Here is a 53,671-nt window from a genome sequence, read left to right as displayed (position 1 = left end):
CCATAAGAAGCAAAAAACACGCTCTCGTGGCGTGTTGGACGCCGTTGGTAATGCGGTTCAAGAGAGACGCCAATCCCAATACTTGAACAACACCACTATAGGCGATTGCTTCTTTTTTTGTCAATAATGAAGAAAGTTCTGGACTTGAATTGTTGTTGTCGTGATTATTTCTCGTAAAAGAGGAGTAATAAAAATGGCTGAATATGCTGAATACCATTCTAGAAAGAAGTCTTTGCCTGTCGCGTTGTTGCTCTGGCTTCTCTTCGGTGGAGTTGGCGCACACAGATTTTATCTTGAGGACGGTAAAGCAATTTTCTTCATGCTTGGTTTTGCAGCGGTTTTTATATCGGCCTTTGCTGCGCCACAAGCGACCCCAATTCTCGCAATAATCTATGCTGGTGCCATTTTTATTGACCTGTTTTGGGTGTTCTCTGGTGTAGAAAAATTCAACCAAACACTTGTGAATGGGATCTCTCAGGAACAAGCCCTCGCCGAAGCTAAAAACAACCCTGTTAAATCCTGCCCAGATTGCGCTGAGAAAGTTAAAGCCGCAGCAAAGAAGTGCCGCTTTTGTGGCTTCGAGTTTCCCGCTGAAGACATTAAATCTATCCCTAAAAAGCAAATTAAAATCCAAGACATAAATGAGTCGATTATGGACGGAAAAAAATTGGACAAAATTGAGCGGGAATTTAGCAACAGAAAATGGCCTGATTAATTGCCCCGCCTCGACACCAGCCATCTACGCCGCCCCCGCACATTCAGTCCAAGCCACAGAAGATTTACAGCCCTTGCAAATCCAGTTATTCTTATGCTCAATCCAGAACTTCTCGCGACACTTAAGGCAGTTGCGTTTTTTCTTGATCGGTGCGGCTTTTGGCTTTGAGTTATTGTGCGCCACAGACGGCCTTCTTGTTACAGGGCCAACCTGAACGTCTGTCATAAACAATACAGCGTGAATCGTTTGTTTTTGAAGTGGGCCTGACTTAGTAACCACGCCAGAAGTAACCAAATAGTGCAGATGGTTAGAGAAACTTTTCGGAGCATAACCACTTGCGCTTACGAGCGCTCTATAAGGCATTTTTCTTTCTGGATTTTTTGCGATAACCCGAAAGATATTATACTCAGCAGTTCTAAGGTTGATTTTATCCGTCATTCCGCCGCCCTCATTTCCGGGAGTTCACGCCCTACAAATCGGGTACTAAACTCTGTTCCATCAAGCCCGAAAAACAGATACCAGGCGCAGTTATCTTTCCCGGTCATCTTGCTGTCAGGTATCCATTTAACCCGGCCTACAGACACGACTTTCACGCAACGCTTCATAAGTTCCGCGCTTTGCTTTGTGTGCATCCAGTCCGCATCGAAAAGCAGCCATGTAGGCGCTATGTCTGATAGGTGAACGATTAACGGGTGTAGTATTTTTCGGTCCCAAGGCGGGTTTGTGATAAAAAAATCCGCATTTGTTTTATTAATGTGAAAAGCATCAAATTTAGCTATATCATTTCGTTGAGGCTCTATGTCGCAAGAGTATGTGCATAAGTGACCAGCTTGCTCTATAAAGTCTTGCAATTGACCATTACCAGCACATGGCTCTTCAAATGTTGAACCTTTATGAAGATGAGGAAGCAAAGGGATTACAGCCTCGTAAGGTGTCCAGTAACTATCCCTTGGCTTGCGTTCAAAATCAGATCTCTTACCCATCACCCGCCCCTCTTCTCTCTACCGAACAACTGCTGAAACTTGCTCATCCATCCCACTGACTTGATAAGATCCTGATCCTGTGAGCGGTTATGCTCTCTCAGCGCGTCGTGTGTGGCTTCTCGGAGTGGCGGGTATGTCTCGTGTTGCCGACGCTTATCTCCAACCTCTAAAGCTTTGCGGTGCCGTCTGTAGAACTCGTTCCAATTGTTGCGTTGTTTCATCTCAAACCTCTGTAATCTCATAGCCGTAGATCGCAGCAAAAAGCTTGTTCTTGATCCGGTACGTTGGGTTCTTTTTCGTGATGGCGCTCTTAACGTCCTCAACCACTTCGCCACCACCTTGCACGAGGTAATAAAAGTCAGCGACATACGTGCAGATACGCTTGTCTTCCACGACGAACGGGAAACGCTTTTGAAGCTCCAGTCCCTTGATTTCTCCGGCACGTTCGAGCAGCTTTAGTTCGTGATATCGCTTTAGCTCCTTCTTGCTGTCGAACTTGATGCCGTCGTACTCGACTTTGACGTTGCGGTATTTTGGACGTTTGGTTTTGAGCATTATTCCGCTGCCTCCGCATAACGAGAAGCTTTGTCCTCGAGGATCGCGTAACCAATTAGCTCAGGAATATTTGGAACTACGGCGTTTCCGCATCCTTCAAGTCTGTCCACCCAATAGGGAACCCCATCACGACTTCCGCAAAACAAGGGTTCAGGTATATCGGGTCTTCCTTGCAAGTCCTCAGCCCTTCGGACATCTTCGCACCACGAAAATGCGTTGACCCCCGATACCGATCGCGGCTTGCTCCCTTGAATTCGTTCTTTGATATCGTCGGCAAAAAAGTGCGTTTCACTGCTGCGGGAAATCCGTTTCTCATGTTTGAAATGTCGAAGTTCCCCCTTTTTTGTCCGTCGTTCGCTCGAGGGGTAGGAAATAATCCATACGCGATCCCTTCGGTGAGGGGCGCCAACGGCGCTAGCCGGTATGCAATGCCATTCTGCATTATACCCGATCGAGGCCAAGTCTCTGAGAATTCTGCCAAACCACCCGCCTCGTTGTTCGCTAGGGCCACTAAGCAAGTTTGCGACGTTCTCCACGATTGCGTGCTCAGGTCCAACTTCGTCAATAATTCTACAGAGTTCAGACCAGAGGCCAGAGCGCTCCGCTCCAATACCTTTTTGATTTCCAGCGATACTGAGGTCTTGGCAAGGAAAGCCGCCTGTGACGACATTTGGGGTAATTCCATCGGCAACAAGTTGCTTTGCTGTGACATTCCGAACGTCCTCATATATCGGCACACCAGGCCAATGTTTTGCTAATACTTTCCGTGGGAACGGCTCAATCTCGCAGAACGCGACGGTTTCAAAACCACCTGTGCGCTCAAGGCCGAGAGAGAAGCCGCCAATACCTGAGAAGAGATCGAGAACTTTCAGCATCAGATCATGCCGACAGCATGTTTATAGACATCAATTAGCTCTTCTTGCTCCAAGCGTTCCTGCTGCTCAATCTTCCGTAAGCTTACTATCTTCCGCATGATCTTGGTGTTGAAACCTAAAGACTTCGCTTCCGAATATATCTCTTTAATATCGTCCGCGATTGCCTTTTTCTCTCCTTCCAATCTTTCCACACGTCCTATAAATCCGCGAAGGCGATCAGCAGTAACACCGTTGATTTCGCCGCCATTGAGAGCCTTCAAACTTGTCTCAGGCCGTAACTCATCCGGTTGAAACGCCTCTTGTTGGCCTTCTAGGTGTTGGGTTGGGCTGTCGTGTTCTGTAAGCATTGTGGTTCCTAGAAAAAAGGCGGTGCGGACCAAACTCAACTCCCGCACCGAGTTGAACAGGGAGATTCCAGGCATATAGCGGTCACTGGCGCTTAGGGTTGTGAACTGCGTCACAGAAGAAGGCTGAAAAGGTCGATCCGTTTTAGTCAGGATCTGGTAGCCGTGGACTGCCGCGATTTCAGTGGGGGAACTAAAATCAAAATCGGTATTCACGCGCCGACACGCTCAATTCCACTAATGCAATTCCAACCCTCATCTCTGAGGCAGTGTTGCAGTTGTTTTTGGAGATAAGGCACAACTGCAAAAGCCTCGGGGGTGTTATTCGGCTGCGTTACTCACGCGCCTTTGTTGCCGGTACTTACTCAAACTGTCGTGGATTTTCTGGACGCTGAATAATATCGTTTCAGCCTTCTTAATCAGGTCATCCAGTTCTTGATTGGTTAAATGCCCGTCTTCCATAGCCTGAGTGGCGGCAACACAGAACGCGCCCAAATCCCCACCTAGAGCCGCAGCCATTAAAAGCGGATTAACTTCCCGTACTGGCGATGAAAGCTCATTCGTTAGATCAACCAGGTATTGGGAAATAATGCGTTGTCCGGTGTGGGCTTCTAAATCAGCAACAACATCGATCGGCATAAACTGAGGGCTGGTATTGCTCACATATCCAGAGATTGAAGATTCGCACGCTCTTGAAATTTCAGCCGCGTGTTTGCCGCCACCGCAAAGTCTGACAAGTTCACGAGCCAAGTTTTTGAGAGGCGCATAATCAGCCCTAGCAAGGTAACGCATTGAATTTCCCTCTACTTAATTCAAATGACTTTAGGTTCACTGTTGTGAAAGTTTGGAGGCAACGAACAACCACAGGACGACCACCATGAGAAACGACGCCAACTGCATCCGTAGACCGACCGAGATCATCAGCGCGGCCATGTTTGCGTTGCAGGATCTCGAAGCCAGCAGCAAAGACATTGCGGATCATGTGACGGCACATGCTGCACGGAATGCGATTAAGCAACTGAGCGAGACGGAGCATGGGTTGATGGCTCATGCTTCTACGCTTCCGGGGTTCTTTGGGGTGTCGTAGAAATCGTTAGGTTGGAATCTTTCTGGGTAAATCGAACATAGCCTCGCTATAGAGCGCACTGTTAAGGGGGAAATTTCTGATACAGATGACAACCCTGTAAGTCGCCGCAGTTCGGCAGTGCTTGTTTTTAATTTCTGAAGGGTAGCCTTAGTTAGCCATATGCGGCTTGTGCTTGTTGGCTCATCGGGGATAAGTCTATTTCTAACCTCGGCCCTTGCATCTTCAGCAATTTCAAGTAGTTGCTTACTTGGTTTAAACCACTCAGAATGAAGGCGATCTTTTGCAAAATATTCATGCAACCAGTACTCAACATAAGGCCCCCCAGAAACGACCCCTATCAACTCAAGTTCAACTGGGGACATGTTCATAAGGCCCTTGAGCCGATTATCCACTTTCGTTGTGCGCCCTATCCGAATAGGTCCGCCATTAACGGGGGCGATGAAGTATACAAAGCTCATTGAGTCGCTCCCCCGTAAAAGTCGTTTGGGCAGACCGCACCTTTAGTTTTTTTGGAGATTATTTTCATGACCTTTGACGAAGGAAAGCAATCGCCTTTAATCCAACGACCGACGGTCATGTGCTTGACGCCGACCAAATTCCCGAATTTCTCTAGGGTAAGGCCGTTCTCTTTTATGTATTGCTCTACTTTCATATGCACATTGTGCACTTTACGCACAATAATGCAAGAAAAAAATGTGCGTTTACCGCTCGTGACTTTCTGTGCATAAAGTGCACACTTACAAAATGAATATTAGAGAGATTAGAAAACAGTCAGGTCTTACCTTGGAAGAGGTGGCCGAAAGCCTTGATGTGGCTCATTCAACTGTACTTCGGTGGGAGAAGGCGGAAACCTCCCCTCCTATGAAAAAGCTTGAGGCGTTAGCGTCATTATTCAAGGTCACATTGGCTCAGTTAATTGACAGCCCGGGTTCATCAACCCCACCCCTCCCAAGCAACGTCGTCGCAATAGGCCGTCAACCTAATATGGACGCCGTAACGACAGTTCCGGAGATTGACGTTCGCGCAGGTATGGGCGGTGGTGGTGAGGCTAGTGTTGACTACTGGCATGATGAAAACGGTAACAGCTTCCCAAGAGACGCCGTGAAAGAGCAGTGGCAGTTTCCAACGGAACACATTCGGGTAAAGCTTAGTACGCCACCAGAGAAAGCCGTGATCATCGAGGTCGAAGGCGATTCAATGTCGCCTACACTTCACTCTGGCGATCATGTGATGATCAATACAGCGGATACACGCCCTTCTCCACCAGGTATCTTTGCGATCAACGATGGACTTGGACTGGTAGTCAAGCGTTTGGAGTTCATTCCTCACTCAGAGCCTATGACTTGTCGGGTGAGTTCGGACAATAAACACCATTCTGAGTACGAGCGAAGCGCTGAGGAATTGCAGGTTATAGGGCGGGTGGTTTGGTTTGGGAGGAAGGTTTGAGAGATTTTTGTTTTTTTATCTATAGAGCTAAAAATTATTTATGAAAAAAATTTTTATTGAGCAATCCCTTTTCCACTCCATCAGATCTACCAAAAGACATAAGAGACGAAAAAGAAAAAATGCTCCTGTTAAAAAATTAAGAAAAGATACTTTTTCTCAAGAAAAGGCTATTGCCTTACTTAAAGTACATGGTAAGCCTCTAAGAATGCCTGAGGTTTTTTGTCTAGATGAAAACTGCAAAGAAACTATGAGGTTTATACAAAATCAAAGAGATTTAATTTTTTCAGATATTAAACTACTGAAAAAGAAAGCCACCAAAAAACCACATCCATTAAAACAATCGTGGCATTATACTGATTTTACTACTGCAAAAAAGATTGGCACTTCAGCTGCCCTTGTATTAGCAGCTGATTATGATCGGTTCCAGATACTTACGAAGAAGAAGTTATATGCAATCGATTTTGATCAATGGGAAGATACCATTAAAAATACACTCGACGATCTAGGATTCTTAAAGATATTTAATATTAAGAATGACAACAAAATACCTATCACCAACAAAACTAAAACACTACAATTCATGTCAGCTAGAAACGCAGACGATACAGTCACTCCGGAACTTATAGAAGGGATAAAAGGGTTCGTTGACGGCTTAGAAGATGTTAGCCTATTACTCTTAGGCGACGCCATATCAGAAGCAATGACAAATGTAGGTCATCATGCTTATCCTGAAGATTACAAATACACTTTTCAACACATCAATAAATGGTGGACTACCGCATCATACAATCCTGAAGAAAAATTACTTTCGGTTGCTTTTTACGACCAAGGAGTTTCAATACCAATCTCTTTAAGAAATAACCATCTTTCTGATATTGCAAAAAGATTGTTACAACAGCTTAAAGGAATTGCAGGTTTTGATAATCAAAGTGATGCTGAGATGATTGATTTAGCAATACAAATTGGAAAGACAAGCACAAACCGTTCAGAAAGAGGTAAGGGTTTACATGATATATGCAGTACACTGGACCAATGTGCTGAAGGTTACATTCGCATCTTGAGTAGACATGGCGAGTACCTATATAAGAAGGAGCAAGAGAATTCTGAAGGATATGGCACTTTAATTTCTCACAGTAACTCAATTGGCGGAACACTTATTGAATGGGGCATGAAAGTATAATGAAAAATACCTCCAAGCTTTCAAACTCAATGCAAATAAAAATAGCGGAAGATTTTTCTAAAGCTCCTGCTGGGAGATACGAAAGCGATGGACCAGCAAACGGGACCACTTTCAGAAAAAAAATCTTAGAACCTAATTTGCGTAATAAAGACCTAACAGATCTCTATATAAATTTTGACGATACCTATTCTTATGGCTCGTCATTTTTAGAAGAAGCTTTTGGTGGATTAATCAGAGAATCAAAAATTCCCTTTAAAGATCTTGAAGCTAAACTTCACCTAGAAGCAGAGAAGCCAGCATACAAAAGGTACTGCGATCTTGCTTGGAGATACATTAACGCTGAAGAAGAAAAGCATTCTTCACAAGCGTTACATACTTAGTTCTGAGTTAGTCAATAATGTTAAATATTCTAATTGCCTTCTTCGAAAGCAATTTACTTCCTATAGTTACTTTTCTTGGTGGTTTTATCTTCTTTTTTGTAACTCAAAAAATTCAACTTCATTTCTCAATTACCAATAAACAAATAGAAAACACGATTAAACTTGTGGATCAACTCTCCCACCTTTCTATTTCATACTGGCATACAGATTATGATAAATTTTATGACGAAGATGATAAAGGTATAATTGAGACCAAAATTTTAGGTTTAATAACTAGAATCTCTAGAACTCTTCAAATGCATGCTGGTCACGGTATTTATAATTTAAATGAGGCAAACTCCTTATTTACAGAACTTGTTGATCAAGTCACTGGTGACACATTTGAAAGTACCCCAAAATCTAAAGATGCCCTTAGGGCCAAAGCAACGTCACATATATCTAGTAAAATTAATTATCAGTTAGAAAAATCTCTTTATGAAATAAATAATCCACTACTTTTTCTTGTTCGGAACGTAAAGAATTTATGCAAGAAGATTGATTTAACATTTCTTTTGACTGGCGTCTTAATAGTAATTTTTACTATATTTTTATATTCACTAATATTTTTAATATTAAAAGAATAAACCCTCAGCTTTTAAGCCGAGGGTCATCACAATCAAGAAAGCGTGTTCGGTTTTTCCGACGCGCTATTTTTTTATACTAAAATTCCATAATCTTTAAGAGAAAAATGCGTGAATAGTTTTTCGTCCCGACCATGATGATCCCTATAGAGTTCTATCTATAAACTAACTCCATAAAGTGTTTTTCCTTAATGGTGAGGGTCGGAGTTTTGGTCACAGTCCGCATATCCCCCGACCTCAGTTAAGAGAGCCAGAAGTATACGGACGAACCAAAAACGAATATTGCCTCTCCCTAACGGAGCCGGGCCTTTCGTCACGGTCAGACTGAGCTACCAACCTCAATCATCCTCACAACTGTAACAGGGGCTTTCACGTATAAAGCTGGTCCTGTCTCTGATCTTGCGGCAAGTGAGCCTCGTCCAACCGCTGTGCTTCGCCAGAATCCCGTTCGGTAACACATTCACCTCATACGCCGACGGTTAAATCCCAAACCATATGAGGCGATCAACGAATCGCTGATAAGGTCTTATACGTTCATAAAATGCACATTTCAATAACATTGTGCATAAAACGCACTTTTTATTGTTGACATTGTTGTGCGCTTAATGCACATTACCCTTACCGAACGAAGAACAACGATAGGGATTAGCGAGATGCTTTACGAAACAAACTACGACATTATGGCTGGCGGCTTCACTTCTGTTGATCTTGAAGTAGCTGTTCAGGTTAGCCTTGTAGATGATGCGTTGAACATTGGTGATGTGTCTCTCTTTGTTTCCGAGAAAAACGCTTACTTCCCTTGTGACGATGAAGTTTTAGCCCGTCGCATCCAAGACTTCATTCTTGACGATGAAGCTGAGTATTCCCAAGCCATAAAGAAAGCCGAAGAGGTTCAGACTTCGCCGTTTGATGTGTTCGCGGATGCTATTCGTGAGGCAGCGCAATGACCCGCTACCTCGAAGTACTGGCGAAGGCTGCGTTTGTCGCAGTCATCGGCTACCTCGCGGTGATGATCTTCTTTCTGGCTTATGCCGATAGCCCGATACCTCCCACCCAAAAGACAGAGTTACATGGAGAAGTCAGTTATGAGTGAAACAGAAGGTCCTTGGCATGTTGAGCACGCCCACCCTGATGAAAAGTCGGACATATTCATTTGTCATCAAGGGACTGTGTGCGATTCCACGGCTGTTGCTGTCGTCAATGACGTGCTTGCATCGTATGAAGTAAATTCACGTAGAGCGAGGATTTCTGCCGCCGCGCCTGACCTTCTTGAGGCTTGCCAAATGGCGCTAGAAGTATTTTCGGAAGTTGGGAGTTGCGAAGAACAAACAGCCTTTATTGCCAAAGCCATAGCCAAAGCAGAGGGCGCAGCCAATGCCTAGCGTGTCCAAGCAAGTCGCTCAACTCAACGAAGCCCTCAAAGCCTTAGATGCAAATCAAGGTTGGGGCCTCGGCATAGCTAAAGAACTCGCTCAAAAATCCACCAACGCGCACATCAAGAATTTAGCCAAAGACGGGCTAGAGGAACGCGGGATACGGGTATGAGTAACATCCCCCACTCAGAGCGCATTAAATACATAGGAGCCTCAGAGGTAGCCGCAGTCTTTAACCTGTCTCCATTCCTCACGAAGTTTGAGCTATGGCACAGGAAGGCCGGAAGCATCGAAGAGGGTTACCTAGAAGATAGCCGTATTCAGTGGGGAAACATTCTCGAACGACCTATCGCAACGGCAACCGCCGAAAAGACAGGCTGGACCATTCACAAGGTTCACAGATACCTCACGCACAAGACGGTTGAGGGCATGGGCGCAAGTCCTGACTTTGAGATTATCGGACACGAAAGAGGCCCCGGGGCTTTAGAAATTAAAACAGTCGATTGGATGGTTTTCAAAGATTGGCCTGACGCTAAACCGCCTATCTATTACCAGCTCCAGTTACAGCAACAGCTCTCAGTAATGGGGCGTTCATGGGGTGCAATCGCAGTTCTTATCGGTGGCAATCAATTAGAGGTATTCGAGTACAAGAGACACGCCGGAACCGTTAAGAAGATCGAACAAGGTATTACTGAATTCTGGCAATCGATCAGAGATAACAAAGAGCCTTTGCCAGACTTTAGATCTGACGCCGACACCATAGCTCTACTCTATGGCTCAGGACGTGGTGAGGCAGTGAATATGCGCGGAGACAACTACCTTACAGAGCTTTGCGCTCGTTACCATGAAGCCTCAAGCAGAGCCAAGGAATGGGACAAAGAACGCAAAGCCGCAAAGGCCGAGATCCTTACAAAAATAGGCGACGCCTCAATAGCGTTTGTCGATGAGTTCCGCTTGTTAGCTGGCGAAGTAAAAAGCGTTGAATTAGCAGCCCATACAAGACGCGGATTTAGAAATCTAAACGTAACACCTCTACAGAAGGAAGCAGCCGAATGAGTACAAGTTTAACAGTGGTGCAAGAGAAGACCAATCAAGTACGTGGTGCGTTAGAAAAAATGCGCCCTCAGTTTGAAATGGCCCTACCTAAACATGTAACCCCAGACCGCCTTTTGCGTGTCACCATGACCGCAATCCAGAACAACCCTAAGCTTTTGGAATGTGACAAGACGAGCCTCTATTCGGCTATTATGTCTTGTGCTCAATTGGGTTTAGTTCCAGACGGCATTTTAGGCCAAGCCTATATGATCCCCTTCAAGGTTCGCGGACAAATGAAGTGCCAGTTTATTCCCGGCTACAAGGGACTTCTTACCCTCGCCCGTAATTCCGGTGAAGTCCAAAGCATCCAGACACAAGCTGTCTATGAAAATGACCTTTTTGACTACAGATTTGGACTAAATGAAACCCTCGACCATATCCCCGCTGAAGGTGATAGAGGCGAGATAACCCACTTCTATGCAATTGCTAAATTCAATGACGGGGGCCACCATTGGGACGTAATGACCCGCGCCGAGATTGAGAGCATACGGGACGGCTCACAAGGTTATCAAGCTGCCGTTCGGTTTTCAAAAAATGGCGTTATCAATAGCCCATGGACTGATCACTTTTCCGAAATGGGCCGTAAAACAACAATACGCAGGATCGCTAAGTATTTACCTATGGACGTACAAAAGGCCGCACACGTGGCGCAAAGTTACGAAACAGGCGAACACAGCTACATAGATACCCATGGTGAGGTGGTCGTTGATGCGGCTATTGCACAAGAAGACCCCGCCGTTCAGGTCGAAGATAAAAGCGCCTTAGATACCTTTGCAGATAGTGAAGAAGAAACGGTCGAAAAGTTCGAGCCATTTGATACCGATGAGCCCAAGCTTAATGCCGCAAGAGCCGCTGCGGAGAAGGGTGAAAAATCTCTCAATGATTGGGTTGGAAAGAATAAAGAAAACCTACCCGAAGGTTGGCTAGAGAATTACGAGCCTGACCTTATGAAGTTAGCCAGTTAACAGAAATTAGACGCCGTAACCCTTCGCTGTCTTTGTCCAGGGGAGCGGCCCTACTAATCCTCTCTACGTTTGGATTAGTAAAAAGGGCTTAAAGGAATCCAGCCGAGCCTGAAAAAAACGAATAACGCGGGAATTGAAACCAAGGATCACAGCAGAAGGCGATATTCCCGCCACCTTCGAAGGAACAACAAATGTTTAAGCAAATCATCGCAGAGGCAAGGCAAGAGATTAAGGGGGATTTTGCCCCTAAGCCGTACAGGAAGAAGCGTAAACCACGTTGCCCTCATTGCACCGCATACATGCAGAGAAGCCGGGTTGAAGGTAAGCGCTCTTGGAACTGCCAAAGACACGGATTTGTACGTTTTATTAAAGCACAGACAGAGGCGATAGCGTGATGAGTGAGATCAGAACTCACGTAACTCAATTTCACAGCAATGATGAATTCGAAATCAAAGTGGCTAACAGCGAAGAGTTCACAATCCTTCACCGTGCTAGTGAGAATACGATTCTTTGCCCTGAGAGAGCAGATGCGGACAGTCTCCTGGAGTTACTTCATTACGCGCTGTTACCGGAAAACAGGCTATGACCCCGCTACAAACCGCCCTCTCCGCCGTCAGCCGCAAGCCTGCCCTGACGCCGCAACAGATCACCGAGATTTTAAGGAGCTTTGGGGATGAGTGAAGAAAAAACACATTACACAGAATGGCAAAGTCGCGTTATTCACGAGCGTGATGAACTTCAAAGTAAGCTCCAAAAGCTAAAGGGCTTTATAGATAGCGGCGAGCCATTCGGGGCAATCGATAAAGGGCAACGTGACGCGCTGTTTGAGCAATGGTCACACATGACGAAATATCTTCGGGTTCTTAATTGGAGAATTGTTCGATTTAGTTCTGAGGAAGGATCAGGCCATGAGTGAGCTTAAGAGAACAAGGATCTCGGAAAATTGGGATCCAACAGACGCCAACATTGATTACGCTAAAGAACGAGGTTGGACTGAAAATAGTATCGCCAATCAAGCCCTTAAATTTCGAAACTACTGGGCAAGTAAAGCTGGCAAGAAAGCCCTGAATCTTGATTGGGATCTTGTGTGGAAATTGTGGGTTGAGGAAAGAGATGAACAGACCACCCGCGAACAGCCAGCCGGAGAAGGGGGCGTGGGGAAAATAGTCACCAGAGAACGTGAACCTATTTTCTTGTGTCAAGGCGAGTTCTGCGCAGGGGAAAGGGCGTGGCCTTCTGAGACATTGAGCGTTCTAAATGGCGATCTAGTTTGTGATGATTGCCTAAATAATCTAGACCACATGCCCCCACGGGCCGACCTACAGCCGTTTGTGCCTAAGTACATGGAAACCATCCAAAGCCAGCAGGAGGAAATCACCAAGCTAAAGCAACCCGAATACAAGGGTTGCGATTACGGCTCTCGTCGCAACAGCACTGGCCTAATCCAGGTTACAAGCGCTCCGTTGCCATTTGTTACGGGATGGCTCCCTGAAAAACACGCTGATGATGTTTTGAAGATCGTAAGCATATTGCAGAGCCAACAGGCGGAGATTGAAGCGTGTATTAAAGCTTACGAACGCTGCAGTTCAGAGCGTGACCAACTCCAATCCCGCAACAAAGAACTTGAAGGTGCTTTGGATGATGCGGTAAATGACCTATGCGCTACCCTTGAAGTAGATGAAATCAACAAAATTCGTCGTGACATGCGGAAAGCCCTCTCCAGCACAAAGGAACTCACCCCAAAAGCCAGTGAAGCCAACGAGGACAGTGGGGAAACAGGCGCAGAGGGACTCATCAAATATCTTGAGGATGAATGCCTTAATCTTGAGTGCGAGAATGAACCTACTGGCGGTGATGATTATGACGTTGCTTGGAAGGTTTATAGTCACCACCAAGGAGAGCCCTATAAGCGCCTTGAAGGTTTTGGGCGAACACCTATTGAAGCAATAAGAGACGCCCTACCACTAAAACCTGAGGGCGAGTGATGAAAATGGACACTATAGCACTTATAGCATCGCTATTGGCGGTAATCATCATTGTCACATCTAAGTTATCAGGATCAGATGATTTCTTTTTTAATGCCTTTACAGGCTGGGCCACCGTCTTTGTTTTGACTTCGATGCGTTGGATGCAAAATAGAACAAAGAAAGGGGGTAGTAATGACCTCTGATGATTTTTACAGAGTATGTGAAGCAGTCGAAGGCATTGCTAAAACGGAGGGTGAGTAGATGGTAGCTCCGTGCTTAACGGTCAGACAAGCCGCGCCTGAGTTGGGTGTTTCACAGCCTACCCTACGCAAATGGATTAGTTCAGGCAAGATAGGATTCTTGCGTCTTCCCGGTGGCGGGATTAGGGTACGCAGAGAAGACATAGAAGCTTTCAAGGAAGACAGATGGGTCGCCCCCGTAACTCAACTATCAATTATAAACTCAAGCGTAATCGTTCCGGCAATTACGAGGTCAAATGGACCGATGAAGGCAGAACGAGAACAGCTTCTTCCGGTACAAAAGATCGCGAAACAGCAGAACTATTTCTAGCTCAATTCGTTGAGCGCCAAAGAGTAACCCCGCCAGAGCAACCAATTGTTAGCCTTATTCTCAGCGGGTACTATGAAGAAAAGATGTTCGAAGGCCGTTCCAGCATTGACGACATAAAGCGTAATTGCACAAATATAAGCCGTCACATGGGGAAGATCCTGCCCCACCAAATTTCACAAAACACCATTAAAGAGTACGCAAAGAATAGAGGCGCTGAAGGTGTAGGAAACGCATCCATTCGGCAAGACCTCGCCACTTTTAGAGCCGCCCTTCATTGGGCAGAGCGCGAAAAGTGGATAATAGCCCCTAAATTCAAAATGCCCGTCGCCCCCCCTGAAGCTCGTCAAGAATGGGCTACCAGAAAAGAAGTAGATAAACTTCTCGATACAGCCGAACAAACCCCTCACCTATCTTTATTTATCACATTGGCAATTTCTGCAGGCCAGAGAAAAGGTGCAGTTTGCGACCTCACATGGGACAGAGTTGATTTTGAGAGAAACAGAATTGATTTTGGTAAGGATGTCGGCAATAAGAAGAAATCTTTTATCCCTATGAGCAAAGGCTTAAGAGAAACCCTTGAATATTACAAACGCCTCTCAACTACCACTCATGTAATCGAGTATCACGGCAAACCTGTGAAAGATGTTAAGAAGGCATTCAGGCGTTGCGCGGATAAAGCTGGCCTTCCCCATATCACTCCGCACGTTCTTCGACACTCTGCGGCAACATGGATTGTCATGGAAGGAATAGACAAGGCAAAAGGTGCTCGTTATCTCGGAATGTCGGAAGATGTTTTTGAGAATATCTATGGCAAACACGCGCCCGATTATTTAGATAGCGTTGCAGACGCTTTGGATGTCTCCAGAGTTAATCATGCATCGCATGAAAAACCCTACCTAAAACTATCAAGGAATCGGGAAACCCCTTGAAGTGCAATGCATATTTATCAAAGGTTTACCTACAAGACCCCGGATTTGTAATCAGGGGGTTCCGGGTTCAAGTCCTGGCGGAGGCACCATTTTTCTTCCAAAGAATACAATGACTTAATACTGATTGATAATATTGATAAAAGCAGAGTATTTGGTAATTCTTTCCAATAACTCCAAAATTCACTCCCAATTCGCCTCACACAGACCTCTCTCATTGATAATTCGTAATTTAGTAATTAATTCTTGAATGATTTTTTTATAGACTTTTAATCCAATTATAGACTAATATTCCATTTATGGAATATATTGAAAATTACAAACGCATGGCCGATGGCATTGCAGCATTGATGCATCCCCATGCTGAGGTGGTGGTGCATGATATCGCTGTCCAGAAAATCGCCTATCTTGCGAACAACTACTCCAACCGGGATGTCGGATCGCCCTCGTTGATGGATGAGATTGATTTTGCCGAAGGCGATACCTTGCTTGGCCCCTACCGCAAGGTGAACTGGGACGGCAAGGTTCTCAAATCGATCAGCATTGTGATGAAGGGTCCCGATGAAAAGCCCGAAGCCATGATTTGTATCAATCTGGACATGTCAGAAATGGACAAGATGCATCAGGTCCTAGGGCTAATGTTGGGAGCCCCCGAAGAAAATGCACAGATAGATGCCCTGTTTCAGGACGATTGGTATGACCGTATCAATCAGTCGATCCAGGAATGGCTACATGGTCAAAATCTGAGCCTGCAAAGCCTAAACCGCACAGAAAAAAAAGATCTCGTACTTGCCTTGGAAGACAAGGGGGCTTTCCACGGCCAAGGGTCCGCCAATTACGTGGCGCGCTGTCTGGGACTTGGACGGGCCACTGTTTATAAATACCTGAAAGAAGTGAGGCATTGAATATGGATAACGTGCGAAAAAATCTGGTTAAGGAAATCACCGCGGCTAATCGCCGGATAAAATCCGTAGGTGAAAATGGTAACGAGGGCGTTCGCGAAACACCCCTTGATGAAGCAAGCGCTTTTAGCGAGCGAACAGGCGCCACTTTTTTACTTAAAGGCGAGCATCTGCAGCGCACTGGTTCTTTTAAAATGCGCGGAGCCATGAACAAAGTTCTCACGCTCTCTGACAAAGATCGGGAAAAAGGCATCATTACCGCCTCTTCCGGTAACCACGGTATGGCGACTTCGCAGGCGGCACGGGTTGGCGGAGTTAACGCCACAATTTACCTGCCACAAAACGTCTCCCCCCTTAAACTCAAAAACATCGAACGACTTGGCGCAAAAACAGTCTTGGTCCCCGGCACCAGTGTCGATGGCGAAAATGCCGCCCGTAAAGCCGCAGAACAACAAGGCCTGAGCTATGTTTCTCCTTATGCCGATCTGGATGTTATTGCAGGACAGGGAACTATTGGTCTTGAGCTTTTAGCACAGTGTCCGGATTTGGCTGCCGTTTACATATGTGTTGGCGGCGGCGGCCTGATCTCCGGTGTTGGCAGTTACCTGAAAGCCCACCTTCCCGACATCGACATCATCGGTTGCTGGCCAGAAAATGCCGCAGCAATGCATCTGTGTTTGGAAAAAGGCGTAATTTATGACGCGCCCGAAACAGATACCTTATCAGATGGCTCTGCCGGAGGGGTAGAACAAGGCACTGTCACCTTCCCGCTTTGCCAGCAGGTAATTGACCGCCATGTCTTGGTAAGCGAAGCAGAAATTGCCCGTGCCATGCAGGAGATTGCCGCCCATGAACGCTTTATTATTGAGGGCGCCGCAGGTGTTGCCGTCGCAGCAGCTTTAAAAACCGCAAGTGATTACAAAGACCGCAAGATTGCGGTGGTCATATGTGGCCGCAACATTACTCTTGAGACTTTTATGTCGGTAATAAATCAACAGGCATCAGGAGGAACCAATGCGTGATTTTACTCTTGAGACTTTTTTCTCCAGATGGGAATTTGATGCCCGCTACCATATGACAGCATCCGATATCCAAAGTATGTCTGTCAGTGATCTTCTCGCGCTAGGCAGTGATGAAGATCGCAAGCATTTTCAAGATATGCACTTGAGTTATACAGAAACCTATGGCGCTCCAATCCTTCGACAAGAAATCTCTAAGACCTACGACACGGCCCAACCAGAAGACATCCTTTGCTTTGCCGGGGCAGAAGAAGGCGTTTATGTCGCCATGAGGGTTCTTTTGAATAAAGATGATCACGCTATTGTGGTCGTCCCAAATTATCAGGCGGCAGAAACTCTGCCCTTGGAAATTTGTGATGTCACTGGCGTCCCGTTGGACCCAGATAATAATTGGTCCCTCGATCTTGATCAGATCCGAACAGCCATTCGTCCCAATACCAAACTTATTTCCATCAACTTTCCAAACAACCCCACAGGGGCCATTTTAGAACGAAGTTGCTTTGACGCTTTGATCGACCTTTGTCGTGCTCATGACATTTATCTATTTAGCGATGAGGTTTATCGTTTAATAGAGCGTGACCCGATCCTGCGCTTGCCGCAAGCCGCCGATGTCTATGAAAAAGGGATCTCTCTCAACGTCATGTCGAAGGCTTATGGATTACCTGGCTTACGTATTGGATGGATCATGTGCCGGGACAGAGATCTACTGCAAAAGATGGAACGTTATAAACACTACCTGTCTATTTGCAATTCTGCTCCCAGCGAACGGTTAGCTGTCATAGCTCTCCGAGCCCGTGACACGATCCTGAAAAAGAACCGCACCCTTGTAAATGATAACGCAGCTAAGCTAACAGCTTTTTTTGCTGAATTTCCGGATCTGTTTGATTGGCAACAACCCGATGGCGGCTGTGTTGGCTTCCCCGCTTATATCGGTCCCGGAAGTACAGATGATTTCTGTGAAGACCTTATTTCCAAATCCGGTGTCCTACTTCTCCCCCCCAAAATTTATCAATCTGAACTTCTTCCAATTTCTTGGAACCGTTTTCGAATTGGCTTCGGACGACAAGATATCGAATCAGGGCTTTCTGCTTTTCGTAGCCATTTGAGAGCAAACCGATGACAACTATTCCGATAATTTCCCTCGACGCTATCCAAAATAGCATGACCAGGACAGATATCCTGCACGCCGTCAAAGGCGCCCTCATTGCACACTCAGATGGTAAAGTCATCTCTCCCCCTCCTGGGCAACTTCTTTTTGATAACCCAAAGGGTGATTGTCATATCAAGTACGGGTATCTACAGGGCGGAGATACCTATGTGGTCAAAGTTGCCAGTGGCTTTTATGACAACCCGAAACAAGGCTTACCAGTTAACAACGGTATCATGATGGTATTCAGCGCCCAAACGGGTGCGCCCGTTTGCATTTTGGATGATAGAGGCTGGTTGACGAATGTTCGCACTGCTGCAGCGGGTGCTCTTGCTGCACAGGCCGGTGCACCGGCACAAATTAGAAAGCTTGGAATTATTGGTGCAGGCGAACAGGCAGAACTTCAAGCACTATGGAGTTGTGAGTTACTGAATATTAATACAGTAGATGTTTTTGCCCGATCCCCTTCGCGCGTCAAAGCCTATGCAAAACGTATGAAAGAGCATGGTATTGATGTCACAATTTCACCCAACATTCCCACACTCTTACAAAAGTGTAATTTGGTAATTACAACCACGCCAGCAAACAGCGCGCTTATTCAAGCTAACGATGTTCAATCAGGCACGCATATTGTGGCTATAGGTGCCGACAGCCCCGGTAAGCAGGAACTTGACGCAGCCCTGTTCCAACGTGCAGCTGTGATTATGGTTGATGACCATGAACAGTGTGTACACCACGGGGATTATGGGTACGCAGTTCGAGCTGGGCTGGTGCCCGAAAATTCGGATACACCGCTAGGAGCCGTTCTTGCTGGCGCAAAGCCAGGACGTTTGTCAGATCAAGACATTACAATCACCGACTTAACCGGAATAGCTGCTGAAGATTTAGCCGTCGCAGGTCTGGCTTGGAATCGATGCACTTAAAACGAGAAAATCACACACTGAAGCTTCGAGAGATATGAAAATTCACGCTTTTTTCACTCTTAAGAAAAAGCAGAACTCCTTAAGCTGGTAAAAACAAGCTCATCCCAGCCGAGGAGAAATAACATGTCACAACCACTCAAACCCACCTATAGACATACCTATACTCTAGAGATGACGGTGACAGTAAACTCGAACAATGAACAAGCCATCGACGTAACAGCTGGGGATGTTTGGGCTGCCATACTGAAAAAAACAGACATGTCCGACGCGGATTTTTTACGAAGGGTCGGTTCACCAACCCACACAGAAAAAGGTGCTCTCAAAAAACCTCACCTCTACAGTGTAACGATGGCTTCTTAACAAGCTTTATAACCTAAACCTACAACCCCAATCGTTCGTTATGAGCGATTGGGGTTGTAGGTTACAGATGTATTTTATTGCAAAATAGGTCATGGTACACTTAGGTCAAAAGTATTTCGCACATCATTGAACACCATTGAAAAAGATTATCTTTTAAAAATCAATTAGATGCTTCTTGATCTGCCTCTTGATCATCTTTGATACCACGTTGAACTCTATTAACTTCGCTAGAGATTTCAAAGAGCAGTTGCACCATACGTTCATGCATGGATTGTAGTCGAACAATTTTGCTTTGTAGGTCAGCAGTTTCAAGCACATCGACATTTGGCGGCATGTTACTGCCATCGTCAGACCCTTCGAGTAACCAGATCATATTTACACCGAGCACCCCTGCTAAACCAACCAGCTTGTTAGCACGAGGTTCGGAACGATCAGATTCCCAATTGTTAAGTGTTGCTACTTTCACACTCACCCGACGTGCAAGTTGTGACGGAGTTAACCCTCTACTTTTACGGGCAGTCTGAATCCGCTCTCCCATTGTAACATATGTCATAATATACCTTTGATTGTTGTAAATTGAGGCTTACTTAAACTGGCAATTAATTTGCTTTATTTTCTAAGAATGAATTTTTCTATTAGATAAAAATCAGTTCAAAGTGTATCCCTTTGGCTAGTGCTAAAGGGATACACTTTGAATGTAGTAAAATCAAATTATATTTATAAAATACGTAAAAATATCTATTCTTAAGTAACTTTCGTATTTATAAAGCGCGTAATAAATCAAAATTATTTCACAGTACTTTTGATACCTGAGAGAACAAATCTTAAGACGACTATTCTTCTGGCTGTGCTCTAACTATCCCTTATATAATAGGGCTAGAGCACAGCTCTATCAATAAAGAGAAATCATCTAAGAAGCTATTAAGGACCCTGTAAATGGCTACTCAAAACATACCTTTTCAAACCATCGATTGGTCAGAGATTCCAAAAACAGAACATCCTGGCGATAGTGGTAAAGCCTATTGGCAAACAGTACAGTATAATGGCCTACGGGTTAGGATGATCGAATATTCAGTAGATTACATAGCAGACCATTGGTGTGAAAAAGGTCACATTGTTCAATGTCTTGAAGGCGAATTCACCAGTGAAATGAGTGATGGCACCACATTTACCTTGTCAAAAGGCATGACCTACGTTGTATCGGATGATTTAAGCTCTCACCGATCTGTGACTCAAAGCGGTGTAAAGTTACTCATCATCGACGGTGAGTTTCTCAAAGCCAATCAATAAGAAAATTGCAACAAGCATCTTAAATTCTTTTAAATACGTTTATGCGTCAGGCACCCGTCCTTAAAAGAATGACGAAGTGAATCAAGAAAACTAAACCGTAGAATAAGATTAATACCGTCGGAAATTATAAAGCACCTATAGAGATTACTTTAAGTTTTGAGGCAAATCGAGTGATCCCGCATCTCCACATTATGGAAGATGCCTCTGTTTTGCCGGATACCATCTTTATCGCCAAAACAATTGCTGGTTCAGTTTAAAAACATACCCTTACAGCTTTGCCTTTTAATTGGTACTCTTGCAGGCTAAAAGCGCTAAGATTTAACACCCATAAAAAACGAGAGGTTTCCTTTCGTTCAAAGGAAAAGAGCCATGGCAGCAAAGAAAAACCCGCTGAAATTAAATAAACTTCAACTACGTACTCTTGTTTTAGCGCAGGTCATCGCCCGCGACGAACGCCAAGCCGTGCACCATTCAAATGGTGATGTAACTCTATCTCAATTGCCACATGCACATGGCAATCATGTTCATGTTGGGGAATACGTTGTTTCAGCCAAGGAAACCAGTGGGTTCAGTAACGCTGCTGTTTGGGCGGCACTCGTGCGCAAGGGATTGGTCAAAGAAGTTGGCACACCAATCACGCTGACTGCTGAAGGGGTTGTTTACGACACAGGGCTAGGTGATAAATTTCTGAAAAAGTCAGATCACTAACTCATCTTTTGAAAACTATGCGCGAGATTAATTTCTCGCGTATTATTCTCGATTAGCTGCAGTTCCGCGCACATGACTGCACCCTAAACAAACGTGCAAAGTTAGGTCCACTGAGACCTGCCCATCTTCTACGTCCGACAGATCTTCGGGTACATATTTGGAAACATCGTTGTCCAAATGCCACGTTCCGCTATTCGCCAAATCATCCCGTGATAACTCGTAACGAACCACGCGTTCGGAAAAGCACTTATTACACTTTTTCATGACATCCCCTCTAATAGTTCAATAAAAACTATATGTTACCCTACTAACAAAGCATAGCGTAAAAAGTATGAACAGGGTCTTTATGAAAATGCAGAGAGATTAAGGTCAAGTACTTCCCCCATCCAAATTGCGTGGTCGGTATGATCTTTAAGATCATCACCGGTATTTGCATGAATAAAAAGAGTAAGTCCGTTCCGGTTTAAAGATAACCAACTCACAACCTCTCCAAATTTTTCCGGCGGAACAGAAAGCTGACAACTCCAACGTGGATGAGGTCCAACATTTTTTTCATGTACGCGCCCCATAGCGATACCAAAATGGTCTCTTGCTTCTTCGGACAAAACCCGCGCAAGGCTCACAGTCTTCTCATCAAAATAAACATGCGCATGAAAATCACCAAGAACTGTCACAACATTCCCCTAACCATAAATCAGTCATAAATTACGATACACAATAAATGCCAATGGGGAACATAACAAAAACAACATCAGCAATTCGACCAAATTAAACTTATTACTCAAAACACATTAAACATTACAAAGACATGTGCTCTCTTTTCTGTATTTTCATATTTTTTTCAGATATAGATGCCATAAGTAAAAGAAAACCTTAGCAACTGAGATATAAATAATGATCACCCCCGCAGTTTTAGACTTGGCCCTGACGGCTTTCGTTTCCCTCTTTGTGATCATTGATCCTCTAGGATTATTACCAATATTTATTGGCCTGACCCAAGGCACAGATGCTGCTCACAAACGAAAAATGGCCGTTAAAGGTGTTTTGATTGGCGGAACCATTCTTGTTTTCTTTGCCCTACTCGGAGATCGCTTCCTCGACTTATTAGGCGTTGGATTACCTGCCTTTAGAATCGCGGGTGGTGTAATGCTCTTTCTCATCGCCTTGGAAATGGTCTTTGATAAAAGATCAAAACGCCGAGAAAACAACGCGGAAGAACTCAAAGGATCTCAGTCCCATGAAGACGTTTCTGTTTTCCCTCTTGCGATCCCTTTGATTTCAGGCCCAGGCGCCATTGCGACCGTAATGTTGCTTATGAGTGCAAATAAAAATGATATTGTATCCCAAGCTGCTATCTTAAGTGTTCTGGCCGGTGTATTACTTTTATGCCTTATATTATTTTTTGCAGCCGATAAATTGGAGAAATTTATTGGGGACACCATAACTCATATCATTTCGCGGGTCCTCGGAATAGTCCTCGCGGCTCTCGCTATTCAATATATCCTTGATGGGATAAAAAGAGGTTTATTAAATTAGTCGTATAGATACACAGTATTTGTCCTATATTGCTTTCAGTTCTTTGTACTTTTGAAACTTTTTTCCCTTACAACAATAACCAATATATAGCGGTATCTCTCTTCACTGAGAGTTAACTTAACAACGAAACAACCGCTTCAATCAGGGTAAAGTTTTAACAATTAAGATCCCACAAAATTGAGTGCGGTAGGAGTTGGTGTTGAAAAAGTATAGTGATTTTGTTTTCGATAGACAGACTCTGCTCGATGCATTCCCGCTACCCGTTTTCATTTCAGATAACAAGCATCGCTTTATCGCCGGGAATAAAGAGTTTCACAACTTCATAGGTAAAAACACCCTTCGTGAAGGTTTCAAACTCTCGAAATTAACCAGCTCTTCGTTACCACAAGAAACCATCAAACAATTGGACGATGAGGTCCTATCCTGTGGAGAGCCAAAAACGATAGAATTGTCCCTCAAACGGGCTGATGGCGTTCAATGTCAGGTATTGTTACGTAAAACGCGTCTAATTGATCCCAACTGGGATGAACCACCAAGGGTACTAAATACCCTGCAAGACATTACCGAACAGCACCTAGCACAATATATCCTTCTCGACGCTATAGATGCCATTGCAGAAGCATTTGCCATGTACGACAACAATGGCAATCTGATAATCTGTAATCAAAACTTTCGAGACATGTATAACTACACCAAACAACAAGCGCGCCCAGGGGCTCACTTTCAGGAACTTGGTGAAATTGACATTAAAAATGGTAATGTTGCCATTGGCGATGAATCTGGTCAGGACTACTTAGAACGCAAAGCCGCGTATCGGCGAGAACTCAAAGGCTCATTCACAGTAAACCTAAAGGATGGACGCTGGATTAGAACCACAGACCGACGTGTTCCTAGTATTGGTTTTGTTTCCGTACAAACCGATATCACTTCCATAAAAAAATCCCAAGCCCTACTGCAAGGCGCAAAAGAAACAGCTGAACTAGCAAGCAGAGCTAAATCTGAATTTCTCGCTAATATGAGCCATGAGCTCAGAACACCTCTGAATTCAATTATCGGCTTCTCTCAAATTTTGATGGGAGAAATGTTCGGCAAGCACACAACAGAAAAGTACAAGGACTATTCAGAAGCAATCAATAGATCAAGCAACCACCTTTTAGAATTGATCTCTGAAATCCTGGACCAATCGAAAATTGAGCTTGGCACAGTGACCCTTGAGCCTGAGGAAGTTGATATTGAAGGGATGCTCTCTGAATGCGTAGCGCTATTAAAGGAGCGTAGCGAAAGAGCGCAGGTTGAGGTTACCCTTGAATGTGAGAGTACTCTTTCGCACTTTGAACTTGATCGATTAAAGGTGAAGCAAGCTGTTCTCAACCTCCTTACCAATGCTATCAAATTTACAGATGCCCATGGCATAGTTTCCATCAATGCCCATCAAACCCCAGATAAAGGTCTGATGATCAAAGTCAGTGATACTGGTATCGGGATTGCTACTGAAAATCTAGACCGTGTACTAGAACCCTTTGCTCAGGTTGCAGAGAGTAAAACTCGAAACCACGAGGGAACTGGTTTGGGGTTGTCGATTGCCAAATCCTTCGTAGAGCTCCATAACGGGCATCTTGATCTTGATAGTTCTCCTGGATACGGCACAACTGTCACACTAAATTTTCCACCCACATTTAGTCGCCAATATTAAATAGATTCCAGTAACTAATTAAGTCCCAAATAACCTTTTCCATCTCAACGTTTATCGACATAATAGTTTAATCATTGCCCCCGTTTATAGAGTCCAAGAATGCTGATAGCCCAAATTACTGATTTTCATATTGGTCGTACAATTGAAACCGATAATGGTGTTATTGATCTCTTTGAACGGCTTAAAGATACAATAAAGCACCTAAAAGAACTCGACCCTATTCCCGATGTTATTGTCGTCTCTGGCGACATATCGAATCACGGCAATCTTGAAGATTATCAACGCGCAAAAAAAATACTCGACTCATTACAAATTCCATACCTCGTTATGCCCGGTAACCACGACAGTAGAGAAAATCTTCGAAATCTTTTTGGTAATCATGGGTACCTGCCTGAGACAGGTGAATTCCTGCAATACACTTATGAGAAACTACCACTTCGACTTGTTATGCTCGACACACTAGAAAATGGACATCATCATGGTATGATGTGTGATAATCGATTGTTATGGTTGGAACAAAGTCTTAGTGAACAACCTGACCAGCCGACATTGATATTTATGCACCATCCCCCAACCAAATTAGGTCTTCCCTATCAAGACAGCATGAATTGTAAGAACGGAAAGAAACTAGCCGATCTAATAAAATCGCATCCGCAGGTTTTAGGAATTGCATGTGGACATACTCATAGAGACAGTGTGGCCAATTGGGCAAACACAGTTCTTTTTGTAACGGCCAGCGCAACATTTTCATACGCACTGCAAATGAAACCTGTCGATGATATCAATCCAAGATTTGAGCCCACATGTGCCCGTCTATTCTATTGGAGTGAAGAAACCGGACTGGTTTCGCATTTAAGCTTTATTGGTAAGTATCCAGATGGCTTAACTGAAGGCGTACCTCAGCCTGCCCTAAATTAACATTTTGAGAACAAGTTAACTTTTTTCAATTTTTCTCAAATCTTTAACCAACACCTGATCACCAAGTTGAAAAGAGTCCTTACTTGATTCAGTGGTGGCATGAGTCAATGTATTTTCCACTTTCTTTCCTGTCAGAAAATGAAACACTTTTCTTATTCCTCTCAGAATTTTCGGAATAATCCAAATTGCGATTATTAGAAAAATTGCAAGAAACACAGCAAAAGCAGTCGGGTTAAAGATCGCGATAAAAAGACCGCCTATAACAAAAATATCTTCAGTAATTGAAGCGATAATATTAGTAAAAGGTTCCGGTGAAGTATTGATCACCGCTCGGCTTCCAGCTTTTACAGTATGGCTTAATGCTGCCAACCCGCCTCCACCCATAAATGCCATCACCTGAGCTTCAATACTCACATCGCCCAACATTCCAGACGCAATCATCGCACCAGCAGGTATTCTTATGAATGTATGTACACCGTCCCATAAGGAATCAACCGCTGGGATTTTATCAGCGACAAATTCAATAACATACAGGACAACCGCGATAACGATAATACCCGGGTGCTGAATCATTTCGAGATCCGGAGGCAGGTCAAGCTGTCCGCCGATCCCCAAAATTCCAAGGAGACCAAGAGTTGCATACAGGTTTATACCGCTGGCCCACGCCAACCCCATTGCAAGTATTACCGTTTCAAAGAGCGTCATCTTATCCCCAAGCGCTAATCATGAACAAAAGATTAATGTACAATTCAACCGAAGTTAACGATCTGTATTTATATTGTGTTTTATCATAACCAAACAATCTTCGTAAATATACTGAACCAGCTTTACGGAACCAAGGTGCATTTACGAAGAAGATAGTCTCTTTTTTGAACGTAGATTCACCTCAATTCCGCCACAGTAACACTCTACAAAAAACTACGGTTCAGAGGTTTAGGATCAAAGATAAGGAGCAAATTGTTACTGGGATTGAACCATCCCTTTATCATTACAGAATTCATTGTTTCATTACAGCATTCCCTGAAACGTACATTTTGGGTGTAACTGTTTCAACAAATTCGGTAACAGAAATTTTACACACACCAATAAGTTGAAGCAGACATCCCAATGAATTCTGATATAGACTTAATTATTGACCACGCTGAGGGAGTTAACGGGCGTTGGAAAATGGTGTTACAAATAGCCTGAGTGCTAAAGAACAGGCAGACTTACTCGCTTTGGTCGCTCATTCCAGAGATAGAGAGGCTTTTGTCAAACTTTTCAGACACTTTGCCCCTCGCCTTATGTCCTATATGCGAAAGATAGGTACCGACAACAATATCACAGAAGGTCTCGTACAAGACGTTATGCTAACCTTGTGGCGGCAAGCTGATAGTTACGATCCAGATAAGAGTTACGTATCCAGCTGGGTGTTCGCAATTGCACGGAACAGACGAATTGATCGATTCCGTAGACAACGCCTTGTTCCCATAGATCAAAACCAGTTACTGAATCAAATTGATGAAGCGCCAAGCCAAGACAAAGACATTGAACATCACGAGGTAGAAGCCTTACTCAGAGAAGCCGTAGAAAGCCTGCCAGAAGGGCAAGCCAGACTTTTACAACTCGCTTTTTATGAAGATATGACCCATAAGGAAATAGCCGAGCATGAAGGTATGCCTTTAGGTACTGTCAAATCACGCTTGCGTCTGGCCATCAACAAATTACGCCGCACACTTGGATCCAGTATCTGATGGGGCCTGTATCTGACTCACTGTTATTAGATATTGCTTACTGAAATTAGCGTCGTGTATTCCCTGATAATTTTTTGATCAATTATCGTCTTGAAGGAGTAATAAGCAAAAGGTCAATGCAGTCGTATCGTCCGCGTAAAAATTTTCATTCAATTCAGAAAGCGGCTTCAAATCCCCCGTCGACAAACGTAACTCATCACTTACCATTCCTCCCGCCAAAATAAGTAACTGTCCATTTTTTTGATATTCAAAGAACGGGTGCCCGAGAAGAACCAATGCTTCTGCAGGAATCCGTAACAAAAGAATTTGAACAAACGGTACAGGCAGATCTATTGACTCAACACCACTTTCATCTGATGCACGCCAACGGATATCATCAAGATTATCCGGTAGTAATTGCCCTATTGATCGCGGGAGATCTGTTACGTGATCACACTTTGAACTAGGAAATGTTGTAATTTCTGCAGAATCCAAAAGATCCAACACTCGTTCTTCCATGCCTTCGGGTAGATCTTCGGCAGGCAACTTTTCGATAAGTGCTCCCCCCAAAGCCTTTAATCGCCGTACTTCATTCCGACAAGTTGCACAGAGCGATAAATGCGCCTCAATGACAAGTTCCCAACCATTTCCACCTCTTCCAGAAACATAATCAATCAAATTTTCTTCCGGTGGGTGAAATTGTGGTAAATCAACCGCAGTTACCTCATCCCTAGCAACTGTTCCAGAAATGATTCCTGTCATGAGTTAGCGTCCCTTATAATGTCCGTCTCTAACGATAGACCTTTATCGACATAGATAAGCAAACATTTATTAGTTTGAGCTATTTCTACGTCTAAGAACGTCTTTTGGATCACAGGATTGTGTCTGTATTTGAAAATATTGATAAAATACTATGTCCTAAGGGCTTGATCTTGTGTCAGAGCTCTTCATCATAGAAATATACTCCTATTCTGTGCGTTTTAAAAGACGTCAGTTCCTTAGGGCACCCCAAAGGCAAGGTCCAGTCAATTAAAATGAGTTTCAAGAAACTACCCAACAAATTAATATTTGCTCTAATTCTACCATTAATTCTGGCAAGTTGCGGTGGCGATTACACATGGGGCTGGCATGTTATTGATCCAACAAAGTCGAACGGCTTAAGTAATATTGAATTTTTGATTGGTGGATTTCAAAGTACTTTAAGTATATCTCTTGTTGCCCTCTCGATCTCCATCTCACTTGGTTTGCTCGTCAGTATTCCAGGGATCTCGAGCAACAAGTATTTAAAGGGCATGAATGTTACCTACGTAACAACGATTAGATCCATTCCCGTTCTTGTTATGATTCTTTGGATTTATTATGGCCTCCCCATCGTTTTAGATATCGAACTCAGTATCTTTACCTCTGGTGTCCTAGCACTGGCCATATGTGACAGTCCTTTTCAAGCAGAAATCTTTCGCGCAGGTATTCAGTCAATTGACAAAGGGCAACACGAAGCAGCTGAAAGCATGGGGTTGAAATATTATCAAAAAATGCGTCTGATCATCTTTCCACAGGCCATCAGACGCATTATCCCACCTCTCGGCAATCAATTTGTTTACATGTTGAAGATGTCATCACTTATCTCTGTCGTCGGATATAGCGACTTAACCCGGAGAGCCACTGAGTTGGTCGTTACAGAATACCGCCCCTTAGAGATATATAGTTTTTTGATTTTAGAATACTTAGCCCTGATTCTAGTGGTGACTTATATTTTTCATAAAATAGAAAATCGCCTGAAGGAAAATGAAAAAATTCAAAACCCGGGATCTAGTTCATAAATTACGTCTCAAAAGGTCGCGTTTACGCACTTGGTAAAATATAAGGGGCAGACCCAGATATAATTCAAACGATTTGGACGGCAACCCAATATCAGTGTGATGGTTTAATATTTGCGTCGCGGTTTCCGTAACGCGATAGCAATCGACCAACCCCTGGGTTGAGTTCCAAACCGATCTCTTGCTGGCTATTCCACTTAACGATCCCCAACACTTGACCACAATCTTCATGCGAAAGAATAATTTCACTTCCAATCGGTAATTTAGTATCGAGCATTAAACGCGCACCACAGAACGAAAGGTCAAGAATCTCGCAATCGTATTTTGTATTAAAAACGGTAAGTTGAACTTTTGTACCAGGAAAAACGCTCTGTCTTGGTGTATGCCGTCGGTTCAATAACCGTTGAAGCGAAACCGATGAAAACTCTTGATACACCCTAAGCACCTCACTACCACATCTATTAGATCCCCTTTAAGCAGGACCCATTTAAGTTAATCTTATTGCTTGTTCACGCACGCAGAAAGTATGTGTTGTTTGACCAAATCAGTGGTGACTGGTTTGGGCATATAACCTGATATCCCCCCAGGAAGAGCGGCATCATTTTTTTCATAACCGCTCATCATAAGGAATGGAAGTTCACGGGTTAAAGCTTCCGTAGATTCTCTGATTCTCTTCAACAAATCCAGTCCCGTTTCTGGCACCATATAGTAGTCAGAAATAACCAAGTCTGGCTTCTCGTCTTCAATACCGTTCATTGCTTCAGCCACATTTTCATAGAGTAGTACCTCGCCGACCCCTAAAGATAAAAGCATTAACTTCATCATTGAGCGCACCGGTTTACTATCGTCAACAACGACGATTCTCAAATTTGTCCAATCTTGCTCTGTCCAAGACAAGACACACCTCCACTTTGTTGAACAAGGAACGAAGAAAGACGAAGAATCCGTCTGTTTCCCGTGATGGCTCCTTTATTGACTCCAGAGTGTTAAAAATCTCCTACCGATAGGTTGCATTCGTTTAAATTTTTTATTGATTTATTTTAAAAATACTTCTCGATAAATTAGATTCAACTTAAACTTCAGATAGTTACATGTTACCACAATAATAATAAACCTCTTAAAATTCAACTATCGGAATAAAAAATAGAATCAGTTTATCGTGAAGGAGCTTAGTTAACTGGAGGGAACAAAATCAATTTTATTCAATTTCGAAACGATAGTTCTTATTCTATCCATCATTTGTTTAGGAATATGTCGTAACTTCATCCTATTTCCGATAACATTCAGGAAATAAGATTCGCAGGGAGTGATAAATGAGCCTTAGAACATACACTTATCAGATTCAATCCGATCCAATGTCACGCGTTGAATCAGGTCAGATCGAAGCTAAAAATATCGAAGATGCCAAGCGTCAGCTTCGAGTCCAGTACATGTTGGCCATTCTGCCAGAGGATACTCTCTTGGTTGACCAATCTGAAGTCGATGAAAATCAAGCTCGCCAAAAGTCTGCAAAAGCGCGCGATCTCCTTCGTGTTCTCGCTGATCATCATGCATGGACCAAAGATTCAAACCAAGGGGCCAGAGCAAACCTTAACAATTTGAATCTGACCGATATGGTCATGCCAAAATCAAAGCTTCAAAATGCTGACATGGCTGGCGCTGATTTCTCAGGTGCAGATTTAAGTGGATCTAACTTAACTAATGCAAACTTGGTAAGAGCCAGTCTTCATGGTGCTAACCTAAAAGATGCTGATCTTACTGGCGCTGACCTTAGCGACGCCGACTTGCGTGGAGCTATTCTCACAGGAGCAATTTTAGATGGCGTTGATCTTTGGAGAGCAAATTTAATGGGGTGCGTCATTTCGCCCTCTGCCCTTCACAAGGCCCTTTCTTGTAAAACTAAATAGATCGTGCCCAGATATACGACGAAATAAGCAAGGGCCGAATATTTTGTAGCGAAACTAATGAGCGAAAATGATAATAATTTTGGGATAATCGCCACATCCGTTCCGAAAGATCGTTCTGCATTTCAAGCCCTCAAAAAAGGGCTGTGCAGAAAGTGCCCAAACTGTGGTAAAGGCCGTATCTTTAGGAAATATGTGACAGTAAACGACGAATGTGCGAACTGCGGAGAAGAGCTCAGTCACATTCGTGCGGATGACATTCCCCCTTACTTCACCATCACAATCGTGGGGCATATTGTGGTGCCTGGTGTTATGTGGTCCGAGCAGGCTTGGTCTCCATCCCTCCTAACTCACGTTGCCATCTGGCCTGCGCTGACACTAGCATTAACCATGGCGATACTCCCTTATGTAAAAGGAGGAGTACTCAGCGTTCTGTGGGCACATCGTATGTTCGAAGACGAAAAACGCTTTCAACCCGATAAACACTGACCACTCGCTTCTGATATATAGAGCAACACCGTTAAAACGTCACTTAGAATGGCGCATAACATATTAGCACGTCTAAAGCGTAATGCGACGTAGCAGTCTTTTCATACCGCTTAATTAAATTTTCTTAGGAAATATCTCTATTCTTATCCGTTCGAGACAGTATCCCCTTTTCCATAAATGATGTTTGAACGCAACATTAGCTCTTTGTAAACTTAAGAGTATTACACCTCTTCTTACAAAAAAATCATTTATCATTTTGCTTTGCCCGACACATCCAAGTTGTATATACAATATAAAGAAGTTCAAATACCAATCGGAGCTAGATATGTGGGATAGTCTGTGGATCAACTGTAACCTTTGCACCATGCAGGGTAATGGACTGGGCGCAATTACCAATGGTGCAATAGCCATCAAAGGCGATAAAATTTCTTGGGTTGGAGAACTGGAAAACCTTCCAGATGAACCAAACAAACTGGCCAGGGAAGTCAACCAACTTAATGGCAACTGGATCACCCCCGGATTAATCGATTGCCACACACATATTGTTCACGGTGGAGAGCGCGTAAACGAATTCAATATGAGATTAGAAGGCGCAAGCTACGAAGAAATTGCCCGATCAGGTGGAGGTATCCGTTCCACAGTTAAAGCAACAAGAGCCGCCAGCGAAGAAGAACTTCTTAAAGCTGCCCTTAAACGTGCCAATGCTCTACAATCCGAAGGTGTCACCGTTATCGAGGTTAAATCAGGATACGGTTTGGATTGGGAAAATGAAACTAAACAACTTCGCGTTGCCAAGCAGATTGCCGATCATCTCCCCATTAATGTTATCACCACATATCTTGCGGCCCACACAATTCCCGAAGAATATCAGGATAATGGCGATGGCTACATCGATAGTATAATTGAAAAGCTGCCTGAGTTAAAAAAACTTGGCCTTGCAGATGCTGTAGATGGGTTCTGCGAAGGTATTGCCTTCTCACCGGCACAGATAGAAAAACTCTTCAAAGCAGCGTCTGAATTAGGGTTTGATTTAAAGCTCCATGCTGAACAGTTAAGTGATTTGGGCGGTGCAGAATTAGCAGCACGTTATGACGCAAACTCTGCCGATCATCTCGAATATGTTTCAGAAAAATCTGCGAACGCTATGGCACAATCAGGAACCGTGGCCGTTATCTTACCATGCGCCTTTTACTTCCTCAACGAAACCAAAAAACCCCCTATTGAGTTATTCCGTGAAAAGAGTGTCTCTATGGCTGTGGCCACGGATATGAATCCTGGATCATCTCCCTGTTGCTCAATTTTGCTTGCTATGAATATGGCTTGTACATTTTTCAAAATGACACCGACAGAAACCATGCGAGGTGTCACTTTACACGCGGCGAAGGCCCTTGGTATAGAGAACCGTTACGGAAGCCTAGAAGTTGGTAAAATAGCCGATCTCGCGATTTGGGATATTAATAATCCAGCAGAACTTTCTTACCACATGGGATTTAATCCTCTGCAAGAGTTAATTAAATCAGGTAAAAAAATTATACAAAACTAAAGATCTTGAAGGACAGAAATTTGTCTGAAATCCCAGCAAAAATTGAAAAATAATCTGTCCGGAGTGAGGCCACCTATTCCAAGGTAACGAGTGGGATGAGATCGACGCACACTGGGCAGCCCAAACGCGAAGATCAATGTCATAGGCAGATGCATGGCCACCTTTAAAACAGGAACTTACAAGATATAAAGCTTCACATTTAGTTAGTATGGTCCCTGTTTGAAATCAATCTTCGACCCGGGCAAAACGCCAGGTAACAGATGCTTCTTTTAGCATAATTTCCTGAGTTTGAATCTCACCCCAGCGTTCTACAAAATCTGGATCGTCTTTACTTTTTTCATCAACAATAATTTCACGGATCCCACTTTGTATAATGGCTCTGGAACAATCAGAACAAGGAAAGTGGGTCACATAAATAGACGACCCGCTTAGGCGAACACCAACTCTTGCAGCATGAAAAATTGCATTTCTTTCTGCATGTTCCGTCCAATCATATTTAAGTGGACGTGCATGCCGTTCGTCAGCATCATCATCAACCGCACGCGGAAAACCATTAAAACCGTAGGGCCCCGGTGTATTATCCTCCAGTATGATCACGGCTCCTACTTGCGTTGATCTGTCTTTTGACCAAGTAGAAACTTCTCTTGCCAGCTTTAAGTACCGTGTATCCCATTTATGAGACATATCATTATTACTTTCTTGCGATTAACTTCTTTATTTCTATGACTTTTCTACTGTGAGGAATAATCCTAACAATTTGAATGGATTTAACCATTCTTGGGTGTTTTAATACAACGATCAATACCTTGGGGGTTTCATGACAACAGATCAATCATTTTTGTTTGCGCTATTCGGTTTGGTATTTGTTCTCCTTATCTGGGGCAGGATAAGATATGATCTTGTCGCATTTGGCGCGCTCATTATTGCTGTCGTGACAGGCTACGTAACACCAAACGATGCCTTTAGCGGGTTTGGGCACCCTGCAGTTGTCATAATAGGATTGGTACTGATCGTTTCCCGGGGCTTGATGAATTCCGGCGCAGTTGAGATGATCTCTGGTGTCGTATTATCCTCAAATCGCCCTCTTCCCCTCCACATCGGGATTATGTCCGTTGTTGGCGCGGCTCTTTCTGCAATTATCAACAACGTCGCAGCTCTTGCTCTACTTATGTCTTTGGATATAGAAGCCGCTCAAAAAGCAAAACGAGCCGTGGCACTCAGCCTCATGCCGCTATCTTTTGCCACGATACTTGGCGGAATGATTACACTTATTGGTACCCCCCCAAATATTGTTATCGCACAATACCGAGAACGGGCATTAGGCGAGAGCTTTGGCATGTTTGACTTTACCCCCGTCGGCCTTTGTGTCGCCGTGGCAGGCATCATTTTTGTTGCCCTCTTTGGCTGGCGATTAATTCCAAAAAGAGATCGCCCAGGGTCAATTCGAAATGCGGAAGATACAGATCTTTTTGTTGCAGAAGGACAAGCCCCTGAAGGGTCCAGCTCCATTGGCTTAAAAGTTACTGAACTTTATTCGTTAGCACGAGAGCATGATATTACGGTACTTGGTTTAGTTCGCCGTGGCCGTAGATTGCCCGGCTTTGCCCGCTATGAACTTATTCAGAAAAATGACCACCTTGTTCTTGAGGGTAACCCTAAATCTATCGAAGCCTTTCTTGGCGGGGCACAACTGGACTTTGCTGGTAAAGGAAAACACGATGTCGGCATAACCAGTAGTTCTCTCAAGCTCATTGAAGCAATTGTACCTGACGGAGCAAGAATAGCCGGTAGATCCAGCTTTAGCCTGCGTCTTCTTTCAAGACATGGCATTACTCTTCTTGGCGTGTCCAGACAAGGAAAGCGTTTTCGGGACAGAGTCCGGAAACTCACAATCGAAACAGGTGATGTGCTCCTTTTACTTGGGCCGGAAGATCGTTTAACAGACACGACAACATGGCTTGGCGTTTTACCCCTCGCGGAAAAAGAACACCCTGTCATTCAGCGTAAAAAAGCCACTTTAGCAATTGGCATGTTTCTCGGCGCAATTGCTATTTCCGTTGCAGGTCTTCTCTACCTTCCAATAGCCTTGGCCGGTTGCGTGATTGGGTTTGCTGCTTTTGGCATTATTTCAGGTAGAGAAGTATACGAAAGTGTCGAATGGAAAGTCATTGTCCTTCTCGCATCCCTTATTCCTTTGGGCATGGCCTTGGAAAATTCGGGTGGTACAAAACTGATTGCAGAGTTTATCGTCGCACAAACCCAAGGCTGGCCACATTGGGCTATTCTCACGGTTCTGGTAATCGTAACGATGACACTCTCGGATTTTCTTAACAACGTGGCCACAGCACTTATTGCAGCCCCCATTGGGCTTGATGTCGCCAATGCCATTGGTGTCTCACCAGATCCTTTCCTTATGGGCGTGGCTGTGGCCGCTTCTTGCGCCTTCCTCACACCCATCGGGCACAAGAATAACACCATCATTATGGGGCCGGGAGGATACAGCTTTGGTGATTATTGGCGGATGGGACTACCATTAGAAATATTAGTTGTGATGATCTCAGTGCCTGCCATTTTGTTCTTTTGGCCTTTATAACGATCAGGAACGAACAGAACCGATCTTGTTACCATCCTGAGGGTATAATAACACGAACTTATTGATACATATTGATGTAATCGGCAAAAGGCGGAAAGCGTTCTATCAGCCCCTCTCGCCCGAGATTTTTCATCAACTCAATATTGCGCTCAGGAATTTCTTCAGCTTTTTTGTAACTGGATAAAACCCGGCTCATTTGGCCTTCACGAATAATATGAAGGACGGGGAATGGCGCACGGTTTGTCCAATTGGAAATATCTTTGACCTCTACGCCATCAAAACAATAGTGTGGATGAAAACTCGCCAATTGGAATAAGCCTTCCAAGCCTGATTGTTCCATGCAATCTTCGGCCAACATCAACAGCTCTATAAAATCCTCAAAGTCCTCCCAACCTATAGGAAAAATCACAAGGGTCGTCGAAATTTTTTCTTCCAAATTTTCTTGAATGAGTAAGATTTCTTCTAAAAATCCTCGTACAGCCTCTTCCATGGAAGACTGAGTAACAATAGCATAGCGCACACTATCACGGTTAATCTCAGGCGCAGCAAAAGGGCAGAGATTAAATCCGGCAACCATATTCTCAACCCACAAACGTGTAAGTTCTTGAGCATTTTCGATTTTGTATGGTGGGTACAGTTGTTTCATGTTTACATCATATCAGGAAGGTATTGATTAACCAGATTAGGTCTAACTTATTTTGGATAGGCAACCTTGCAATAAAAAAAGGCGGCCCCTCGGGACCGCCTTTTCAAAAACAAAACCTTTTAACTTAGAACAGACCTTCGATCTGACCGTCATCATTAAGGTAAATATTGTTTGCAGCAGGTACGCGCGGCAGACCAGGCATTGTCATAATCGCACCAGTTACAACCACGATGAAACCAGCACCCGCAGAAAGACGAACTTCACGTACAGGAACAACGTGTCCAGATGGTGCACCCAAAAGCGACGGATCTGTCGAGAAACTGTACTGCGTTTTCGCCATACAAATTGGGTAATGGCCGTAATCTTCCTGAAGCTCAGCAATCTGCTTGCGCACAGAAGCATCAGCGATGATTTCGCTAGCGCCATAAATCTCTGTGGCAATCGTTTCGATTTTTTCCCACAGTGGCATTTCATCAGGGTAAAGCGGCGTAAAGTCTGCAACACCGGAATCAGCTAACTCAACAACATGATGAGCAAGTTCTTCTGTACCAGCACCACCGTCTGACCAGTGACTGGCAACGATTGCTTTAGCACCTAGCGCCTTACAAGCAGCAGAGATCGCTTCGATTTCAGCAGCTGTATCTGTAACAAACTGATTAATTGCAACAACCGCAGGCACTTTGAATTTCTTGATGTTCGCAATGTGACGCGCCAGGTTCTCAGAACCCTTCGTAACAGCATCAACATTTTCGTTACCAAGGTCAGCCTTAGCAACGCCACCGTGCATTTTAAGAGCACGAACAGTAGCTACAATTACAACCGCTGAAGGTTTCAAACCAGCTTTACGACACTTTATGTCAAAGAACTTCTCTGCACCAAGATCAGCACCAAAACCAGCTTCTGTAACAACATAATCTGCAAGCTTAAGAGCTGTTTTCGTTGCGATAACAGAGTTACATCCGTGAGCAATATTAGCGAATGGCCCCCCGTGAATGAACGCAGCGTTGTTTTCCAAAGTTTGGACAAGGTTTGGAGAAATAGCATCTTTCAAAAGAACTGCCATCGCACCAGGACCTTTAAGATCACGAGCGTAGATTGCTTTTTTCTCACGTGTGTAAGCAACAATGATGTCACCAAGACGTGCAGAGAGATCATTCAAATCATTAGATAAGCAGAAAATAGCCATGATTTCAGAGGCAACAACGATATCGTAGCCATCTTGACGCGGGAAACCATTAGCAACGCCACCCATGGAATTGGTGATAGAACGCAATGCACGGTCGTTCATGTCAACAACACGTTTCCACTGAATACGGCGGGAATCAATACCCAACTCGTTGCCCCAATAGATGTGGTTATCAAGGAGTGCAGACAAAAGGTTGTGCGCAACACCAATCGCGTGGAAGTCACCTGTGAAATGCAGGTTGATGTCTTCCATAGGAACGACTTGAGCATAACCACCGCCAGCAGCACCACCTTTGACACCGAAGCAAGGTCCCAATGACGGTTCACGCAACGCCATAATTGCTTTTTTGCCGATGCGGTTCAGGCCATCACCAAGACCAACGGTTGTTGTTGTTTTACCCTCACCAGCTGGTGTCGGATTGATCGCTGTTACCAGAATCAATTTTCCGTCAGGGTTATCCTGAATGGAGTTAATAAAGTCAAAAGATAGTTTTGCTTTGTGTGGACCATACTGAAGAAGCTTATCAGCAGGAATTCCAATTTTCTCAGCAACCTCAGTAATTGGTTGCATCGTTGCCTCACGGGCAATTTCAATATCGCTTTTAGCCATCGGGTTTACTCTCCATCCCTATCGGATACCAACATTTAGGGGACACTAGCTGGGGTTTTCTTTTTGGGATATCGTAAGAGCGTCATCTCGTCACCCAGAAACACCGAAAATCGACCTTTATTGACGTTCGGAATTTACTATCAAAACATTTGCTTTTCAAATCAATGTCTTGTTATCCCGATTAATTGATAGCAACATCGCGATCATACTTATCGACATTAAACCTTAATACACATAGTCTTAAGTCAAATATTCCAATCAAATTCTAGAACAACATAACCATTTTCTCAATAAGCTTCTTGTCCAACTTTCAATTGAACCGTCAAATTGGCGAAACTGCGCTTCTATTTCTGGTAGCGATTTCATATCTGGCTCTTTTAGGGCTCCGGGAAATTGTCGAAACCACGTTTCAGCAACCTCGAGTGTCACTTCAGGGTGAAATTGCAAACCAATAACTTTAGCCCCCAAAGAGAAGGCTTGATTTTGAAACTTCTCGGACGATGCCAGCCTGGTAGCACTCTTTGGCAAATCAAAAGTATCTCGATGCCATTGAAAGAAATAATCGGGTAATTTTCCCAGTAAACCGTCCGTCACTTCCGATTTAACTTTATGAAATCCGACTTCCTTTTGCCCCAGCTTGTCAGCATAAGCCTCGCCTCCCATAGCCTTTGCGAGTAATTGTCCACCCAAACAAATGCCGAGGTACGGCTTCCCTGCATCAACCCAACGTTTTATCCAATCCAACTCAGCCTTCAAATAACTGTACGAATCATAGGCTCCTTCCATCCCGCCATAGACAATCACAGCAGTAAAATCATCAAAATTCTCGGGCAAAGCCTCACCATTCGAAGGATTACACCATAAAAACTCATGACCTTCCTCTGCCAATATCCGAGAAATCCGCTCTTCTTTAGGTTGGTCGACATGCTCAATAAGTAAAATTGGTTTCGTCATTTGCTAATCTGTATAAAGTTTCAGTATGAGAATTCTAAACAATGATACTCGACGTCAATCCTACCTTTAGAAAATTTCACCCGACCGGCGTCTTGCATTCGTAAAAGCAGTCATATGGAAGGCCGCGTGTTCTGGTGTTAAGATAAAATTTTGTCCCACCGGACACCCCCTCCTGGCAAGGCATCCGCTTGCAGCACAGTCATTTCCTTGCTCAGAGACAACATGTTTTGCACAAGCGACATAATCGTAGAGTTGCCCCTCAACAAATGCTTCAACCGGGCAGGAAGTAAGGCAAGGTTGATCCGCACAATTCAAGCAGGGATTTTGCTGTTGCGATAAAACGGGCAAACCGCCAACAACCACAGGAAGCAAGATTACGGCTCGCAAAGCATGCCAAGTTCCCCATACGGGGCTAACATAGAGACCAATAGGGCTTGGAAAAAGGCTTTCTGCCCGCGAAGACCAGCGTTGGAACGGTTGGTAAGGTGGGCCATCTGACGGGAAAAGAGCTTCTCCTCCCAATTCATCCGCCAAATGATCCATTACACGTCTCGTCCAGAGATCCATTGGGTCCAATGAATTTGAAAGATATTCTGGGGATTGGATAAAGCTCTGCCAAAAATCACTAGACCCCGCATTTCCAAGAACGATCACTGTTTGCGGTTGCCCTCCACAAGATAGATTGGGCACCATATCTTCGGACGAAGGCGTAAACCCACCCCGTGCTAGAAAGCCCAGTTTTAGAACTTTACTTTCAATTTCCTGATAATGAAGTCCTGATGGCTTTAACAAGTAGAATCCCCATAATCAACAGGTTAACTTTAAGTAACAAAAGCTATTTGTTGTCACTCATTTCATTATAACGCACCCACGGCTCCGGAGGGCTGGGGTCTTGTGGCCATTCGACAACATGATCTTCGAGGTCTGCGTCCTCAACCTCAGTTTCGGATACAACTTTATCAAGTGTCGAGACCCCCGCATCATGCACCGAATTTGCATCTCCAGTTATCAGTGGATGCCACCATGGAAGGTCTTTGCCCTCATGGAGCAACCGATAGGCACAAGTTGGCGGCATGAAATTTAGGGTTTCAATATTATCGGCAGTTACCTTGATACAATCAGGAACATATTGGTGTCGCGTTTTGTACTGACTGCATTGACACGTTCCAAGATCCAAAAGTTTACAAACAACGTCAGTATCAACGATCTCTTCAGTATCGGCATCTTCCAATTTTACCAGACAACACTTGCCGCAACCGTCACAAAGGCTTTCCCACTCTGGATCGCTCATCTCTTCAAGTTTTTTGGTTTGCCAAAAAGGCAGTCGTTTTATTTGTTTTTTGTGTTCATCTCTCATATCCCGGATCAAACTCTTTTTTTTGCGCCAAAGCAAGCGGTTCAATCCCCCTGCTTGGCGCCCATAGTTTACGGAAAAGTATTTATGAGATATCCATTTTCTTAATATTAAACACATCATGAAACTGACAAAAAGAAATTTAGGGAGTATAATTTATTTCAAATATTAAATATCAAGTAACGTTTTTAGAGTATGTTTAGCGCACTAGGAGATATACGAAAGCGATAGTTAAAGGACCTGCCATCCATAAATAGCTCGCAAGACAATGAACCAGGGGTTCAATTAGGAGCATTTTGTGTTAAGACAGAACCGAGTAAGTATTTTTGTCCTGTGGTTATTTTTTAATCTTCAGACCTCTCCTATTCTTGCAGACACCATTACGTTGCGAATGGTTGATCTACAGGAAGGAACATCAAAATTCTATCACGATCTTTTAAAATCATCGCTGGAAGCCATTGGCCATAACCTCAAGATTATTATAAAAGGTGATATACCCAAAAAACGTAGTGTTGCGATGTTTGAGACCGAGAAGATAGATATTATCGTCTTACTGAGAACTCCCAAAAGAAACAAAAAATACACCGATGTAAACATCGATCTGACTTCAGGTATGATAGGTGAAAGAGTCCTTTTTATCCCCCCATTGACAACATCGGACTATAGTTCAATCAAAACTCTCACTGACTTCCGGCGCTCCGGAAAAGTCGGGGTGTTTGGCTAGAACTGGTTTGACGAGCAAGTCTGGCGACATAATGATCTGCCCTACCACGTCGTCGATGGAGATTAGCGATCTGTTTACAAACGTCTGCTTTCACCGCCAATAGGAAACATAAAGCCTCCGTTTCACTATTTCTCGCGCAGTGTTACGGAGATAAGTCTTGAAGCCGAATTCTATCCCGAACTGGCAATCGAACCCTATTTGTTATTTAAATACGATAGAGATTTTCATTTTTATCTCAATGCCAAGAGCGCCTATCTAAGACCTTTGCTGGAAAAAGCTTTAAACGAAGCCAAAAAAAGCGGCCTCCACAAAAAACTTATGACTGAACACTTTTCTTCTCAGCTCAATTCACTCAATTTGGAAAAACGAGTTGTTATTCACCTCGCAGCCCCCAATCAACTGTCAGATTATCAACTCGACTTAACAAATTAAGTAATAATGAAAGCTACAAATTATGATACCTAAACCTGTTTTTTAGTCATATCTTCCAGCCACTCAATAACTTTGCCTACAGCCATCTTGGGTTTGTTCCCTTTTGGAAGAACTACCCAGTAAGCATTAGGCAAAACCATCTCTTCACCCTCAAAAGGATTTATCAACAATCCAGTTGATAAATCATCTTCAATCAGACGGCTTCTCGCGAGCGCAACCCCAAGGCCCTGAACAGCTGCCCGCAAGACCAAATCTGATGACGCAAACCGAGATCCTCCACGCGTGTCTAGATCCTTGATCTCGCGTGATCTTGCCCATTCTTGCCAAGAGGCCTGAGGATCACGATCATGCAGAAGAGGTAAATTCGTCAAACAAGAGAGATTTGTTGGTCTTCCAACCTTAAGCCAGAACGATGTGCTCATAACCGGGAAAAGTTGTTCGTCCATCAACGGTAAACATCTCAAATCATCCCATGGCCCTTTTCCCATCCTGATGGCCAAATCAGCATTTTGATCAGAGGAAAAACTCAACTTTTGATCAACAATGATCGACAATTCAATCCAGGGATAAGTTGCATTAAAATCTTGAAGTCGCGGCAACAGCCAACGTGCAGCAAAAGAAGGCGTTGTTGAAATAATAACAGAGTTTCCTTGTCGGCTTTCCCGAACCGCTTCAACACCATTTGCAAGAATACTAAGACCCTCTAGGCTTATACGCCCCAGATCCTCTCCTTGAGCAGTAAAGGACACAGCCCGCACCCCCTTTTCCCTACGAATAAGAGGGACCCCGATCCATGCCTCAAGGTCATGAACATGTTTGCTGATCGATGAATGGGTAATATCCAAAAGCCGAGCAGCAGAACGCACACCACCGGTTTCATAAACCGCAGCGAATGCACGAAGAGCATTAAGTGGTAAGTTTTTCATGGTCGATAATTTAGACCATAAACCCTATAAATGAAACCATTCAATGATGGTCATCCCTGTTATTATCGCAACCAATGGTCATAACGGCACGCACTTTCGCATCAATAGATTTTAAATTCAAATACTTACACGAATTACGTAAGAAAACAGTAAAGGATGAACATAAATGGGAATGCTGATTAACGGTAAATGGAGCGATGAAGACAGGATCATCGTTAATGATAGCTATGTACGTCAGACCAGTGTCTTTTCTCAAACCATATCTGATGAAACAATAAATAAGATAATCGAATTCCCAGATCGTTATGTTCTTATTGGCTCCAACAGTTGCCAATGGTCTCACAGAGTAATGATCTGCCGAGAACTAAAAGGATTGAATGAATACATCCCTCTCCACATTGCTCACGGCCCTAGAAACCAAGGATACGCTGTAAATGGTGGTGCTCATTGGCGGGTACCAGGGTCCACAATCAATATCCGTCACCTTCACCAGCTCTATAGCCACTCTGATGTGACTTTCACTGGAAGATCAACCGTACCTATCCTATGGGATAGCTTTGATCAAAAAGTTATCTCGAACGAATCAGCGCAAATCATGAAGGCTTTTGATAAAGCAGGAGATCAAATCAACGAGAGAACGATTAGTGCGACCAAAACATCCGTGACGTTATATCCTCCAAACCTGAAAGAGAGCATGTCATTACTCGATGATAATATTTATAATGGCTTGAGCAATGGTGTTTACAAAGCTGGCTTTGCGCAATCACAAGAAGCTTACAACCAAGCCGTTATTCAAGTATTCAATACACTAGACGACTTGGAAGCCCGCCTCTCTAAAACCCGGTACCTTTTCGGCTCATCTATAACCGCTTCTGATTTGAAACTTTTCACCACCTTACTCAGATTTGATCTTGTTTACTACACCCTGCACAGATGTAGTAAAAAGAGGATTGTTGATTATCCAAATTTGTGGGGATATGCCCGTGACCTTTACGCTCAAGAGCGGATATCTTTTACCGTCGATTTTGAAACAATCCTTCAAACAAGTTTTCAAAATGATACCGTCAACAATCCTTATAACATAACTCCCATCTCACCAGAGATGAATTGGGAGCTTCCACACAACCGTGCGCATTTAAATTAGTTGTCCAGTATCAGCAACAAACGCCCTGCTACACTTTAACGCAGCACTTCATTACATAATTTTAAATTATAACATAAATTTTGTGTAATAAAAATACTGAATAATAACAATGAAATAATGTTCTTGATAAAATTAATACACAAATTTATTGGATATTTTTCTTGAAATAAAAAAGAACTATGTTAAATGAGTATGAATTGTCATGTGCTTTTCCTAATTTTTTATGGTACATACTCGACGAAATTTACGTGACATTTAATAGCAACCATCTTCTATTCGATGAGTAACATCACCCAACCACTCATCAGAAATTGGATCAAGCAACTGGCTTCGCAACCGAAGCCGTCACGATAAGAAAGCGGAATCAGTTAATGAGTGTTGAACAATTGGCAATAGCAGAACCGACACCGGGCGATATCATGACCACGATAGAGAAACCATTACCCAAATCTGTAACTGGCGAAACAGTTCTTTCCGTAAAACACCATACAGATTCCCTGTTTTCCTTTAAAATCACCCGCCCCGCTGCTTTTCGGTTCAGGACTGGTGAGTTTGTTATGATTGGTCTTATGGTCGACGGCAAACCATTACTTCGCGCTTATTCAATTGCAAGCCCGGCTTGGGATGAAACCATTGAGCTTTATTCTATAAAAGTTCCAGATGGCCCCCTAACCTCTCGACTACAAAATATCAAACCGGGCGACATGGTCCTCCTTGGAAAAAAGCCAACAGGAACTCTCGTCCTTGATGCTTTGGTTCCAGGAAAACGTCTCTATATGATGTCAACTGGAACGGGTTTAGCGCCTTTTGCCAGCGTCATTCGCGACCCCGAAACCTATGAGAAGTTTGAAGAAGTCATCTTGATCCACAGCTGCCGCCAAGTAGAAGAACTCAGCTATGGCCAAGAACTGGTTTCCAGCCTTTATGAAGATGAGTTCCTTGGGGAAATGGTCACAGACAAATTACGTTATTACAACTCTGTTACCCGCGAAGATTTTGTCCGCAAAGGCCGTATTCCTGAACTTTTCCGTTCTGGAAAAATCACTGCCGACCTCGGAACTCCTGCCCTAAACCCTGAAACCGACCGCGTTATGATCTGTGGCTCCATGGAAATGCTCAAGTCCTGTGCCGAACTCTGCGAAGAAGCTGGCCTCAACGAAGGTGCCAATAGCAAACCAGGTGAATACGTTGTGGAAAAAGCCTTCGTTGGTTAAAAACAAGGTAACAACACTCTGAAAAGGCGGCACTCATGTGGTGCCGCCTTTGTTTTTTATTCTGAAATAAGTTTTGTTGCCCCTCAAGGGCGAACTCAAAGATCTATCCAAACGCACAAACCACGTTTTACTGGCAAGCTATATAGCAATAGCTTCACTTACAGCCATCCAAATCGCTACACTTTTTGAGTTATCCTTACTAGAGGACATAAATCTTGGAAATTACAGTTCAATCGAAGCGCTCGACTTATGTGTAGAAAATAATGATCTTTGGGTTGGGATTCTTGATATTATATTTGGGTTAACGCTTATTACTTACGTCGTTTTATTTTTCATATGGATCTATCAAAGTAATTCGAACAGCCACGCCTTTACCGCTGAAAAACTAAAGCATACCCTAGGGTGGTCTGTTGGCTGTTTTTTTTATTCCCGTCACGAATATCTGGAAGCCATACCAAATCCCTGCCGAAATCTGGAAAGTTAGCAAGTTTGGGTCTAATCACAAGCGCACAGACACATCTCCTCTAACTCTGAAATTGTGGAGGGTCTTCTGGGGTGTAGATAGCGTGTTCTTCCAGGTCAGTTACAACATCACAGACAGAGCAGTCGAAACAAATGAACTGATTAATGCTGACCGCATCTTCTTTTCCAGTAATATCGTCTCAATTATCGCCATTTTATTGACCATTAAGATGGTTAAAGAAATCGACTATCTTCAAGCAAACCAAGGCAGCCACATAAGTGAGGTATTTGCCTAATCGAAAAGAAATACCGCTCTGACACCACGCAAAATTAAAGACATTAATCCTGTATCACTTGCGAAAATAACCAATCTTTGACCAAGGAGACATGTGGATTTCCCGTAGTACTCGCCCCTTCATAAATATGATACCCAACACCTTGATTAATTACGATGTCAATAGGACATACCAGCCGTCCCGAACGCGTCGCATCCATCACCATTGGCCAATGCCCAATCGCAACACCTACGCCAGCAACTGCCGCCTCTAGCGCGTGACTAGAGTTGCTAAAGACATGCCATCCGCGCGGTTCAAGGCTATCTAATGAAGCTTCTGCAAACCATCTTGCCCAATCCTGATCTCTGGGCACTTCATCCACTTTTATTAAAAAATGTCCTTCAAGATCAGCAACAGACACTACTGGTTTTCGCTTTTGAAGATCTGGCGACATCACAATCCGCGCCTCGTCCCCCATCAAAAACGAAGCACTTTTTAAAGCCTGATCTCTTTGTTCAGGCTTAATAATAAGATCAACACCGCCCTGATTCAAATCTTCGATTTTTGATCTGGTAATCAAGCGAAGATCAACATCAGGATAACGCTCTTGCAGATCAGGTAAGCGTGGAATTAACCACCTTTGCGCGAAGGTTCCCAGCACAGCAACGGTTACCTCTCCCTGTGACATAGCAGCTTCCATACCTTCACGCATAATTCCAAAAGCCGAGTGCAATGAAAGGGCAAGCTTCTCTCCTTCAGACGACAACCTGATCGTATTAGACACCCTCTCAACCAACTTAATACCCAAATGAATTTCAAGCTTTTTTACTTGCTGACTAATGGCTGGCTGCGTGACGCCAAGATCTTTCGCAGCAGCAGAAATACTCCGCAATCTGGCCACAGCCTCAAAGGCACGCACAGCAGAAAGAGGATGCAAAAGATCACGGATCTTCATATTAGATATTCTTATGTTTTTAAAATTATTTTGAAATTGATTTTACAAAATTAAAGGCGCTTTTTAAAGCTCTAACCTAAAGCATATAAGTATTCCTATATAAAGACCTCAATCATGGAACTCTGGATACCCATTACTGTCGCAGCAGCGTTGTTTCAAAATATTCGAACGGCACTGCAAAAACATTTGAAAGGCAGACTAGATACAACAGGGGCAACCTATGCCCGGTTTCTTTATGCCGTTCCTTTTACGTGGGTGTACTTATCACTGGTTAGTAGCTTTGAGAGCTTAACATTTTCAAGCACAAGCATTCTCCCAAACACAAACATGGAGTTTTTGTTCTACGGCATGCTCGGCGGGATCGCGCAAATCCTAGCAACTTTTATACTGGTTTGGCTTTTCGGGCAGCGTAATTTTGCTGTTGGCACCAGCCTGACAAAAACAGAAGCGATTCAAACGGCAATATTTGGATTAATTTTATTAGGCGACACCCTAACCATTCAAGCCACAGCGGGCATATTGGTAAGTCTGACTGGCGTCCTAACCCTCTATCGAAAAACAAATCCGACTTCAACTCAACCCAGGATTTCCAAAACCAACTTCATAAAAAGTATTGGAAACCTATTAACCCAGGATAAAAGCATTTTGCCTGGGATTACAGCAGGCGCCCTCTTTGCCTTAGCATCAGTATCCTATCGTGCAGCGTCTCTTTCCCTGGGGGGGGAAGGCTTTATGATTCAGTCCGCCTACACATTGGCTTGGGTAACCGGGTTTCAAACCTTGGCAATGGGCGGTTATCTTCTCATAAAAAAACCGGACATACTGATACGTGTTTTAAAATGCTGGCGGGCGGCTATTTGGGTCGGAATGACTGGCATGCTTGGCTCCGCTGGTTGGTTTACTGCAATGACCTTGGAGAATGCAGCTCACGTAAGAACCCTTGGCCAAATAGAGCTTATTTTTACCCTTATCATTGGCTACATATTTTTCAAAGAGCGCCTAACCCGAAAAGAAATTTTCGGGGTTAGCTTAATCACTGCAGGAATATTGACTCTGATAATAGAATAAAAACTCTCAAATCACGAAAACTCTGGAGCTAAAAATTCAGACCCGAGCCTCCTAAGCTGTTAATAACTGTTCTTCAAGTGGAAAAACGAGCGTAACTGTCGTGCCCACGCCCAGTTTACTCGCAATAAGGAACTCGGCTCCGTGCAATTCAGTTAATCGCTTGGAAAGTGGTAATCCAAGACCCGTTCCCTCATGTTTACGACTAAGGCTTGAATCAACCTGCCCAAAAGGCGCCAGAGCTTTTGGTATCTCACTCTCGGACATTCCAATGCCCGTGTCCATAACGGACAATTCAAGCCCTCTCCCCGTGACATAAGAACTAACAGTGACGCTGCCTCCTGACGGAGTAAATTTTAATGCATTAGAGATCAGATTGATCAGCACTTGCTTGATCCGCCTTTCATCCCCCATAAAAAGAGGTAACTCGCTTGCCAAATCCAATCTGAGTTTAAGACCAGCCTGCTCGGCGCGCCCCGAAAGCATCTTTTCACATCGACCAACAATTGCATTGATATCCAGATCGTCTTCAAATAATTCGATCTTACCGGCTTCTGCTTTGGAAAGATCCAAAATATCATTAATTAAATCAAGTAGATGCGTGCCAGATTCATTAACATCCCGGGCATAATCTCTGTATCTTGGGCTCCCAAGGGGACCAAACATTTCGGTCGCTAGAATCTCAGAAAACCCAAGTATCGCATTAAGCGGTGTTCTCAATTCATGGCTCATCAGTGCCATAAATTCAGACTTGGCCCTATTGGCAAGCTCTGCACTTTCCTTAAGGACTGTTAACTCCAACTCAACCTCTTTTTGGTTGGTAATATCCTGCATGACACAGACAAAATATTGAATTTTGTTTTCGCCATCAAAAATAGGACTTAAGTCTATTTGGTTCCAAAAAGCCTGACCATCTCGACGATAGTTCAGAATATCGACCCGGGCATGACGGTTATCACGCAAGCTATGTTCCAAAACTTCCTGAGCTTCTGGGCTAGTCTTCTCTCCCTGTAAAAAATCTGATTTCAGCTCTGAGATCTCATCATGGACGTACCCAGTCAACCTTGTAAATGCAGGATTAGCATAAACAACTCGGCGCCTTTCACCACGTGCGTCGGCAATAAGAACTCCGGCATCAGTTGATCCAACCGCGGCGGCCAATCGATGATTTTCACTACTTAGCTCTAACAACTCTTTTTCGCGCACTTTATAATCGCTGATATCCGAATAGACGGTAAAAAGATCGCCCTCAGGTGTTTTGTGATCGATGATTTTAAGCCAAACATCACCAGAAAAATGAAATTCTCTATTTCTCTTACCACGCCTGCGCATCAGAGCATCTATATAGCGCTCTCGCTTTTTAACACTCAAGGGATCCTGACCAGTGTTGACATAAGAAACAACAACATCTCGATAAGTCATACCGACCCGAATGGCCATCGGTCGTCCAGGGAAAAATATTTCTTGAAAACGACGATTAAATGCCACCAGCCGATCATTATCATCATAAAGTGTAACAGCCCCGGAAAAGCTTTCGAAAGCACGGAAAAGACGTGCGTGAGCAGTTGCCATCTTCTGCTGCTCTTTACGACGCTCTGTAATATCGCTCCCCGCCCCACGATAACCCTTGAACTCCCCACCTTTATCAAAGACAGGGACACCACTAAGTCGAAGAATTCTCGGCACCCCTGCCAAATCAGGGACAACCAGCTCCAAGTCTCGAAATGAAGATCGTGCTCGCAATACCTTCAAAAAACTCTCATCGGTTAGTCCGTCGCCTTGAACATCACTAAAGGACTTACCCAACAAATTCCATTCTTGAAGCTGCGAGACAAAAGTAAAACGTAAATCCGGACCCATTTCCCAGAACCAGTCCGTTGCCGAACTCGCAATATCCCGAAAACGGCGCTCACTCTCTTTCAACGCGAGCACTGCACCATCTCGACGACTTGCTGCCGAAACAAATATCCGGCCCCCAAAATACAGCGAAGTCATCATGATCAAACTTGCGCAAAGAGCAAAGCCGACTGAGGCTGAGTAACGGTCTTTCCAAACCACATCAATATAGTCTGCGGGAATTCCGATAACCACCGACATATCAAAATGTTTCAATTCCCGTCCCTTAATTATGCGATCAACACCATCAAGATCCTTAACGATCGTATGTTCATCATCGCGAAGGTCTACGGATCGGTAAGGGACTTTCCGACCAACTAAATCAGAGGATAAATTATCATCAAGCCATAACTTCCGATCGCCCTCTTGAGCTTCCCATTGAATTGACACAAGCGAGCGTTTTGGCAAGCCAAGCACTGCCCAATTACTTATTAAGTCGTGTACGCGAAAAGAAGTAACGACATAACTATCAAAGGCCTCTTGATTTTTTGACGAAGGTCTCAAAGCACTTGCATACCATTGATCCATGAATTTATACGGCAAGCTGATGATCGCCTTTCTATTCATAGACGACTTAACCATCAATTCCTGTAACTCACCCTTGTCAGGCAAAGGTAAGGATGAAAATCCTTTAAAAACGAGGCCTTCATTGGAAATAAGTGATACAGTTGCTTGAGGATCATAATCATTAAGAGCATCAAGTTCGCGATCTTGAAACAAGTCGATCTCAACTTTTGAAGCTCTATCCTCTACCTGTGAAAGAAGCACAGTAAACGGTTGAGCTATTTTTATAAGTGTTGCTTCAACTTGTTTATCAATTTCAGAGGACACTTCTTGATAAGTGCTTACACCCCACAAACCAATAAGAATTACCGATAGTAAAAAGGCCACGACATTTAATTGAATTGCACGAAGACGCAACCGTCGTACAGAAAGAACTCGAGATGAACTCACATTATCAAAACACTCACCATCAAGGCATTCACCTTGCACAGGCAGACCAGAGTCGCCTTTTACCACAATACTACCCCCACTACCTGACTCAACACTCCCATAAGGAAGTCGTCCCACCATGAACAGATAAATTCAAAATTATTCTGCTTTTTCATTCAGCGTGCATCACCTCTACAGATCAAGGCTTAGTAAATGGTTAAAAAATTCGCCATTTCGGTTACAAACATATGACAGTTACGACAATTGTTTGTCATAATTTCGTCTAAGGAAAAATGAGCGTCGCATATCGAACATGAATTGTTTATTTTTTAGGGCTATATAGTGATAAAATTAGTGTCAGTACGTGGAAACCGCACAATGGAGTCCATAGAGTACCGATATTGGGTGTTAAACTTTGTATGAGAGTATGTGGCCATGTCAGAAGAAGACGATCTCGATCTGAAATCACTTGATGACGATGAACTTGTCCTGCAGATGCACGACGACCTCTATGATGGTCTTAAAGATGAGATTCTGGAGGGCGTTGAAATCCTTCTTGAACGTGGATGGGAACCTTACGAAGTTCTGACTAAGGCTCTTGTAGAAGGCATGAGAATTGTCGGGATCGATTTCCGCGATGGCATCCTTTTTGTACCGGAAGTACTTCTCGCTGCTGGCGCCATGAAAGGCGGCATGGGTATTCTTCGCCCATTGCTTGCTGCAACAGGTGCTCCAAAGCTTGGCAAGATGGTTATCGGTACCGTTAAAGGCGATATCCATGATATCGGGAAAAACCTCGTTTCAATGATGATGGAAGGTGCTGGTTTCGAAGTTATTGATCTTGGTATCAATAATCCCGTCGAAAAATACCTCGAAGCACTCGAAGAACATCAGCCTGATATTTTGGGCATGTCTGCACTTCTCACCACCACAATGCCGTATATGAAAGTTGTTATCGATACCATGAAAGAAAAAGGTATCCGCGATGACTACGTTGTTATGGTTGGTGGCGCACCGCTTAACGAAGCTTTTGGTGACGCAATCGGTGCCGATCATTATTGTCGTGACGCTGCTGTCGCCGTTGAAATGGCCAAAGAAGCCATGAAACGCCGACACAACGCCACTTAAACCTTACAAAGCCAGGGTTTCAGGACCATGTCCCAGCAAGCCACAGATCTAAACGATAAGGAGAGTAAAACTCTCCTTATCGCCTGTGGAGCTGTTGCCAGAGAAATTCTGGCGATAAACAAGATCAATGACTGGAATCACCTGGACATCACTTGTTTACCAGCCATTTGGCACAACACCCCGGATAAAATACCCGGCGGTGTTCGTCAAAAAATCCACGAAAATAGAGATATTTATAAGAACATTCTCGTCGTTTATGGCGATTGTGGTACAGGTGGTGAACTTGATCGTGTACTTGAAGAAGAAGGCGTCAAACGTATAGACGGCGTTCATTGTTATGCTTTCTACACAGGACTGGATGCCTTTGAAGAAATGCACAATGACGACATTACATGTTTTTATCTTACTGACTATTTAGCCAGACATTTTGATACCCTTATCATGGACGGCATGGGTATTAGTAAACATCCTGAACTTTTACCAATGTATTTTGGTAATTATACGACATTGGTTTATTTGGCGCAGACAGAGGACCAAGAACTTCAGGATCTGGCCCAGAAAGCCGCAATTAAAATCGGCTTAAAATACCAGTACAAATTCACCGGATATGGAGAGTTGGGTAGCCTTATGGCTGCTGTCAACTAAGGAGTACACTATGGCCAAGTTAACAATTGTTTACTGGCGGGACATACCTGCTCAAATTATTGTAAAAGCAGGCAGAAAGAATGCCAAAATCCAACTAACAGAACGTTTTGAAAAAGCGATCGACCGTGCGGCGATGAAAGCCAAACTGCGCGACAGCGATTCATATCTTGAACACTGGCGTCGTAGTGATCCCGTTACCTGCGGGGATGACTTGGAAGCAGAAGCTAATGAAACAGCCTCAAAAATTGAACAAGAATACACCGATGAAAAACTAGATATTCTAGTAAGCAACGGTGGCCTTTCCAACGCCAGTTAGGTCTAAAGAGATGAGTACAGATTTCAATACCGCAATCGTGAAACAGCAAATTATTGATTTCATGACCGGGTTTACAATTGAAACCACACCGGGTTCTGCCGCAAAAACACCCGATTACCGAGAGCACTTACGCCCAGGAACGGAAATTGCCGTTACGTTTTTACCAGGATCAGATTTTGCGGATACCGTTGCGACATCTAAACGGTTAAAAGAAGAGGGTTTTGTTCCTTTACCTCACTTTGCAGCGCGGTCTATTCGCACACAAGGTGAGTTTGAGGATTACCTAAACACCTTGCAAGGCGAGGTTGGTATCGAGCATGCTGTCGCTCTGGGTGGCGCTGTTGATAAACCTTTAGGTGATTTCGAGAGCTCTATGCAATTGCTTGAAACTGGCTTGTTTGATAAATATGGCATTAAGTCGATTGGCGTCGCCGGACACCCAGAAGGAAGCCCTGATATCAATGCTTCTGGTCTGCGAGAAGCTCTTTCTTGGAAAAACTCATTCAAAGAGCGTACAGATTCTTACGTCTATATCGCCACTCAGTTTTGTTTTGAAGCCGAGCCAATTATTGCTTGGGATAAATTGATTCAATCCGAAGGCAACAAACTTCCAATTCATCTCGGCGTACCTGGCCTAGCCACCATAAAAACTCTACTCAACCATGCTAAAGCATGTGGCATTGGGTCTTCTATGCGTGTCCTAACCCGCCAAGCAAAAAACATCACAAAACTACTAACAGTAAAAGCTCCGGATAAGCTTGTTATGGATTTGGCACGGTATCACGCAGAAAATCCAAATTGCGGTATTAAAAAAGTTCACATGTACCCCTTGGGCGGCATGAAAAAATCTGCCGCATGGAGCTACGCAGTAACAGATGGTGATTTTACAGTAGATCCAAAAGGTAAGGGTTTTAAAGTTAATAGAGAGATTGGTTAATCTTATTATTCTAGGGTTAATTTTCCTTCAAGTTAAACTGTAGATCCAATCGAGTTAATGTATTTATTGTCGTTTATACATCTGAATTACCGCCACTAGAGGCAATTCAGATGCTTAGACCCTGATATGATACAAATACCTTTTCACTTTTGGGCTTCAAAACAGGAGCCTTTATCCGGAGACGCAAAGAGATGACCCGCACGATCGTCAGTTCAGCCACCAAAGAGTTCGCGAT

At 43.8% G+C, this 53,671-nt stretch carries 69 protein-coding genes and 1 pseudogene (1 of these 70 cut by a window edge); 44 read left to right on the top strand and 26 right to left on the bottom strand.

The features are described from left to right. On the bottom strand, window positions 1–124 hold the start of the coding sequence (locus tag ACFSKO_RS13385) for a hypothetical protein (RefSeq protein ID WP_380252429.1). It extends 425 nt beyond the left edge of the window; only the first 124 of its 549 coding nucleotides appear in the window; its start codon is at window positions 122–124; its stop codon lies beyond the left edge, outside the window. 69 nt (window positions 125–193) lie between these two features. Here ACFSKO_RS13385 and ACFSKO_RS13380 point away from each other — a divergent pair, with 69 nt between their 5' ends. Continuing rightward, window positions 194–715, top strand: a complete 522-nt coding sequence (locus tag ACFSKO_RS13380) for an NINE protein (RefSeq protein WP_380252427.1) — start codon at window positions 194–196, stop codon at window positions 713–715. 24 nt (window positions 716–739) lie between these two features. Here ACFSKO_RS13380 and ACFSKO_RS13375 read toward each other — a convergent pair whose 3' ends face one another. From ACFSKO_RS13375 to ACFSKO_RS13335, 9 genes are all read right to left on the bottom strand, one after another. Next, window positions 740–1,153: a hypothetical protein gene (locus tag ACFSKO_RS13375; RefSeq protein WP_380252425.1), complete on the bottom strand. Its 414-nt coding sequence runs from the start codon at window positions 1,151–1,153 to the stop codon at window positions 740–742. Continuing rightward, complete coding sequence (locus ACFSKO_RS13370) at window positions 1,150–1,698, bottom strand: hypothetical protein (RefSeq protein WP_380252423.1); 549 nt, start codon at window positions 1,696–1,698, stop codon at window positions 1,150–1,152. Before ACFSKO_RS13370 ends, ACFSKO_RS13375 begins: the two co-directional genes overlap by 4 nt. Then, a complete protein-coding gene (locus tag ACFSKO_RS13365) occupies window positions 1,698–1,919 on the bottom strand; it encodes a hypothetical protein (protein WP_380252421.1) in 222 nt (73 codons plus the stop codon). The genes ACFSKO_RS13370 and ACFSKO_RS13365 overlap by 1 nt, the downstream gene beginning before the upstream one ends. A gap of 1 nt (window position 1,920) precedes the next feature. Further along, on the bottom strand, window positions 1,921–2,253 hold the full coding sequence (locus ACFSKO_RS13360) for a DUF1064 domain-containing protein (protein ID WP_380252419.1): 333 nt from the start codon (window positions 2,251–2,253) through the stop codon (window positions 1,921–1,923). Beyond that, on the bottom strand, window positions 2,253–3,128 hold the full coding sequence (locus ACFSKO_RS13355; protein ID WP_380252417.1) for a DNA cytosine methyltransferase: 876 nt from the start codon (window positions 3,126–3,128) through the stop codon (window positions 2,253–2,255). The genes ACFSKO_RS13360 and ACFSKO_RS13355 overlap by 1 nt, the downstream gene beginning before the upstream one ends. Then, the gene (locus ACFSKO_RS13350; protein WP_380252415.1) at window positions 3,128–3,475 is read right to left on the bottom strand and encodes a DUF2312 domain-containing protein; all 348 of its coding nucleotides are present in this window, start codon (window positions 3,473–3,475) and stop codon (window positions 3,128–3,130) included. Before ACFSKO_RS13350 ends, ACFSKO_RS13355 begins: the two co-directional genes overlap by 1 nt. Before the next feature lie 318 nt (window positions 3,476–3,793). After that, entirely contained in the window at window positions 3,794–4,264 is a 471-nt protein-coding gene (locus ACFSKO_RS13345; RefSeq protein ID WP_380252413.1) for a hypothetical protein, read from the bottom strand. After that, window positions 4,248–4,523, bottom strand: a complete 276-nt coding sequence (locus ACFSKO_RS13340; protein ID WP_380252411.1) for a hypothetical protein — start codon at window positions 4,521–4,523, stop codon at window positions 4,248–4,250. The genes ACFSKO_RS13345 and ACFSKO_RS13340 overlap by 17 nt, the downstream gene beginning before the upstream one ends. Continuing rightward, a complete protein-coding gene (locus ACFSKO_RS13335; RefSeq protein WP_380252409.1) occupies window positions 4,520–5,017 on the bottom strand; it encodes a GIY-YIG nuclease family protein in 498 nt (165 codons plus the stop codon). Before ACFSKO_RS13335 ends, ACFSKO_RS13340 begins: the two co-directional genes overlap by 4 nt. 286 nt (window positions 5,018–5,303) lie before the next feature. On the opposite strand from ACFSKO_RS13335, the gene ACFSKO_RS13330 reads away from it, so the two are divergent. From ACFSKO_RS13330 to ACFSKO_RS13225, 22 genes and pseudogenes are all read left to right on the top strand, one after another. Beyond that, window positions 5,304–6,005 (top strand): XRE family transcriptional regulator, encoded by a 702-nt coding sequence (locus tag ACFSKO_RS13330; RefSeq protein ID WP_380252407.1) that lies wholly within the window; start codon window positions 5,304–5,306, stop codon window positions 6,003–6,005. A gap of 40 nt (window positions 6,006–6,045) precedes the next feature. After that, window positions 6,046–7,185, top strand: coding sequence for a hypothetical protein (locus ACFSKO_RS13325; RefSeq protein ID WP_380252404.1), 1,140 nt, complete (start codon window positions 6,046–6,048; stop codon window positions 7,183–7,185). Continuing rightward, a complete protein-coding gene (locus ACFSKO_RS13320) occupies window positions 7,185–7,565 on the top strand; it encodes an STAS-like domain-containing protein (protein WP_380252402.1) in 381 nt (126 codons plus the stop codon). Before ACFSKO_RS13325 ends, ACFSKO_RS13320 begins: the two co-directional genes overlap by 1 nt. A 17-nt stretch (window positions 7,566–7,582) precedes the next feature. Beyond that, window positions 7,583–8,188 (top strand): hypothetical protein, encoded by a 606-nt coding sequence (locus ACFSKO_RS13315; RefSeq protein ID WP_380252400.1) that lies wholly within the window; start codon window positions 7,583–7,585, stop codon window positions 8,186–8,188. A gap of 650 nt (window positions 8,189–8,838) precedes the next feature. After that, window positions 8,839–9,132, top strand: a complete 294-nt coding sequence (locus tag ACFSKO_RS13310) for a hypothetical protein (RefSeq protein ID WP_380252399.1) — start codon at window positions 8,839–8,841, stop codon at window positions 9,130–9,132. Beyond that, window positions 9,129–9,278: a hypothetical protein gene (locus ACFSKO_RS13305; protein WP_380252397.1), complete on the top strand. Its 150-nt coding sequence runs from the start codon at window positions 9,129–9,131 to the stop codon at window positions 9,276–9,278. The genes ACFSKO_RS13310 and ACFSKO_RS13305 overlap by 4 nt, the downstream gene beginning before the upstream one ends. Further along, complete coding sequence (locus tag ACFSKO_RS13300) at window positions 9,271–9,567, top strand: hypothetical protein (protein ID WP_380252395.1); 297 nt, start codon at window positions 9,271–9,273, stop codon at window positions 9,565–9,567. Before ACFSKO_RS13305 ends, ACFSKO_RS13300 begins: the two co-directional genes overlap by 8 nt. Further along, the gene (locus tag ACFSKO_RS13295) at window positions 9,560–9,730 is read left to right on the top strand and encodes a hypothetical protein (RefSeq protein WP_380252393.1); all 171 of its coding nucleotides are present in this window, start codon (window positions 9,560–9,562) and stop codon (window positions 9,728–9,730) included. The genes ACFSKO_RS13300 and ACFSKO_RS13295 overlap by 8 nt, the downstream gene beginning before the upstream one ends. Then, on the top strand, window positions 9,727–10,614 hold the full coding sequence (locus tag ACFSKO_RS13290) for a YqaJ viral recombinase family nuclease (protein ID WP_380252391.1): 888 nt from the start codon (window positions 9,727–9,729) through the stop codon (window positions 10,612–10,614). Before ACFSKO_RS13295 ends, ACFSKO_RS13290 begins: the two co-directional genes overlap by 4 nt. After that, window positions 10,611–11,618 (top strand): recombinase RecT, encoded by a 1,008-nt coding sequence (locus tag ACFSKO_RS13285; RefSeq protein WP_380252389.1) that lies wholly within the window; start codon window positions 10,611–10,613, stop codon window positions 11,616–11,618. The genes ACFSKO_RS13290 and ACFSKO_RS13285 overlap by 4 nt, the downstream gene beginning before the upstream one ends. A gap of 191 nt (window positions 11,619–11,809) precedes the next feature. Further along, window positions 11,810–12,013 (top strand): hypothetical protein, encoded by a 204-nt coding sequence (locus ACFSKO_RS13280; RefSeq protein WP_380252387.1) that lies wholly within the window; start codon window positions 11,810–11,812, stop codon window positions 12,011–12,013. Further along, complete coding sequence (locus ACFSKO_RS13275; RefSeq protein ID WP_380252385.1) at window positions 12,013–12,204, top strand: hypothetical protein; 192 nt, start codon at window positions 12,013–12,015, stop codon at window positions 12,202–12,204. Before ACFSKO_RS13280 ends, ACFSKO_RS13275 begins: the two co-directional genes overlap by 1 nt. Window positions 12,205–12,291: 87 nt before the next feature. Further along, the gene (locus ACFSKO_RS13270) at window positions 12,292–12,534 is read left to right on the top strand and encodes a crAss001_48 related protein (RefSeq protein ID WP_380252383.1); all 243 of its coding nucleotides are present in this window, start codon (window positions 12,292–12,294) and stop codon (window positions 12,532–12,534) included. Further along, window positions 12,527–13,603 (top strand): hypothetical protein, encoded by a 1,077-nt coding sequence (locus ACFSKO_RS13265; RefSeq protein WP_380252381.1) that lies wholly within the window; start codon window positions 12,527–12,529, stop codon window positions 13,601–13,603. The genes ACFSKO_RS13270 and ACFSKO_RS13265 overlap by 8 nt, the downstream gene beginning before the upstream one ends. After that, complete coding sequence (locus tag ACFSKO_RS13260; RefSeq protein WP_380252379.1) at window positions 13,603–13,788, top strand: hypothetical protein; 186 nt, start codon at window positions 13,603–13,605, stop codon at window positions 13,786–13,788. The genes ACFSKO_RS13265 and ACFSKO_RS13260 overlap by 1 nt, the downstream gene beginning before the upstream one ends. Window positions 13,789–13,846: 58 nt before the next feature. Next, a pseudogene (locus ACFSKO_RS13255) lies at window positions 13,847–13,996 on the top strand (excisionase family DNA-binding protein); the annotation flags it as partial. A gap of 14 nt (window positions 13,997–14,010) precedes the next feature. Next, window positions 14,011–15,084, top strand: a complete 1,074-nt coding sequence (locus ACFSKO_RS13250; RefSeq protein ID WP_380252377.1) for a tyrosine-type recombinase/integrase — start codon at window positions 14,011–14,013, stop codon at window positions 15,082–15,084. Between the two features lie 296 nt (window positions 15,085–15,380). Further along, complete coding sequence (locus ACFSKO_RS13245; protein WP_380252375.1) at window positions 15,381–15,986, top strand: helix-turn-helix transcriptional regulator; 606 nt, start codon at window positions 15,381–15,383, stop codon at window positions 15,984–15,986. A gap of 2 nt (window positions 15,987–15,988) precedes the next feature. Then, window positions 15,989–17,005 carry a threonine/serine dehydratase gene (locus ACFSKO_RS13240; protein WP_380252373.1) on the top strand — a complete coding sequence of 339 codons (1,017 nt, stop codon included), beginning with the start codon at window positions 15,989–15,991 and terminating at the stop codon, window positions 17,003–17,005. Next, window positions 16,998–18,122 carry an aminotransferase class I/II-fold pyridoxal phosphate-dependent enzyme gene (locus ACFSKO_RS13235; protein WP_380252371.1) on the top strand — a complete coding sequence of 375 codons (1,125 nt, stop codon included), beginning with the start codon at window positions 16,998–17,000 and terminating at the stop codon, window positions 18,120–18,122. Before ACFSKO_RS13240 ends, ACFSKO_RS13235 begins: the two co-directional genes overlap by 8 nt. Beyond that, window positions 18,119–19,072 carry a Rossmann-fold NAD(P)-binding domain-containing protein gene (locus ACFSKO_RS13230; protein ID WP_380252369.1) on the top strand — a complete coding sequence of 318 codons (954 nt, stop codon included), beginning with the start codon at window positions 18,119–18,121 and terminating at the stop codon, window positions 19,070–19,072. The genes ACFSKO_RS13235 and ACFSKO_RS13230 overlap by 4 nt, the downstream gene beginning before the upstream one ends. A 123-nt stretch (window positions 19,073–19,195) precedes the next feature. Next, window positions 19,196–19,432: a hypothetical protein gene (locus ACFSKO_RS13225; RefSeq protein ID WP_380252367.1), complete on the top strand. Its 237-nt coding sequence runs from the start codon at window positions 19,196–19,198 to the stop codon at window positions 19,430–19,432. A gap of 160 nt (window positions 19,433–19,592) precedes the next feature. On the opposite strand, the gene ACFSKO_RS13220 is transcribed toward ACFSKO_RS13225, so the two are convergent. Beyond that, window positions 19,593–19,985 (bottom strand): helix-turn-helix domain-containing protein, encoded by a 393-nt coding sequence (locus ACFSKO_RS13220; RefSeq protein ID WP_380252365.1) that lies wholly within the window; start codon window positions 19,983–19,985, stop codon window positions 19,593–19,595. Window positions 19,986–20,368: 383 nt separating this feature from the next. On the opposite strand from ACFSKO_RS13220, the gene ACFSKO_RS13215 reads away from it, so the two are divergent. Beyond that, a complete protein-coding gene (locus ACFSKO_RS13215; protein WP_380252363.1) occupies window positions 20,369–20,722 on the top strand; it encodes a DHCW motif cupin fold protein in 354 nt (117 codons plus the stop codon). Window positions 20,723–21,091: 369 nt separating this feature from the next. Beyond that, a complete protein-coding gene (locus ACFSKO_RS13210) occupies window positions 21,092–21,430 on the top strand; it encodes a hypothetical protein (protein WP_380252361.1) in 339 nt (112 codons plus the stop codon). A 42-nt stretch (window positions 21,431–21,472) separates the two neighbouring features. On the opposite strand, the gene ACFSKO_RS13205 is transcribed toward ACFSKO_RS13210, so the two are convergent. Both ACFSKO_RS13205 and ACFSKO_RS13200 read right to left on the bottom strand, forming a co-directional pair. Further along, window positions 21,473–21,694 carry a hypothetical protein gene (locus ACFSKO_RS13205; protein WP_380252359.1) on the bottom strand — a complete coding sequence of 74 codons (222 nt, stop codon included), beginning with the start codon at window positions 21,692–21,694 and terminating at the stop codon, window positions 21,473–21,475. A gap of 80 nt (window positions 21,695–21,774) precedes the next feature. Then, window positions 21,775–22,104: a DOPA 4,5-dioxygenase family protein gene (locus ACFSKO_RS13200; RefSeq protein ID WP_380252357.1), complete on the bottom strand. Its 330-nt coding sequence runs from the start codon at window positions 22,102–22,104 to the stop codon at window positions 21,775–21,777. A gap of 220 nt (window positions 22,105–22,324) precedes the next feature. Between ACFSKO_RS13200 and ACFSKO_RS13195 the strand changes: the two genes are divergently transcribed. The 3 genes from ACFSKO_RS13195 (at window position 22,325) to ACFSKO_RS13185 (ending at window position 25,577) form a co-directional block, all read left to right on the top strand. After that, a complete protein-coding gene (locus tag ACFSKO_RS13195; protein ID WP_380252355.1) occupies window positions 22,325–22,966 on the top strand; it encodes a MarC family protein in 642 nt (213 codons plus the stop codon). Window positions 22,967–23,165: 199 nt separating this feature from the next. Then, on the top strand, window positions 23,166–24,659 hold the full coding sequence (locus ACFSKO_RS13190) for a PAS domain-containing sensor histidine kinase (RefSeq protein WP_380252353.1): 1,494 nt from the start codon (window positions 23,166–23,168) through the stop codon (window positions 24,657–24,659). Between the two features lie 99 nt (window positions 24,660–24,758). After that, entirely contained in the window at window positions 24,759–25,577 is an 819-nt protein-coding gene (locus ACFSKO_RS13185) for a phosphodiesterase (protein WP_380252351.1), read from the top strand. Window positions 25,578–25,592: 15 nt separating this feature from the next. On the opposite strand, the gene ACFSKO_RS13180 is transcribed toward ACFSKO_RS13185, so the two are convergent. Then, the gene (locus ACFSKO_RS13180) at window positions 25,593–26,282 is read right to left on the bottom strand and encodes a DUF4126 domain-containing protein (protein ID WP_380252349.1); all 690 of its coding nucleotides are present in this window, start codon (window positions 26,280–26,282) and stop codon (window positions 25,593–25,595) included. 455 nt (window positions 26,283–26,737) lie between these two features. On the opposite strand from ACFSKO_RS13180, the gene ACFSKO_RS13175 reads away from it, so the two are divergent. Then, entirely contained in the window at window positions 26,738–27,310 is a 573-nt protein-coding gene (locus ACFSKO_RS13175) for a sigma-70 family RNA polymerase sigma factor (RefSeq protein ID WP_380252347.1), read from the top strand. A 78-nt stretch (window positions 27,311–27,388) separates the two neighbouring features. On the opposite strand, the gene ACFSKO_RS13170 is transcribed toward ACFSKO_RS13175, so the two are convergent. Next, window positions 27,389–28,051 (bottom strand): cupin domain-containing protein, encoded by a 663-nt coding sequence (locus ACFSKO_RS13170; protein ID WP_380252345.1) that lies wholly within the window; start codon window positions 28,049–28,051, stop codon window positions 27,389–27,391. Window positions 28,052–28,323: 272 nt separating this feature from the next. Between ACFSKO_RS13170 and ACFSKO_RS13165 the strand changes: the two genes are divergently transcribed. Then, entirely contained in the window at window positions 28,324–29,109 is a 786-nt protein-coding gene (locus ACFSKO_RS13165) for an amino acid ABC transporter permease (protein ID WP_380252343.1), read from the top strand. Window positions 29,110–29,200: 91 nt separating this feature from the next. Here ACFSKO_RS13165 and ACFSKO_RS13160 read toward each other — a convergent pair whose 3' ends face one another. Both ACFSKO_RS13160 and ACFSKO_RS13155 read right to left on the bottom strand, forming a co-directional pair. Next, window positions 29,201–29,542 carry a PilZ domain-containing protein gene (locus tag ACFSKO_RS13160; RefSeq protein ID WP_380252341.1) on the bottom strand — a complete coding sequence of 114 codons (342 nt, stop codon included), beginning with the start codon at window positions 29,540–29,542 and terminating at the stop codon, window positions 29,201–29,203. Window positions 29,543–29,604: 62 nt separating this feature from the next. After that, window positions 29,605–30,003 (bottom strand): response regulator, encoded by a 399-nt coding sequence (locus ACFSKO_RS13155; protein WP_380252339.1) that lies wholly within the window; start codon window positions 30,001–30,003, stop codon window positions 29,605–29,607. 416 nt (window positions 30,004–30,419) lie between these two features. Between ACFSKO_RS13155 and ACFSKO_RS13150 the strand changes: the two genes are divergently transcribed. From ACFSKO_RS13150 to hutI, 3 genes are all read left to right on the top strand, one after another. Next, the gene (locus ACFSKO_RS13150; protein WP_380252337.1) at window positions 30,420–31,013 is read left to right on the top strand and encodes a pentapeptide repeat-containing protein; all 594 of its coding nucleotides are present in this window, start codon (window positions 30,420–30,422) and stop codon (window positions 31,011–31,013) included. 57 nt (window positions 31,014–31,070) lie between these two features. Beyond that, window positions 31,071–31,499, top strand: a complete 429-nt coding sequence (locus tag ACFSKO_RS13145) for a DUF983 domain-containing protein (RefSeq protein WP_380252335.1) — start codon at window positions 31,071–31,073, stop codon at window positions 31,497–31,499. Between the two features lie 325 nt (window positions 31,500–31,824). Then, a complete protein-coding gene (gene hutI, locus ACFSKO_RS13140) occupies window positions 31,825–33,042 on the top strand; it encodes an imidazolonepropionase (RefSeq protein ID WP_380252333.1) in 1,218 nt (405 codons plus the stop codon). A 225-nt stretch (window positions 33,043–33,267) separates the two neighbouring features. Here hutI and ACFSKO_RS13135 read toward each other — a convergent pair whose 3' ends face one another. Beyond that, the gene (locus tag ACFSKO_RS13135; RefSeq protein ID WP_380252331.1) at window positions 33,268–33,726 is read right to left on the bottom strand and encodes a deoxycytidylate deaminase; all 459 of its coding nucleotides are present in this window, start codon (window positions 33,724–33,726) and stop codon (window positions 33,268–33,270) included. A gap of 133 nt (window positions 33,727–33,859) precedes the next feature. Here ACFSKO_RS13135 and ACFSKO_RS13130 point away from each other — a divergent pair, with 133 nt between their 5' ends. Beyond that, window positions 33,860–35,635: an SLC13 family permease gene (locus tag ACFSKO_RS13130; RefSeq protein ID WP_380252329.1), complete on the top strand. Its 1,776-nt coding sequence runs from the start codon at window positions 33,860–33,862 to the stop codon at window positions 35,633–35,635. 58 nt (window positions 35,636–35,693) lie between these two features. On the opposite strand, the gene ACFSKO_RS13125 is transcribed toward ACFSKO_RS13130, so the two are convergent. The 5 genes from ACFSKO_RS13125 to ACFSKO_RS13105 all read right to left on the bottom strand — a co-directional run bounded on the left by ACFSKO_RS13125 (window position 35,694) and on the right by ACFSKO_RS13105 (window position 40,387). Continuing rightward, complete coding sequence (locus tag ACFSKO_RS13125; protein ID WP_380252327.1) at window positions 35,694–36,281, bottom strand: DUF1415 domain-containing protein; 588 nt, start codon at window positions 36,279–36,281, stop codon at window positions 35,694–35,696. A 124-nt stretch (window positions 36,282–36,405) separates the two neighbouring features. Beyond that, window positions 36,406–38,076: a formate--tetrahydrofolate ligase gene (locus ACFSKO_RS13120; protein WP_380252325.1), complete on the bottom strand. Its 1,671-nt coding sequence runs from the start codon at window positions 38,074–38,076 to the stop codon at window positions 36,406–36,408. A 258-nt stretch (window positions 38,077–38,334) separates the two neighbouring features. Continuing rightward, window positions 38,335–39,030 carry a type 1 glutamine amidotransferase gene (locus ACFSKO_RS13115; RefSeq protein WP_380252323.1) on the bottom strand — a complete coding sequence of 232 codons (696 nt, stop codon included), beginning with the start codon at window positions 39,028–39,030 and terminating at the stop codon, window positions 38,335–38,337. A gap of 66 nt (window positions 39,031–39,096) precedes the next feature. After that, a complete protein-coding gene (locus ACFSKO_RS13110) occupies window positions 39,097–39,822 on the bottom strand; it encodes a ferredoxin (RefSeq protein WP_380252321.1) in 726 nt (241 codons plus the stop codon). Window positions 39,823–39,865: 43 nt separating this feature from the next. Continuing rightward, window positions 39,866–40,387, bottom strand: coding sequence for a YcgN family cysteine cluster protein (locus ACFSKO_RS13105; protein WP_380252319.1), 522 nt, complete (start codon window positions 40,385–40,387; stop codon window positions 39,866–39,868). A 295-nt stretch (window positions 40,388–40,682) separates the two neighbouring features. Between ACFSKO_RS13105 and ACFSKO_RS13100 the strand changes: the two genes are divergently transcribed. Beyond that, complete coding sequence (locus tag ACFSKO_RS13100; protein WP_380252317.1) at window positions 40,683–41,108, top strand: hypothetical protein; 426 nt, start codon at window positions 40,683–40,685, stop codon at window positions 41,106–41,108. A gap of 461 nt (window positions 41,109–41,569) precedes the next feature. Here the strand turns inward: ACFSKO_RS13100 and ACFSKO_RS13095 are convergent, their stop codons facing one another. Beyond that, window positions 41,570–42,466: a LysR substrate-binding domain-containing protein gene (locus ACFSKO_RS13095; RefSeq protein ID WP_380252315.1), complete on the bottom strand. Its 897-nt coding sequence runs from the start codon at window positions 42,464–42,466 to the stop codon at window positions 41,570–41,572. A gap of 166 nt (window positions 42,467–42,632) precedes the next feature. On the opposite strand from ACFSKO_RS13095, the gene ACFSKO_RS13090 reads away from it, so the two are divergent. The 4 genes from ACFSKO_RS13090 to ACFSKO_RS13075 all read left to right on the top strand — a co-directional run bounded on the left by ACFSKO_RS13090 (window position 42,633) and on the right by ACFSKO_RS13075 (window position 45,582). Further along, window positions 42,633–43,610: a glutathione S-transferase C-terminal domain-containing protein gene (locus ACFSKO_RS13090; RefSeq protein ID WP_380252313.1), complete on the top strand. Its 978-nt coding sequence runs from the start codon at window positions 42,633–42,635 to the stop codon at window positions 43,608–43,610. Window positions 43,611–43,981: 371 nt separating this feature from the next. Continuing rightward, a complete protein-coding gene (locus ACFSKO_RS13085; RefSeq protein WP_465262315.1) occupies window positions 43,982–44,824 on the top strand; it encodes a ferredoxin--NADP reductase in 843 nt (280 codons plus the stop codon). 73 nt (window positions 44,825–44,897) lie between these two features. Then, a complete protein-coding gene (locus ACFSKO_RS13080; protein WP_380252516.1) occupies window positions 44,898–45,308 on the top strand; it encodes a hypothetical protein in 411 nt (136 codons plus the stop codon). Then, a complete protein-coding gene (locus ACFSKO_RS13075; protein WP_380252311.1) occupies window positions 45,235–45,582 on the top strand; it encodes a DUF4328 domain-containing protein in 348 nt (115 codons plus the stop codon). Before ACFSKO_RS13080 ends, ACFSKO_RS13075 begins: the two co-directional genes overlap by 74 nt. Window positions 45,583–45,625: 43 nt before the next feature. Here the strand turns inward: ACFSKO_RS13075 and ACFSKO_RS13070 are convergent, their stop codons facing one another. Then, window positions 45,626–46,516 carry a LysR substrate-binding domain-containing protein gene (locus ACFSKO_RS13070; protein WP_380252309.1) on the bottom strand — a complete coding sequence of 297 codons (891 nt, stop codon included), beginning with the start codon at window positions 46,514–46,516 and terminating at the stop codon, window positions 45,626–45,628. A 114-nt stretch (window positions 46,517–46,630) separates the two neighbouring features. Here ACFSKO_RS13070 and ACFSKO_RS13065 point away from each other — a divergent pair, with 114 nt between their 5' ends. After that, a complete protein-coding gene (locus ACFSKO_RS13065) occupies window positions 46,631–47,584 on the top strand; it encodes an EamA family transporter (RefSeq protein WP_380252307.1) in 954 nt (317 codons plus the stop codon). A 51-nt stretch (window positions 47,585–47,635) separates the two neighbouring features. On the opposite strand, the gene ACFSKO_RS13060 is transcribed toward ACFSKO_RS13065, so the two are convergent. Further along, entirely contained in the window at window positions 47,636–50,497 is a 2,862-nt protein-coding gene (locus tag ACFSKO_RS13060) for a PAS domain S-box protein (protein WP_380252305.1), read from the bottom strand. Between the two features lie 348 nt (window positions 50,498–50,845). On the opposite strand from ACFSKO_RS13060, the gene ACFSKO_RS13055 reads away from it, so the two are divergent. From ACFSKO_RS13055 to ACFSKO_RS13040, 4 genes are read left to right on the top strand one after another with little or no spacing between them, the layout of a single operon-like run. After that, window positions 50,846–51,538 carry a corrinoid protein gene (locus tag ACFSKO_RS13055; protein WP_380252303.1) on the top strand — a complete coding sequence of 231 codons (693 nt, stop codon included), beginning with the start codon at window positions 50,846–50,848 and terminating at the stop codon, window positions 51,536–51,538. Window positions 51,539–51,565: 27 nt separating this feature from the next. Further along, window positions 51,566–52,183 carry a DUF1638 domain-containing protein gene (locus tag ACFSKO_RS13050; RefSeq protein ID WP_380252301.1) on the top strand — a complete coding sequence of 206 codons (618 nt, stop codon included), beginning with the start codon at window positions 51,566–51,568 and terminating at the stop codon, window positions 52,181–52,183. A 10-nt stretch (window positions 52,184–52,193) separates the two neighbouring features. Beyond that, window positions 52,194–52,499, top strand: coding sequence for a virulence factor (locus ACFSKO_RS13045; RefSeq protein ID WP_380252299.1), 306 nt, complete (start codon window positions 52,194–52,196; stop codon window positions 52,497–52,499). A gap of 10 nt (window positions 52,500–52,509) precedes the next feature. Continuing rightward, complete coding sequence (locus tag ACFSKO_RS13040; protein WP_380252297.1) at window positions 52,510–53,436, top strand: methylenetetrahydrofolate reductase; 927 nt, start codon at window positions 52,510–52,512, stop codon at window positions 53,434–53,436. Window positions 53,437–53,671 lie beyond the last annotated feature (235 nt).

Source organism: Kiloniella antarctica (assembly GCF_042682825.1).
Classification (GTDB): Bacteria; Pseudomonadota; Alphaproteobacteria; order Kiloniellales; family Kiloniellaceae; genus Kiloniella; species Kiloniella antarctica.
This window is presented reverse-complemented; position numbering and strand designations above follow the sequence as displayed.

Excerpts from the sequence above, each read along its gene's own strand:
- ACFSKO_RS13380 (WP_380252427.1), top strand. The coding sequence starts at position 194 with ATGGCTGAATATGCTGAATACCATTCTAGAAAGAAGTCTTTGCCTGTC.
- ACFSKO_RS13375 (WP_380252425.1), bottom strand. The coding sequence starts at position 1,153 with ATGACGGATAAAATCAACCTTAGAACTGCTGAGTATAATATCTTTCGG.
- ACFSKO_RS13370 (WP_380252423.1), bottom strand. The coding sequence starts at position 1,698 with ATGGGTAAGAGATCTGATTTTGAACGCAAGCCAAGGGATAGTTACTGG.
- ACFSKO_RS13365 (WP_380252421.1), bottom strand. The coding sequence starts at position 1,919 with ATGAAACAACGCAACAATTGGAACGAGTTCTACAGACGGCACCGCAAA.
- ACFSKO_RS13360 (WP_380252419.1), bottom strand. The coding sequence starts at position 2,253 with ATGCTCAAAACCAAACGTCCAAAATACCGCAACGTCAAAGTCGAGTAC.
- ACFSKO_RS13355 (WP_380252417.1), bottom strand. The coding sequence starts at position 3,128 with ATGCTGAAAGTTCTCGATCTCTTCTCAGGTATTGGCGGCTTCTCTCTC.
- ACFSKO_RS13350 (WP_380252415.1), bottom strand. The coding sequence starts at position 3,475 with ATGCTTACAGAACACGACAGCCCAACCCAACACCTAGAAGGCCAACAA.
- ACFSKO_RS13345 (WP_380252413.1), bottom strand. The coding sequence starts at position 4,264 with ATGCGTTACCTTGCTAGGGCTGATTATGCGCCTCTCAAAAACTTGGCT.
- ACFSKO_RS13340 (WP_380252411.1), bottom strand. The coding sequence starts at position 4,523 with ATGAGCCATCAACCCATGCTCCGTCTCGCTCAGTTGCTTAATCGCATT.
- ACFSKO_RS13335 (WP_380252409.1), bottom strand. The coding sequence starts at position 5,017 with ATGAGCTTTGTATACTTCATCGCCCCCGTTAATGGCGGACCTATTCGG.
- ACFSKO_RS13330 (WP_380252407.1), top strand. The coding sequence starts at position 5,304 with ATGAATATTAGAGAGATTAGAAAACAGTCAGGTCTTACCTTGGAAGAG.
- ACFSKO_RS13325 (WP_380252404.1), top strand. The coding sequence starts at position 6,046 with ATGAAAAAAATTTTTATTGAGCAATCCCTTTTCCACTCCATCAGATCT.
- ACFSKO_RS13320 (WP_380252402.1), top strand. The coding sequence starts at position 7,185 with ATGAAAAATACCTCCAAGCTTTCAAACTCAATGCAAATAAAAATAGCG.
- ACFSKO_RS13315 (WP_380252400.1), top strand. The coding sequence starts at position 7,583 with ATGTTAAATATTCTAATTGCCTTCTTCGAAAGCAATTTACTTCCTATA.
- ACFSKO_RS13310 (WP_380252399.1), top strand. The coding sequence starts at position 8,839 with ATGCTTTACGAAACAAACTACGACATTATGGCTGGCGGCTTCACTTCT.
- ACFSKO_RS13305 (WP_380252397.1), top strand. The coding sequence starts at position 9,129 with ATGACCCGCTACCTCGAAGTACTGGCGAAGGCTGCGTTTGTCGCAGTC.
- ACFSKO_RS13300 (WP_380252395.1), top strand. The coding sequence starts at position 9,271 with ATGAGTGAAACAGAAGGTCCTTGGCATGTTGAGCACGCCCACCCTGAT.
- ACFSKO_RS13295 (WP_380252393.1), top strand. The coding sequence starts at position 9,560 with ATGCCTAGCGTGTCCAAGCAAGTCGCTCAACTCAACGAAGCCCTCAAA.
- ACFSKO_RS13290 (WP_380252391.1), top strand. The coding sequence starts at position 9,727 with ATGAGTAACATCCCCCACTCAGAGCGCATTAAATACATAGGAGCCTCA.
- ACFSKO_RS13285 (WP_380252389.1), top strand. The coding sequence starts at position 10,611 with ATGAGTACAAGTTTAACAGTGGTGCAAGAGAAGACCAATCAAGTACGT.
- ACFSKO_RS13280 (WP_380252387.1), top strand. The coding sequence starts at position 11,810 with ATGTTTAAGCAAATCATCGCAGAGGCAAGGCAAGAGATTAAGGGGGAT.
- ACFSKO_RS13275 (WP_380252385.1), top strand. The coding sequence starts at position 12,013 with ATGAGTGAGATCAGAACTCACGTAACTCAATTTCACAGCAATGATGAA.
- ACFSKO_RS13270 (WP_380252383.1), top strand. The coding sequence starts at position 12,292 with ATGAGTGAAGAAAAAACACATTACACAGAATGGCAAAGTCGCGTTATT.
- ACFSKO_RS13265 (WP_380252381.1), top strand. The coding sequence starts at position 12,527 with ATGAGTGAGCTTAAGAGAACAAGGATCTCGGAAAATTGGGATCCAACA.
- ACFSKO_RS13260 (WP_380252379.1), top strand. The coding sequence starts at position 13,603 with ATGAAAATGGACACTATAGCACTTATAGCATCGCTATTGGCGGTAATC.
- ACFSKO_RS13250 (WP_380252377.1), top strand. The coding sequence starts at position 14,011 with ATGGGTCGCCCCCGTAACTCAACTATCAATTATAAACTCAAGCGTAAT.
- ACFSKO_RS13245 (WP_380252375.1), top strand. The coding sequence starts at position 15,381 with ATGGAATATATTGAAAATTACAAACGCATGGCCGATGGCATTGCAGCA.
- ACFSKO_RS13240 (WP_380252373.1), top strand. The coding sequence starts at position 15,989 with ATGGATAACGTGCGAAAAAATCTGGTTAAGGAAATCACCGCGGCTAAT.
- ACFSKO_RS13235 (WP_380252371.1), top strand. The coding sequence starts at position 16,998 with ATGCGTGATTTTACTCTTGAGACTTTTTTCTCCAGATGGGAATTTGAT.
- ACFSKO_RS13230 (WP_380252369.1), top strand. The coding sequence starts at position 18,119 with ATGACAACTATTCCGATAATTTCCCTCGACGCTATCCAAAATAGCATG.
- ACFSKO_RS13225 (WP_380252367.1), top strand. The coding sequence starts at position 19,196 with ATGTCACAACCACTCAAACCCACCTATAGACATACCTATACTCTAGAG.
- ACFSKO_RS13220 (WP_380252365.1), bottom strand. The coding sequence starts at position 19,985 with ATGACATATGTTACAATGGGAGAGCGGATTCAGACTGCCCGTAAAAGT.
- ACFSKO_RS13215 (WP_380252363.1), top strand. The coding sequence starts at position 20,369 with ATGGCTACTCAAAACATACCTTTTCAAACCATCGATTGGTCAGAGATT.
- ACFSKO_RS13210 (WP_380252361.1), top strand. The coding sequence starts at position 21,092 with ATGGCAGCAAAGAAAAACCCGCTGAAATTAAATAAACTTCAACTACGT.
- ACFSKO_RS13205 (WP_380252359.1), bottom strand. The coding sequence starts at position 21,694 with ATGAAAAAGTGTAATAAGTGCTTTTCCGAACGCGTGGTTCGTTACGAG.
- ACFSKO_RS13195 (WP_380252355.1), top strand. The coding sequence starts at position 22,325 with ATGATCACCCCCGCAGTTTTAGACTTGGCCCTGACGGCTTTCGTTTCC.
- ACFSKO_RS13185 (WP_380252351.1), top strand. The coding sequence starts at position 24,759 with ATGCTGATAGCCCAAATTACTGATTTTCATATTGGTCGTACAATTGAA.
- ACFSKO_RS13180 (WP_380252349.1), bottom strand. The coding sequence starts at position 26,282 with ATGACGCTCTTTGAAACGGTAATACTTGCAATGGGGTTGGCGTGGGCC.
- ACFSKO_RS13170 (WP_380252345.1), bottom strand. The coding sequence starts at position 28,051 with ATGACAGGAATCATTTCTGGAACAGTTGCTAGGGATGAGGTAACTGCG.
- ACFSKO_RS13165 (WP_380252343.1), top strand. The coding sequence starts at position 28,324 with ATGAGTTTCAAGAAACTACCCAACAAATTAATATTTGCTCTAATTCTA.
- ACFSKO_RS13150 (WP_380252337.1), top strand. The coding sequence starts at position 30,420 with ATGAGCCTTAGAACATACACTTATCAGATTCAATCCGATCCAATGTCA.
- ACFSKO_RS13145 (WP_380252335.1), top strand. The coding sequence starts at position 31,071 with ATGAGCGAAAATGATAATAATTTTGGGATAATCGCCACATCCGTTCCG.
- hutI (WP_380252333.1), top strand. The coding sequence starts at position 31,825 with ATGTGGGATAGTCTGTGGATCAACTGTAACCTTTGCACCATGCAGGGT.
- ACFSKO_RS13135 (WP_380252331.1), bottom strand. The coding sequence starts at position 33,726 with ATGTCTCATAAATGGGATACACGGTACTTAAAGCTGGCAAGAGAAGTT.
- ACFSKO_RS13130 (WP_380252329.1), top strand. The coding sequence starts at position 33,860 with ATGACAACAGATCAATCATTTTTGTTTGCGCTATTCGGTTTGGTATTT.
- ACFSKO_RS13125 (WP_380252327.1), bottom strand. The coding sequence starts at position 36,281 with ATGAAACAACTGTACCCACCATACAAAATCGAAAATGCTCAAGAACTT.
- ACFSKO_RS13120 (WP_380252325.1), bottom strand. The coding sequence starts at position 38,076 with ATGGCTAAAAGCGATATTGAAATTGCCCGTGAGGCAACGATGCAACCA.
- ACFSKO_RS13115 (WP_380252323.1), bottom strand. The coding sequence starts at position 39,030 with ATGACGAAACCAATTTTACTTATTGAGCATGTCGACCAACCTAAAGAA.
- ACFSKO_RS13105 (WP_380252319.1), bottom strand. The coding sequence starts at position 40,387 with ATGAGAGATGAACACAAAAAACAAATAAAACGACTGCCTTTTTGGCAA.
- ACFSKO_RS13095 (WP_380252315.1), bottom strand. The coding sequence starts at position 42,466 with ATGAAAAACTTACCACTTAATGCTCTTCGTGCATTCGCTGCGGTTTAT.
- ACFSKO_RS13090 (WP_380252313.1), top strand. The coding sequence starts at position 42,633 with ATGGGAATGCTGATTAACGGTAAATGGAGCGATGAAGACAGGATCATC.
- ACFSKO_RS13085 (WP_465262315.1), top strand. The coding sequence starts at position 43,982 with ATGAGTGTTGAACAATTGGCAATAGCAGAACCGACACCGGGCGATATC.
- ACFSKO_RS13070 (WP_380252309.1), bottom strand. The coding sequence starts at position 46,516 with ATGAAGATCCGTGATCTTTTGCATCCTCTTTCTGCTGTGCGTGCCTTT.
- ACFSKO_RS13065 (WP_380252307.1), top strand. The coding sequence starts at position 46,631 with ATGGAACTCTGGATACCCATTACTGTCGCAGCAGCGTTGTTTCAAAAT.
- ACFSKO_RS13055 (WP_380252303.1), top strand. The coding sequence starts at position 50,846 with ATGTCAGAAGAAGACGATCTCGATCTGAAATCACTTGATGACGATGAA.
- ACFSKO_RS13050 (WP_380252301.1), top strand. The coding sequence starts at position 51,566 with ATGTCCCAGCAAGCCACAGATCTAAACGATAAGGAGAGTAAAACTCTC.
- ACFSKO_RS13045 (WP_380252299.1), top strand. The coding sequence starts at position 52,194 with ATGGCCAAGTTAACAATTGTTTACTGGCGGGACATACCTGCTCAAATT.
- ACFSKO_RS13040 (WP_380252297.1), top strand. The coding sequence starts at position 52,510 with ATGAGTACAGATTTCAATACCGCAATCGTGAAACAGCAAATTATTGAT.